Origin of the sequence: Oceanicaulis sp. UBA2681, from assembly GCF_002354675.1 — a bacterium.
Classification (GTDB): domain Bacteria; phylum Pseudomonadota; class Alphaproteobacteria; order Caulobacterales; family Maricaulaceae; genus Oceanicaulis; species Oceanicaulis alexandrii.
In genome coordinates this window covers 31,137-87,448 of record NZ_DEMB01000010.1, presented here as the reverse complement: position 1 = coordinate 87,448, position 56,312 = coordinate 31,137, and the positions used below count along the sequence as shown (strand labels likewise).

The window sequence follows — 56,312 nt, the reverse complement described above, 5'->3', positions numbered from 1 at the left end:
GCCTCGCCGGTGCGCATCAGGCCCGTATCCACGAACACGCAGGTCAGCTGATCGCCGATGGCTTCGTGGATGAGCACGGCGGCCACCGAGCTGTCCACGCCGCCCGACAGACCACAGATCACCCGGCCCGAGCCGACCTGTTCGCGGATCTTGGCGATGGCCTCTTCCTTGAAGGCGGCCATGGTCCAGTCGCCCTTCAGCCCCGCAATATTGTGGGTGAAGTTGCGCAGGATCAGCGCGCCGCGCGGGGTGTTGACCACTTCAGGGTGGAACTGCACGCCATAAAAGCGCCGTCCCTCATCCGCAATGGCGGCGAAGGGGGCGTTCTCGCTGGCGGCGATAGGATGGAAGCCCTGCGGGATCGCGTTGACGCGGTCGCCATGGCTCATCCAGACGCGTTCGAGATGGCCCACCGCGCCCAGGCCCTCAAACAGCGGGCTGTCGGCGACGATCTCGATATCGGCGCGGCCGAACTCGCGTTCTTCCGCCGCTTCCACGCTGCCGCCCAGCTGGGCGCACATGGTCTGCTCGCCATAGCAGATGCCCAGCACCGGCAAGCCGCGTTCAAAAACGCTTTGCGTGGCGCGCGGCGTGCCTTCGCCGTGGACGGAATTGGGACCGCCCGACAGGATGATCGCCTGGGGCGCATAGGCGTCCAGGAAGGCGTCATCGACACGGTTGAAGGGGTGGACCTCGCAATACACGCCGCTTTCGCGGAGCCGGCGAGCGATCAGCTGGGTGACCTGACTGCCAAAGTCGATCACCAGCACTTTTTCATGATGGGCCTGAATCTCGGTCATGGCTGCGCATAGCGCAGACGGGCGCGTTTCGCCAGAGGGTATCCGCACGCCAGCGCCACATCCGGACTCAAATGGTTTTCCTGATCCATTGAGCGCGCTATGTTGCGACCATGATTCAACGGTTCGCCGCCTCCCTGCCCAAAATCCTGACCGCGATGATCTTCATCGCGTGCTGGACCGTGCAGGTCTGCGCCCAGCCGATTGAACCCGCCGGTCATGAACACGCGCATGGCGCGGCGCACGCGCCAGCCGTAACTGACCACCAGATGGCGTGGCACGCCCATCACGCATCCGCCAGTGATCAGGCCGATCCGCATTGCGACGACAACGCGTTGTGCGGCGCGGCTCTGGTGCTCAGCGATGCGCCCCAGCTGGACGCCCCGGCGGTCTTGCCGAGCACGCCGCGCCCGGACCTGGCGCAGTTGCGCCGCACCGCGGCGAAAGCGCCCGTCTATGATCCGCTGCGGCCCAGACCGCCACCGCGCCCAACCCCCGTCCAGCTTCATTCGGTCCAGCTCAACTAGGACGCCAGACACGCTGATCCGCGCCTTGCGCGGGCGCCCCCTGTCTGACGATCCCTGTTGAAAGACCAAAACCATGCTTACGAGACGATCCTGGCTGACCGGCGCTGGCGCGCTGGCGGCCGCCAGCCTGACCCCGAACTGGGCCTATGGCGCCCGCGCCCTCACCCAGCGCGCCCCCGACGCCCTGACCGGCACGCAGTTCAATCTGGATATCGCCCGCACGCCTTTCCGCGTCGAGGGCCGCCGCGACAGCGCGCTCACGGTGAACGGAACCGTGCCTGCGCCGCTCTTGCGCTGGCGCGAGGGCGATGAGGTGACGCTGAATGTCACCAACCACCTGGACGTGGACAGCTCCATCCACTGGCACGGCATTTTGCTGCCCTTCCAGATGGACGGCGTTCCCGGTGTGAGCTTCCCCGGCATCCGCCCCGGCGAGACCTTCACCTACCGCTTCCGGCTGCGCCAGTCGGGCACTTACTGGTATCACAGCCATTCCGGGCTTCAGGAGCAGGAAGGGCTTTATGGCCCGATCATCGTCGATCCGGCCCATCATGATCCGGTGGGCTATGACCGCGAGCACGTGCTGGTGCTGAGCGACTGGACATTCATGTCGCCGGAAGCGCTGTTCAACCGACTGAAGACCAATCCTGAAAGCCTCAATTACAATCACCGCACGCTCGGTGATCTGGTCCGCGATATGGGCGAAGACGGTGCGCGCGCTGCGCTGTCAGACCGCGCCATGTGGGGGCAGATGCGCATGAAGCCCACCGACATCTCAGACGTGGGCGGCGAGACCTACACCTATCTGATCAATGGCCAGGGACCGGGCAGCAACTGGACGGGCCTGTTTGAGCCCGGCGAGCGGGTGCGCCTGCGCATCATCAACGCCTCGGCGATGACGATCTTCAATCTGCGCATCCCCGGACTGCCGCTGCAGGTCGTGCAGGCGGACGGGCAGAACGTGGCCCCCGTCGAGACGGACGAGCTGCAAATCGGTGTGGCGGAAACCTATGACGTGGTGGTCACCCCGCGCGAGGATCGCGCCTTCACCATCATGGCGGAAAGCATTGAGCGCCTGGGCTACGCCCGCGCCACATTGGCGCCGCGCGAAGGCATGACGGCGCCGGTTCCCGAGCTGCGCCCCACCCCGCTTCTGACCATGCGCGACATGGGCATGGATCACGGCGCCATGGGGCATGGCGGAATGGATCATGGGTCAATGGCTCAGGGCCAGATGGATCATGGCGGTATGGACCACGGTTCAATGGATCATGGGACGATGGATCATTCCGGGCATTCCGGGGCGATGCAGGACGACGCGCCCGTCACCCACAACCATTCCGAAGGCCCTAGCGTCGCCAATCTCAATATGGCGCCGATCAGTCGCCTGGATGAACCAGGAATCGGGCTGGAGGATGTGGACCATCGCGTGCTCACCTATTCCCAGTTGCGCAGCCTTGACCGCAATCCTGATGTGCGCGCGCCGGGACGTGAGATGCAAATCCATCTCACCTCCAATATGGAGCGCTATATGTGGTCGTTTGACGGCGTGCGCTTCACCGAGATCGACGCGCCCATCGTCTTTCATGAAGGCGAGCGGCTGCGGGTCACATTGGTGAACGACACCATGATGCCCCACCCCATTCACCTTCACGGCATGTTCTTTGAACTGGTGAACGGCGGCGGCGATCACAAGCCGCGGAAACACACCGTGATCGTCAAACCGGGCGAGCGCCTGGCCTTTGACGTCACGGCGGACGAGCCGGGCGACTGGGCCTTCCACTGTCACCTGCTCTACCACATGCATGCAGGGATGATGCAGGTGGTCTCAGTGCGCCCCGGCCCCATGGACCATTCCGACCATCAGGGTCACTCCGGCCATGAAGGCCATCATCAGCCCGAACCCGCGCCGATGGACCATTCCAGCCATTCCGGCCATGGCGGCGGTCACCACGGCCATCACGCCCCCGCGCCAGAGCCTGAACCGGCGCCCGCTCACCCTAACCACCATTCCGGTCATCACGGAGGTGACGCATCATGATCCGCTCCTTGCTTCTGGGCGCGGCCTGCGCCCTCGTCTCCGCCCCTGCCCTCGCGCAAAGCCACGAGGGCGACCACGCCGAACCGCTGTGGAATGCGGCAGACCGGTATTTCGACGCTGATGTGATGGCGCAGGCGCGTCATGACGTGCTGCACCATTCCGGCGCCACGAAGCATTCCATGGTGATGATCGACCGCTTTGAATGGCAGGATGCAGACGGCGAAACCGCTCTCAAATGGGAGGGCGGCGCCTGGACCGGCGGCGACATCAATCGCCTCGTGATGAACTTCAAGGGCGCGTACTTGCCCGACGAGGACAGCTTTGACGGCGGCGAGGTGGAGCTTTTATACAGCCGCGCCGCGACCCGCTATTTCAACGTCCAGACGGGCCTGCGTCATGAGTTCGGCCCCGACGAAACGCAAGCCGTGATCGGGGTCGAGGGCCTCGCGCCCTACTGGTTTGAGGTCAACGCCCACGCCTATCTGGGCGGAGACGCCGGCGCCGCCATCGAGGCGGAGGTGGAGTACGAAATCCTCTTCACCCAGCGCCTGATCCTGCAGCCGGTCGTCGAGACCCGGTTTGCGTTCGGTGACGCCCCCTCGCTCGATCAGGGCACGGGCTTCACCGATATCGAAGCCGGTTTGCGCCTGCGCTATGAAGTCCGCCGCCAGTTCGCCCCCTATGTGGGCGTCAGCTGGGAGCGCAAGCTGGGCGAAACGGCATCCATTGCCCGGTCGCTCGGGGAAGAGGTGGAGGAAACCGCCCTCCTCGCCGGGGTGCGCCTCTGGTTCTAACGCAAAAGGCCCCGGCGCTGCCGGGGCCTTTTTCTTGAGCGATCAGACCCTACGCCGTGCGCTCCATCACGCAGACATAAAACCCATCCGTGCCGGTACGGTGCGGGGTGAGCTGGAGGGCGCCGAAGCGGCCTTCAAGGGCTTTCAGGCGCTCCTGCGCGCCCTCGGCGAGGCGACCGGATTGCGCCATGGCGTCGCTAGTGGGCACGGGCGTGAATTCGGGGTGCGTTTCAAGAAAGTGCGCGACCCGGTCTTCGTTTTCTTCGGGCAGGATCGAGCAGGTCACATAAACGAGGCTTCCGCCCGGTTTGACGAAGCGCCAGGCCTTGGACAGCACTTCATCCTGTTCAGACTGACGGCGTTTGAACGCCTCTTCCTTCAGACGCCATTTGCTGTCGGGACGGCGCCGCCAGGTGCCCGCGCCCGAGCACGGCGCATCCATGAAGACGCAATCAAGCTTGCCTTCGAGATCCCCCAGCGTTTCGGCTTCCTTGCCGTCGCGCACCTGCACATTGCGCGCGCCGGAGCGCTGCAGGCGTGGCCAGATCGCGCGCAAGCGGCGGCCGTCATAATCCCAGGCGTAAAGCTGGCCGGTGTTTTCCATCAGCGCCGACAGCGCCAAAGTCTTGCCGCCCGCCCCGGCGCAATAATCCAGCACCTGCCCGCCCTTGATGTCGCCCGCCGCCAATGCGGCCAGTTGCGAGCCGATATCCTGCACCTCGACCCAGCCCTTGCCGAAGGCGGGAATGCTGTCCGCTCCCGGCGCCTTGGCGCGCGGATCGGTTTCGGGAATGCGCAAACCATCCAGGATCAGGTCAGAGACCTCGATATTCTTGATCTTGGGGGCGACCGCGCCGAAGGCCTTTTCCGGCTCGGCTTTCAGACGGTTCACCCGCAGGTCCACCGGCGCCCGGCCCGCCATGGCCTGACCTTCCGCTTCGGCTTCTGCGCCATAGGCGCGCTCAAAGCTCGGCGCCAGCCATTCGGGCACATCCGCCCGCACATGAAGCGGCGCCGTCGCGTCGAGCCCTTTGGACAGAGCCTCAACCTCGGACTCTGTCAGGGGCTCAGGCGCATGTTCATCGCCTTCAAACACCGCGCTGATGGCGGCCGCGTCCATATCCCAGGCATAGGCCAACGCCCCCAGCACCAGCGCGCGCGGCGTGTCCTCGCCCATCACATGACGCAAGGCGCCGCGGCGACGCAGCGAGTCCAGCACCAGACCGGATATCCAGGCACGATCCCCCGATCCGGCGAACCGATGCGCCTTGCCCCAATCGCGCAGCGCATCCTTCACCGGTTGATGCCGGGTCATCACCGCGTCGAGCACTTCAATGGCGCCGGCGATCCGTCCTGCGTCGCGCATGGGAAAGGTCTTTCTTTTTCGTTCGCCCTTCGGGCTGGGTGTTCGGCCTTCGGCCGGCGCGCGGTCGCGCTTGCGGAGCAAAGCTCCGATGGTTGTTCCGCCGTTCGGCGGGCGCGCTATGCGCTTGCGGAGCTGCGCTCCGGGGTGGCTGATCACAGAGGGTGTTCGGCTCTGCAGTCAAAATCAATAAACGCCCGAAAATCGGCGTCATGCTCTCGCGCCCTCTGATACACAGTCTGCATGTTGTTTTCACGCCCTTCCGACACCGCGCTCTATGACGCCCTTCTGAACCGGGACTCCGCTTGGGACGGCCGAATGTTTGTGGGCGTCACCTCCACCGGCATTTTCTGTCGCCTCAGCTGCCCGGCGAGAAAGCCCAAAGCAGACAATTGCCGCTTTCACGAGACGGCGGCGGAGTGCCTTGATGCGGGCTTCCGCCCCTGCAAACGCTGCAAACCGCTGGAACACGGCATGGAGCCGCTGGTCGCGGACCTGTCTGCGAAGCTCAACGCCGATCCGGGGCGGCGCTGGCGCGAAGACGATCTGACGGCGCTCGGCCTTGCCCCCTCCACCGTGCGGCGCGCCTTCAAGCGCCAGCTCGGCGTGACCTTTCTCGAGCTGGCGCGCTTGCGGCGCCTGCAGGAAGGCTTTGCGGCCCTGGGCGGCGGCGAGCGCGTGATCGAGGCCCAGTTGACCGCCAATTACGACTCCGCCAGCGGCTTCCGGTCCGCCGTCAGCAAATTGTTGGGCCTCGCGCCCGGCGCCTTTCGCGATGACGCCCTGCTGCGCTGCGCGCCGATCTCCACACCCTTGGGGCCGATGATCGCCGTCGCGGATGACCACGCCCTGCATCTCTTGGAGTTCATGGATCGCAAAGCCTTGCCCACAGAGCTTAAACGCCTGTCCGAGCGGACGCCGGGCGGGCTCGGCTTCGGACGCACAAAGCCACACGCCATGATTGCAAATGATCTGGAGGACTATTTTAACGGCAGGCTGCGAGACTTTCAGGTTCCCGTGAAATTTCACGGCAGCCCGTTCACGCAAGCTGTCTGGCGTGAACTGCAGGCGATCCCCATGGGACAGACCCGCAGTTACAGCCAGCTCGCCGCACAAATGGGCCGACCTTCCGCCGTTCGCGCGGTCGCCCGCGCCAATGGCGATAATCAGCTCGCTTTGATCATCCCGTGTCACCGGGTGATCGGCGCCGACGGATCATTGACCGGGTATGGCGGCGGGCTTCATCGCAAGCGCGCCTTGCTTGATCTTGAACAGCAAGCCGCGCCTCTGCCCTAGAGGAATGACGCTGATGTACGATCATTTTGCCTCACTGCACGCCCCTGGGACTCCCCTGGTGTTGTTTAACGCCTGGGATGCCGGCAGCGCACTCGCCATTGAACGCTCCGGCGCCAAGGCCATCGCCACCTCAAGCTGGGCGGTCGCCGCTGCTTTAGGGTTTGAGGACGGGGAATCCCTGCCGCTGGACTGGCTGGAGCGGATCACCCGCCGGATCGCCAAATCCATTTCCGTGCCGCTGACGGTGGATATCGAGACCGGCTATTCAGAAGACCCCGCCGAAGTCGCCGATCACGCCTTGCGCATCCGCAATACGGGCGCCGTGGGCATCAATATCGAGGATCGCGACCGCAAGACCGCAAGCCCTGTTCCACTGGCGAAGCACGTCCTCAAACTGCGCGCCATCTCGAGCGCCCAGACGTCTGAAGGCGAACCGCTGTTCATCAATGCGCGCAGCGAGGTGTTCTTTGACCCCGAGGATCCCAGTCACCCCACCGAGCGCATGGGCCATGCGGTGGAGCGCGCCCACGCCTATGTGGACGCCGGCGCAGACGGGATTTTCTTCCCCGGCCTCAAGGACCCTGATCTGGTGGCGAGACTGGTGGAGGAGATCGGAGCGCCCATCAATGTGATGGTTCCTGATGTCGAACAGCTCAAGATCATGAAACAGGCCGGCGCGCGCCGCATCAGCTTCGGCCCGGCGCCCTATCTGTCCGCCATGGAGATGCTGACCAATTGCTCACGCGAGGCGTTGACGCTCTGAAACGAAAAACGCCCGGCGACATGCATCGCCGGGCGTTCTCATTCAAGGCTCACCCCAGACTAGGACGGGGTCGGATAGTTCGGCGCTTCGCGGGTGATCGTCACGTCATGGACGTGGCTTTCTTTCAGGCCCGCGCTGGTGATGCGCACGAACTCGGCCTTTTCCTGGAATTCCTTGATCGTCTTGGCGCCGGTATAGCCCATGGCGGCGCGCAATCCGCCCACCATCTGATGCAGGATCGGCGCGACCGGTCCCTTGTAAGGCACCTGGCCCTCGATCCCTTCAGGAACGAGCTTCATCCGATCGGTGACTTCCTTCTGGAAATACCGGTCGGCGGAGCCGCGCGCCATGGCGCCGACAGAGCCCATGCCGCGATAGGACTTATACGCCCGGCCTTTGTAGAGGAACGTCTCGCCCGGCGCTTCTTCAGTGCCCGACAGCATGGAGCCCATCATCACGCAATCTGCGCCCGCCGCGATGGCCTTGGCGAGATCGCCGGAATACTTGATCCCGCCGTCCGCGATGATGGAACCGTTAAAGCCGTCTGCCGCGCGTCGGCAATCCATGATGGCGGTCAGCTGCGGAACACCCACGCCCGCCACAATGCGCGTGGTGCAGATCGAGCCCGGCCCGATGCCGACTTTCACCGTGTCCGCGCCGACATCAAACAGAGCGCGCGCGCCATCATAGGTCGCCACATTGCCGGCGATCACCTGGGTCGAATTGGAGGCGGCCTTGATGCGCTTGACCTGCTCGAGCACAGAAGCGGACATGCCGTGCGCGGTGTCGATGACGACCGTATCCACGCCCGCATCAATCAGCGCTTGCGCGCGCTCAAACCCGGCGTCGCCCACAGTGGAGGCGGCGGCGACGCGCAGGCGACCGTGTTCGTCCTTAGCGGCGTTAGGATAGGCTTCGGCCTTGACCATGTCCTTGACCGTCATCAGGCCGACGCAATGGCCCTCATCGTCGACAACCAGCAGCCGCTCAATGCGGTGCTTGTGCAACAGACGCCGCGCTTCGGCCTGATCCACGCCGGGTTTGACCGTGACCAGGTTCTCATGCGTCATCAGTGACGCCACAGACTGGTTCAAGTCATCGGCGAAGCGGACATCGCGATTGGTGATGATCCCGACCAGCTTGCCGTTCACGCCCTCTCCACCTTCCACGACCGGAATGCCAGAGATCTTGTGATGGTTCATCAGAGCCAGGAGCTCGGCCAGCGTCGAGTTGGGCGAGATGGTGATCGGGTTGACCACCATGCCGCTCTCATAACGTTTGACGCGGCGGACTTCTTCAGCCTGCTCTTCAATCGTCAGATTTCGGTGGATGACGCCCAGACCGCCATCCTGGGCCATGGCGATCGCCAGACCGGCTTCGGTCACCGTATCCATGGCGGCCGACAGAATGGGAATGTTCAGGGTGATCGACGGCGTGAGCCGTGTCCGCACCAAAGCGTCAGCGGGCAAAACCTCAGACGAACCGGGCTGCAAGAGCACGTCGTCAAAGGTAAGCCCCTCGCGAATCTGCATGGGGAGGCCTCCTTGTCTCTTGCGGGGCCGCTTTAGCAGGTTTCAGCGTGAGCGCAAGGCCGTTTAGCCGCACGGGTCGACGGATTGCCCCGTTTAGCCTACATCGTTATGGTAAACCAACCTGTGCGCGTAATACGCGTATTCCCCTGACAGGTATAAGGAAATTATGCATGAGACTCGTTGCGGTGATTGATGACGACCCGGTCGAGATGACAATTCTGTCAGGCCTTGCCGAGCATGTTCCCGGCTCGTTTCAATTTGACCATTACAATTCAGTGAATGCTTTCTGCGAAGACCCGAAAGCGTCCGAGTATGATCTCGTCTTTCTCGATCGCCGCGTGCCGCCCCATAGCGATTATGGAGAAAGCCTGCCGGTGCTGGACGAATGCGGATTTGACGGCACCGTCGTGATGCTGACCGCTCGCCGCCTGGGACCAGGCAAGCCCAAAAGCCGGCTGCGGCTTCTCGGACCTTACGAGAAGCTCGACATCCAGGACCCTGAGGTCATGGAATACCTGCTCAATGGTCGGCCGGCGCCGGGGCTTTAGGCTTTGGCGCTGACCGGCTCTGGCCCGGTCCAGCTATCGCGGACTTCACGATAGAGCGGATCCGGCTGAATATTCAGACGCTGACGCGCCTCTTCCAGCGGCAGGGGCAGCAGTTCGGTCAGATCCGTGACAACCATGTCCGTGCTCTCGCGCGCCATCTTGCGCGCATTCGCCATCATGCGGCCCACAGGCCATTGCCAGATCTCCGAGCGGATGCGCAGGCCCGCGAACATGCCCAGCAAGCGCGAACCCCGCGTACCGCTCTGATTACCATTATACGTCAACAGCAAGGCCTCTCCCAGCGGATCGCGACCATACCCGGTGAGCACGTGGTGCAGGTCATGGGCCAGATGGAAGGTATAGGTCATGGCCGCAAACTCGGGATACTCGCGTTCGAGCTGCGCATACAGCTCGGGCGCGTTCTCCACAGCGGCCACATGCACGCCCAGCGGGTCGAGATTTTCGGTATCCAGATAGTGCAGATACGCCGCAGCGAAGGTGCCGCGACCGTAAGATTTCAAGGTCTCGCGATCGAGCAGCTTGTTCGCAAACCGCGTGCGGTCCTCGATCTGGCTGCGCCCGAACTCGGAATTGACGAACCGGCCCAGAATGCCGCCCATGCTCTGCCCGTTCACAGCGCGGAAGAACTCGAACACATAGCGCGTGTCGTCGCGATCGCCGACCAGCCCCCAGAACGCATTCCAGGCGCGAATCGGGTTGAACGGTTCCCACGGATAGGGTGGGCAGGCTGCGTGCTGCTCGGTCATGACTGTCCTCCCGGCGGTCTTGCTCATGCCGCTCTGTATGGGAGTATCCACAATTGAATGGAAACGCCAAGTTAAAAGTGAACAGCGTTTACCGCCAGAGTGCGCCACTCACCCCTCAGGTCGAAACCCGGTCGCGATCAGGAAAGTCTCCGCACTCTCCGACCGGCTGGCGGGCGGTTTGTAATGGCGTACTTTTTCAAACCGAGCCTTCAAAAGGTCCAGCAATTCGCCTGTGGCGCCGCCCTGAAAGACCTTTGCGACGAAGCCGCCGCCCGGCTTGAGCACGTCCAGCGCGAAATACGCCGCTGCCTCCACCAGCGCCACAATACGCAAGTGGTCAGTGGATTTATGCCCGGTCGTCCAGGGCGCCAGATCCGAGATCACCAGATCGGCTGGCCCGCCCAAGGCTTCCTTGAGGGTGTCTTCGGCGCCTTCCTCGGTGAAATCGAGCTCCAGCTGGATCGCGCCGGCGATGGGCTCGACCTCCAGAAGGTCGATGCCGGCCACATGCGCGGCCCCGCGCTTGAGCGCAACCTGGGTCCAGCCGCCGGGCGCCGAGCCAAGATCGGCCACCCGCATGCCCGGCTTGATCAGGCCGAACTTGTCATCGAGCTCGATCAGCTTGTAGGCCGCGCGCGAGCGATAGCCATCCTGTTTGGCGCGCGCCACATAGGGATCGTTGAGCTGGCGTTCGAGCCACAGCTTGGACGAGTATTTACGGCCCCGCGCGGTTTTCACCCGCGTACGGAACTGCTTGGCTGAACGGGCGTCCCCGCCCGCCGTGACAGGGCCCGACCGGCGGCGGCGGCGTTCGGGTTCGCCTTCGCCGTTTTCGTCATCCTTGCTCATGGCCGTCTCTCTTTTCTGTTTCGGACGCCTGGCTCCGGGGTGCGTTGGGCTCGCCGCGCTTACCTGCGCCGCGCCGTCCGCGCCGGCGCTTGGGACGCATCAGGTTGAGCAACATGCCCTCGCGCAAGCCGCGATCGCCGACCCGCACCTTCTCTGTCGGCCAGGCTTCCATCACCGCTTCGTATATGGCGCATCCCGCCAGCACCAGGTCGGCGCGATCATGGCCGATACAGCCTTCACGCGCCCGCCCGTTGCGGTCCTGACTGGCCAGACGCTGGCAGGCGATGTGCGCGTCTTCGGACGTCATCCACATGCCGTCCACCTTGTCACGCATATAGCGGGTCAGATTGAGATGCACCCCTGCGACCGAAGTCACCGTCCCCGATGTGCCGACCATATGGGCGCGCCCCGCCTCGAAGATCGGCCGCAAACGGCGCGCGCCCTTGGGCGCCTTGAGATGCTTGACGGCGTGCGCCTTCATCTCGGCATACCAGGCCGCCCGCGCCTCATCGCCGCTCTTCTTGGGCTCCGGAAAGCGCTCGGACAGGGTGACGACGCCCAGCGGCATGGAGGACCATCCGCGCAAGGGCGGCCGGCCGCCGCTGTCATAGCCGCCGCGATTGCGCCATTCCTCGAGATCCACCCAGCACAGCTCGGTCGAGCCGCCGCCGATATCGACCACGACAGCGGCGTCCATGGCTTCGTCCAGCAGGTCCAGACTGCCCTGCACCGCCAGGCGCGCCTCTTCTTCCGGCCCGATGATCTCCATCTCCAGGCCGGTTTCAGCTTTGACACGCTCGACAAAAATCTCGCCATTATGGGCGCGGCGGCAGGCTTCTGTGGCGATGGCGCGCAGCTTGGTGACATTGCGGCGCTTGATCCGGTCCGCGCAGACCGCCAGCGCCTCCACCGCGCGCTCCATGGCGGCTTCAGAGAGTTCGCCGGACGCCGTAATGCCCTCGCCCAGACGGACGATGCGCGAATAGGCGTCAACCACGCGGAAACCCTCCCGCGTGCGCCGCGCCAGAAGCATGCGGCAATTGTTCGTGCCCAGATCGATAGCCCCGTAGATCGGGTCCTGGCGGGCGGATTTCCGGCCTCGATTCGGGCGCTGGCGCGCAGGCTCGGGGCCGGCGGCGTCCTTCGCCATGGTGTTCGTCCTCATCGCGCCCGCAAAGACTGGCGGCGCGCCGTTTCTTCGGCGCAAGCCGGCAACCGGCCGCGGGCGATACTTCAGTTTGACGTTAAGGATAGCTCGCCTTTCACGCTTGTGAAAGCACCGAACCCGGCTGTTGCAGCGTCAGGCACTGGAATTGCATATGATGACAGCTACATATGTCGGTCCGAATCCAGGAGTGTCCGCCTTGCGTGAGGCCAAGTTCACAATCGGCGACGTCGTGCGCCATCGCCTCTTCCCGTTCCGGGGGGTGATTTTTGACGTGGATCCGGTGTTCGCGAACACCGAGGACTGGTGGCTGTCCATTCCCGAATCCATGCGGCCGGACAAGGACCAGCCCTTCTATCATCTGCTCGCCGAGAATGAGGACGGCCATTACGAGGCCTATGTCTCTGAAGGCAATCTGCTGCCCGACGCCGAGAACGGCGCCGTGGGCCATCCTGATACGGTGGACATCTTCGAAGGCTTTGACGGCCAGCGTTATGCGCTGAAGTCCGGCGGCTTCGTCCAGAATTAGCGCGCACAAAAACGCCCGGATCATTGATCCGGGCGTTCTGACATCGTCGGAGAAACTGACGCGCTCTAGCCTTCGTAGCGGACCACGGTCTGCTCGATGGCGCCGAAGATGGACTTGCCGTCCTTGTCCAGCATTTCGATGCGCACCGTGTCGCCCGGCGTCATGAACGGGGTTTTGGGCGCCCCATCATAGATCGTCTCGATCATGCGGATTTCAGCGATGCAGGAATAGCCCTTGCCGCCTTCAGCGACTGGCTTGCCGGGACCGTCATCGAGCTTGTTGGAGATGGTGCCTGACCCGATGATCGAGCCTGCCGACAGCGGACGCGTCTTGGCGGCGTGGGCGACCAGCTGGGCGAAATCAAACGTCATGTCGACGGCGCATTCAGGCTCGCCGAATTTCGATCCGTTCAGCCAGGATTGCAGCGGCAGATGCAGCTTGCGGCCATCCCACGCGTCGCCCAGCTCGTCCGGCGTCACGGCGACTGGAGAGAAGGCGCTCGGCGGTTTGGACTGGAAAAAGCCAAAGCCCTTGGCCAGCTCACCGGGGATCAGTCCGCGAAATGACACGTCATTGACCAGCATGACCAGGCGGATTTCCTTGGCCGCGTCATCCACGCTGAGACCTGACGGGCCGTCGCCGGTGATCACGGCGACTTCCGCTTCAAAATCGCAGCCCCAGCTGTCATCGCCCAGCGGAATGTCCTGACGGGGGGCGAGGAACTTGTCGGACCCGCCCTGATACATCAGCGGATCGGTCCAGAAGCTGTCCGGCAGCTCCGCGCCGCGCGCCTTGCGCACCAGCTCCACGTGATTGACATAGGCCGAACCGTCTGCCCACTGGAACGCCCGCGGCAGGGGCGACAGGGCCTCACGCTCATGGAAGCGCTCGCGCGGAATGGATTCGCGCTCCAGTTCGTCAGACAGGCTGCGCAGCGCCGGCTCAGTCGTCTCCCAGTCATCGAGCGCCGCCTGCAAGGTGGGCGCGATATGGCTGGCGTCTGCGCACCAGGCGAGATCGCGGGAGACCACCACCAGGCGACCGTCGCGTTTTCCATTGTTCAGCGTGGCGAGTTTCATGGGGGAAAGCCTTCTTGTTATTTGATCTGTCTCTTCCCCGGCGCAGGCCGGGGCCCAGAGCCATCAGGCCCCGGGCGCTTGCATCACTGGGTCCCGGCCGGAATTTATCCTCAACTTGATTGGGGGCCGGGAAAAGAGAAAGCGAAGCCTATTTCGCTTTCGGCTTCCAGCTGTTCACATAATCGAGGTTTTCGACGCGCGATGCCCCCTCGCCCACATCCAGCGGGTCGCGGGTGTCGATCATCACGGCGTATTCGTCGGTCGCAGGCTTTTTCTGTTCCAGCATGTTCGCCAGCGCCTTGGGGTGCGGACCATGGGTGAAGCCCGCCGGATGGAAGGTCATCATGCCCGCATCGATATTGTCGCGGCTGAAGAAGTCACCGGCATGGTAGAACAGCACTTCATCATAATCGTCATTATTGTGGAAGAACGGCACTTTCAGCGCGCCCGGATCGGTCTCGAAGGGACGCGGGGCGAAGGTGCAGATCACGAAACGATCCGACAGGAAGGTGGTGTGCGCGCTTGGCGGCAGATGGTAGCGATGGCTCATCAGCGGCCGGATATGGCGCACATTCAGGCGCACCGGGTGCAACTCGCCATGCCAGCCCACCGCGTCGAGCGGATTATAGGGATAGGTGATGGTGGAGACCTGGCCGCGCTTCTTGATCAGCACCTTCCACTCATGATCCTCGTCCGCCTGCTGCGCCTTGAAGGCGTCATCCATGGCGGGCACGTCGAACATGGCGGGATCGAAGACGGCGTGCGGGCCCACAAGCCCCTTGTCCGGCAAGGTGTAGTGAGTGTTGGTGGCCTCCACCATCAGCACCAGGGTCGGCTCTGACGGAGACAGGCGCCACAGCGTGCCGCGCGGCAGGACGATATAATCGCCCGCCTCATATTCCAGATGGCCAAAGTCGCAGAACAGCGAGCCGGCGCCGCGATGGATGAACAGAAGCTGGTCGCCATCTGCGTTGCGCGCCAGCGTGGTCATTGGTTCAGACAATGACCAGAAGCGGATGTCCGTGGCGTTGTTATAGAGGACTGAAGCTGAGTCCCACGGCGTATTCTGCGGCGATCCCAGCTTGTTCAGATCAAAGGCGCGCGGCTGCAGCGGCCCCTCAAAATCCACCCAGCCCGTGGGCGGACGCTTGTGATGCAGGAAGGCGGCGGGGCCGAAGAACCCTTCCTTGCTCATCTCCCGCTCATAGGTGCCCTCGGGCATGTCGGCATGGGCCTGGCGCGAGGCATTGCCCTCAACGCGCGATGCGTAAATCCACTTGCGAGCCATGAGGCGCTCCCTGACTGGCGAAATTGTATTCTCGACAAGTTAGTTACATTTGAAACTAAATTAAAGGGGCGGGTTCCGTGTTGACACTCCAACTGAGTGCGTCACCCTCTCGCGGCAACCGAAAAGGCGCGTCCGCGAGGATACAGGCAGAGTGAGAGGGACACCCCGCCAATGGATGACGAACCGAAGAAAAAACCGTTTATTCAGTTTCGCCCGGTCTCGGCCGCCATTGTCGCGATCCTCGCAGCAATCGCCTGTTTCATTTTGATCGACAATGTCGGCCTGTCCATTCTGATTGTGGCGGTTTCCGCTGGCATTGCTCTATTCGATCTAGGCGGGGGCCTTGATGGGCCTCAGTCAAGTCTGTTCGACAATTTTGGGGGCGACGGCGGCGACTGACCCACCTCCACTGACGGCCTGACGACGAACCTGATCTCCCTCACAAGCAAGACATTCTTCCATGACCCCTAGAAAATCCAAGTCCATCAACCTTCGTCTCCGCCTCGGCGCAAGCGTCATCGCCGCCATAATGGCCGGGGTCTTCTCTCATCTGTTCATGGGCGATAAGACCTTCACAATCATTGCCGTCCTGTTCGTAGGTTTCGGTTTTTTCTTCACCATGGGACAACCAGGCCATGGCGCAGGCGCAGATGGCGGTGGCGGAGGTGATGGCGGTGGCGATGGAGGGGGCGGCTAAGCCCTACGCCTCATCGCCATAAATCGACACCACAGGTTCATCGCCCGGCGTCCAGCTGGCGCGATACATGCCCGGCGTGTTGAAGCTCCAGATCGGTTCGCCATGGCTGAGCATGACCACGCCGCCATCACCGCCCATGGCGGTGAGCGCGTCCTGGATCACGGCGTCAGCGGCCTGCTGGCCGCCCGCCTCTCCCAACACCTCGAGCTGGGTGCAGATGCGCGCCGCGACATTGAGGCGGATGAAGTATTCGCCGGTGCCGGTCGCCGAGACACCGCAAGCGGGCGTGGCGTAGGTGCCGGCGCCGATGATCGGGCTGTCGCCCACCCGGCCCCAGCGCTTGGCTGTGGTGCCGCCCGTCGACGTGCCGGCCACGACCTCACCAGATTGATCGCGCGCCACAACGCCCACTGTGCCAAAGGCGTGCTCGCGCTCCATCAGGTCCAAAGCGCCCTCGCGGATCGGTTCAACTTCAGGCGCGCCTTCTGGACGTGGCGGCACAGGCAGGCCCATCCGGCGCACTGCGCGCACCATGGAGGCCCAGCGGCGTTCGGTGAAGAAATGCGAATTGTCCACCAGCTCGAGGCCCTGATCGGCGGCGAATGCTTCCGCGCCCGGGCTCTGCAGCATCACATGGGGGCTGTTTTCGAGCACGGCCCGCGCCAGGCTGATCGGGTGACGCACTGTGGTCACGCCCGAAACGGCGCCCGCCTGCATGTCCGATCCGCGCATGATCGACGCATCGAGCTCGTTGCGGCCTTCGGCGGTGAACACCGCGCCGACGCCGGAATTGAATTTGGGATCATCCTCGAGCGTATGGATGACGGCCTCGACCACATCCATCGCCGAGGCGCCGTCCGCCAGCATGTCGCCGCCGAGCCGGATCGCAGCGTCCAGGGCGTCGCGATAGGCGGCCTCGGTCTCGGCATCCATGTCGCCGCGCTCGATCACGCCTGCGCCGCCATGCAGGACGATCGCCCAGTCCGGCTCTCCGCTCTGAGCCAGAGCGGCTCCGTTCGCCAGAACCATCGCACATACGCTTAACACCAAACGCCGCATTTCACTCTCCCCGAACACGTCTTTCAGTGAGAGGACCAGCTTGCGCGCGCCTTGGCAAGGACACAGTCACGCCTGGCGACCCCGGGCCAGAAAAACGAAAGGCGAGGTCCCCCGACCTCGCCTTTCTGCGCACGTCTGAACTGCTGCAGTCTAGCTCAGTCGCGGCTGGCTCAACATGCCCACGCGCCCAAGCGCATACTGGGCTTTTTCGCCAAACATGCCCGTCCGGGACACCAGACGATTGAGCCTGTCAGCGGTATCCTTGCACAAAGCGCGGGCGTGATCAGCTGACCATTCACCGACCTCGGCGGACCCCACAGCCTCTTCAACCAGGTTGAGCGGGTGCATGCGCTCTTCAGCGTCATAGAGCGTCGCCGTCAGTGATGTCGGCGCGGAAAAGCCCATCAGATAGGCCGGAGCGCCCATGGCGCCCTCGAGAATGCCGGACAGGTCCGGGTGCGCATAGGCGGATACGCCAGCGCGACGCAGCAGAATCTCGCCCGGACGTGGCTCGCAACCCGGCGCAGGCTGGTGCAGACCGTTATCGGCCATGATCGGTCCGCCCGGATGAAGCTGAACATGGACTATCGACCAGTTCGCCGCACGGGCTTCAGACAGGATAGAGGCGCTGACCTGGGCAATGCGTTCACCCTCGGGATCCGTCCAGGGACGGCCCTTGGCGACGAATTCCATTTGCAGGTCCAGGCATACCAGTACAGGAACTCCCAGGCTCATTTTGCTGTCTCCGTCTGCTTTTTGGCCGGCGCGGATTTGGCTCCGCGTCCAGGCTCCCTCCCCTGTAACGGTGAAGCGCCACGCGTCACCGACTTGTCCAAGGGGCCGGGTTTGTCCCAATCCCCTTCGGGCCGATCCAGGATCAGTGGATCGGTATCAATGTGAAGCGCTTTGGGGTGGGGGTCCGGACGCCCCTCCATTTCCGCATACGCCCTATCTGAAAATACGAAGACCCCACGGTGCTCGCGGTGGATAAAGCCATAGCGCTTCCAGTACGGGATCAGATGCTCTTGCACGTGACCGACGAATTTGCGGTAGCCTTTCCGACGGATCAGATCGATTGCGTCCTGCATCATCTGACGTGCGACACGACCCGACCGATGCCCGTTGCGTACGCAGACCCGCTCGATCTTGGCGAAGTCGGCGAACCAGCGCACCCGCAGGCAAGCCAGGGGTTCTCCCCCCGCTTCGGCCAGCAGATGCGTCGCGCCAGCAAGGTCATTGCCGTCAAACTCTTCATCATACGGGCAGTCCTGCTCGGACATGTAAACGAGCGCACGAACGACGGCGATCCGCTGCATATCGTCCATGGTCCGCGCCACGCGCACGATCACAGGCGGTTCAAATTCCTCAACGCGTGTTCCGTCCATAGCCCCCTCCAAACCCTAGGTTTTGCTGGCGTCCGCAGCCTGGGGCACCCACCCCAGCCAGGCTGCGCCCGCCGATGGCGCATCAAGCGCGGCGGTCATCATGCGGCCCTCCCGGCTCATCGGCCGGGCGAACAGAGCGACATGCGGAAACGCCTTGCGGCGTGCTTCAGTGACGGCCCGCACCACGGCGCGTTTATCGGCTTCGCTGACGCCCGCCAGGCACCACACGTAAATCGCCGACGCGCGCTCATCGGGCGCGGTCAGCAGATCAAGCTCGGGTTGATCGGGCGACAGACGCCCGTACATCAGCGCTTCAAAGCCGCGCGCGTTGAGAAACAACAGGGCGATGAAGCCGCTGGCCTCGCCCGTTTCATTGCGCCGAATGAAAAAACAGCGTTGTGTGCGCGCCTGGCAGGCCAGCACGATGTCCTCGGACGCCAGGGCGCCGCCCAGCGCTGTCACTGCAACTGTAGAGGCGTCTGCAACGTCGAGAGGCTCTTCAGAAGATGTAAAGCCATGACGCGCAAAGATACGGATCAGTTCAGCGGTCGCTGGCGCATCTGGCCCTGACAGCCGGTGTTGCTTATCCTGATCGCGCATGTAGCCCCTCATCCATGAGACGGATGGTACCGGTTCCGATCCCTCGTCCGCTTCAGCGAAGTCGACATGCCCCCTATTCATCCGCAAAGCGGACCCGTTCATGAGCACTAAGCCGCAATTGTTTGACTGGGACGATCTGCGTATTTTCCATGCGCTGGTGTCCTCTGGATCCATGAGCAGCGCTGCGCGCAAGCTCGGCATCGGACAGCCAACCGTGAGTCGGCGTCTGGAGCAGCTTGAAACCCGCATCGGCGCGCGCCTCGTCACGCGCGGCGCGGACGGGGTGGAGCTGACCGATATCGGCGAGCGGATCTGGGCGCAGGTCCAGATCATGCAGAACACCGCCGGCGATATTGAACGCATCGCCCACCAGGCGGACCGCGCCGACGCCGGCACTGTGCATCTGGCGGCGCCGGAAGGCGTGGCCGGGTACTGGATCGCGCGGCAACTGCCGAGTTTTGTGGAAGCCAACCCGCTGATCAATCTGGAGATCAACACCCGCGTGGATGGCGAGCTGGCGCTCGATCAGAGCGATATCAGCCTGCAGATGACAGAATCCAAACGGATGAGCCATGTGGCGACTGAATTGGCGACGCTGCATTACGTGCCCTTCGCCGCGCGCGCCTATCTCGACACCTATGGCGCGCCGAAAAGCGTCGCGGACGTGCTCAATCACCGCATTGCGGATCTGGTGAGCTATCGCGAGCAGCAAACCCATTGGCCCAAGGAAGCCAGCGCCATCAAGCAGATGATGAACCCGTCCCTGACGACGGATAACTCACTGGCGCTGGTTGAGGCGGTGCGCGCAGGCACGGCCATCTCGATGATCCCCACCTACGCCGCCAAGGTCCAGCCTGATCTGGTGCATGTGGATCTCGGGCTGGAAGTGCCGATCACGCTGTGGATGGTCTACCATCCCGACCAACGCCGGGTGACCCGCGTGCGCAAGGTTCTGGACTGGCTGCGCGAGATTTTTGACGGCTCGCTTTATCCCTGGTTCCGCAAGGATTATCTGCCCCCGAGCACTTTCTCGGATGTGGATGTGGTGCATGTACGCGGCGAACGCCCCAGGCCCCGCGCGCTGGATTAGGCGCGCGGTCCGGTATGGGCGATCATCAGGCGGAGCACCGCCCAGATCGCACTCGTGATGACGCAGGCATACAGCAGCAGCACGAAATCAGGCTGGTAGAGCGCCAGGCCGCCCAACGTCGTCCCGAACAGGCGCGGCAAAAGGCCCAGCAGAACGACAGCCAGCACGCCGGACATCACCAGCGGGAACCATAAGCTGAATATCCCCGCGATCCCGGACTTGGCCCGCAGGCCGTCCCGCAAGACCCAGGCCGAGACGCTGGCCGCGAGATAGACCAGCGGCATCAGCAGCACGAGCAGGTAAAGCGATCTGGCGCCCCAGCCGGCGCCGGCCTCATAGGGTTCGCCCAACGCCAGATTGGTGATGCCGAAAAGAAGCGGCTGCACCCCGCCAAAGCCCATCCCGCCCGAGGCGTTGATCAGCACGACAACGCCGCGTTGCTGCGCCGGCTCAAGCAAGGCGATGGTCTCAAACCCAGGCGTCAGACCGGTGTGAAGCGCGTAGCCGCCCTCAGGATCGAGCGCCCAGCCCAGACCGTAATAGGGCGAGCCTTCGCTTGCCGGACGCACCATTTCAGCCTTGCTGGCCGCTGAAACCAGATCGTCCTCACCGTTGAGCATCAAGCTCAGATAAAGCGCCATGTCAGCAGCGCTTGAAACGATGCCGCCGGACGGCGCATGGACCCTGTCCCCCCAATGGGCGTCATAAGGACGGTGTCCGAACATCCAGGGCCGGTGACCGGTCGCCAGGCCTTCAACCGGCTCTCCCTTGAGCACGTGGCTGTCGTGCATACCCGCCGGCCTCAGAATGTTGCTTTCAACATAATCGGGATAAGTCTGGCCGCTCACCGCTTCGATGACGGCGCCAAGCATTTGATAGTTCGCGTTGGAATAGGCCCAGCCCGTTCCGGGCGCCTGGGCGGGTCCGTCATGCGCCAGCTGGGCGCCGCGCTCAGACAGCGTCAGCCCGGAGGCCGCAGCATTGCCCTGAACCGTCGAATATCCGCTGGTGTGACTGAGCAGCTGGCGCAGCGTGATCGGCGCCTGCGTTTCAAACACAGGCAGATGGCTCGCCACCTCATCGTCAAGGGTCAGCTGGCCCGCCTCAGCCAATTGCACGATGGCGAGCGCGGTGAAGCTCTTTGTAACAGATCCGATGCGGAACAGGGTGTGCGGCGTGACCGGCGCGTTCTCGCCCGAACGCATAACGCCCGAAGCGTCAGAGACGAGGCTTTCCCCGTCCACAAAGGCGTAAGCCAGGCCCGGTGCGCCCGAGCTGGCCATGTGACGCGCAATGAAGGCGTCCAGATCGTCTGACGTCTGCGCAAAGGCGCTCGTCGCCAGCGCCAGCAACACAAGAACCGCTATCAGAATATGCCGCATATAGCCCCCCTGTCCGCGGTCATCGTGCACCGGGCGTCTGAAATGACCAAGCCGCTTTATCCGCTCATGAAAAAGCTCCCGGGCGAAGTCTCGCCCGGGAGCTCTGGATAGCTTCAACGCTTGATCCGGTTACGGCGTCAGGACGACCTTGCCCTTCACGCGGCGCTCCAGAAGATCCTCGAACGCCTTGGCGTAATCTTCGAGTTTGTAGCTCGCGGAGACTTGCGGCTTGATCTTGCCGGCCTCATAGAAATCAAAGATTTCCTTGAGATTTTGCGCATTGGCGCGGGGGTTCTGACCCGCCCAGGCGCCCCAGAACACGCCCTGGATGTTGCGGCTGTTGAGAAGGGCGAGATTGAGCGGGATTTTCGGGATCGGGCCGGACGCGAAGCCGATCACCAGATAGCGCCCGTTCCAGCCCGTCGCCCGCAGCGCCGGCTCGGCGAAATCGCCGCCGACCGGGTCATAGACCACGTCCACGCCCTTGCCGCCGCTCAATTCCTTGGCGCGCGCCTTGAGGTCTTCAGTGGTGTAATTGATCGTCTCATCGGCGCCGTTGTCGCGGCAGAACTGCAGCTTCTCTTCAGAACTCGCAGCCGCGATCACCTTGGCGCCCATGGCCTTGGCGAGCTGAACCGTGGCGATTCCGACGCCGCCGGCGGCGCCCAGCACCAGGACGGTTTCGCCTTCTTTCAGCTGCGCCCGGTCTTTCAACGCGTGATAGCTGGTGCCGTAGATCGTGGTCAGCGCGGCGCCTTCTTCAAAGCTCATGCTGTCAGGCATTGGCACGACCTGGCTGAAATGCACCGGCACCTTTTCCGCGAACGCGCCCAGCATAGTCGCCGCAATCACCCGGTCGCCGTCCTTGACGCCCTGAACCTTGTCGCCCAGCGCGGAGATGACACCCGCCGCCTCCATGCCCGGCACGAAAGGGGTCGGCGGCTTCATCTGGTAATTGCCCTCGACCAGCAAGATGTCGGGGAAGTTCACGCCCGCCGCCTTGACGTCGAGCATCACCATGCCCTCGCCCAGGGGCGGCTCGGGGGCCTCCTCCACGGTGAGGTTCTTGTAAGGTGCGAAATCCTTGCAGATCAATGCGCGCATGAACGGCTCCTCCCTGACTCGTCTGTCTGTTTGAGGGCACGATAGAGCAGCAAACGCGTGGCGCAAGCAACTCCTTAACCGCTAAAGCGCCTGCGTTTCAGTCCCCAGATGCACAGCAGCCTCCCTGAAGCTTCAGAGAGGCTGCTCTTGCGCAAGGTGGCGACTTTAGAAGCTGTAGCGCACGCCCAGCTCGAGGATATGGCTGGTGTTTTCCACGTCGAGAGACGCCGGGATAAGAGCAGAATCCGTTTCTGCGTCCTCAAATGCGCGGTAACGGTACCCCGCATAAAAGGCCGTGCTCTCACTGATGGCGTAGGAGCCGCCGGCCATCGCCTGAACAAAGCCCGACATTTCCGTGTCGTCGACAATGCCCACGCCGGACGGCGCGTACTCCACCTTCACCTCGGCCAGGCCCAGTCCAGCGCCTGCATACAAAGCGAAGGGCGTGCCCTCGATCGGAAGATCATAATAGCCGTTCAGCGCCAGGCCCGTAGAGGTTAGCTCGCCCTGACCGTCAGCCACCAGATCCGCCACCGTCACACCCAGCGGCGCCGAACCCGTGATCAAGACAGCTGCGTCAGCTGCGCCCAGCGCGCCGCCGCCGGCCTGAACGTCAACATGCGTATCGACATCAGCGCTTTGATAGGAAAGCTCGGCCTCCACACGGAACATGTCGTTCAGGCGGTAGCCATAAGCGGCGGACACGAACAGGCCGGTATCAAACTCAGTGGTCCATCCGACATCAGTTCTAGACGGCAGGACCGTGCCCGGAGGGACGGCGCCCCCGTCGCCAGTAGCGAAGTCACGACTGAACGCGCCGGAGTTGTCGCTGTCAGTCTGCATGTTCGCACCCACCGAGCCCGACACATAAGACTGAGCGACGGCAGGCGATGACAAAGCTGCCAGCGCGGCGAAAGACAGAAGCAGTGATTTGGTCATGGGTCACATCCTGTTTTGCTATAGCGGGTGCGACACCGCCAGACGGCGTTTGTATCGCATATACTATATACGATAGACCTTGGGATTGGATCACATCTCGGTCTAAGGTTTCAGCAACCTGACTCGCGTCTCCTGGGCGCCTGCTCCTTGAGTGAGATGTGCTTATGCCTGCCGCCGTGAAAGACCGCCGTCATGAATTGCTAAGCCTCCTCGCTCCCACAGCGATTGCCGAGCGTTCCGCTCCGGTCAGCCTGCGTCAGTTTGCTATCAAGGCCGGCGTGTCGGAACCGACCCTGCGCCATTTCTTTGCTGACCGCCGGGGAGTCGTCATCGCGCTTATCGGCTATTTCGCCGAAGGCGCCCGACAGTTTCTGGAAGAGAGCGCGAAACCCGCCGGCACTCTGCAGGAGGCCGTCTCAGGGTATGGCGCACTGGCGCTCGCTGGCGCACAGAGCGATCTCTTTGCGCAGGCGCACGCCTTCGCCCTTGTGGAATCCATTCATGATCCGGAGGTGGCGAAAGCCTATCTTGAAAAGATCATCGAACCTTCCCTTCAGGCGCTGGAGCTCCGCCTTGGCCCCAGCGTGGACCCCGATAACGCCAATCCGGATCGCGTACGCCACGCAGCCCTCGCATTATACGCGCCAGCCCTGATTTCAATTCTGCATCAACGTCTGCTCAAAGGAGACGAGGTCCGACCGCTCGACATGTCGGCATTTGTCTCCGATCTCACCACACTGTTTACTGATGGCATGAAACCAAAGGCAGCTCCATGAGCCCCAAAGACATCCAGGCCCCGCAAGCCTTCGCTCCGTCCGTGCAGCTCAATCTCAACATTCGGGGTCTGGGCCTGTCCGCGACGCTGGCGATCAATGAGCGCTCCGCCGCCTTGATGAAGCAGGGCCGCAAGGTCTCAAAGCTGGGTCTGGGCCAATCCCCCTTCCCCGTGCCGGACATCATGCAGAAGGCGCTGCGCGACAACGCCTTCCAGAAGGATTATCTGCCGGTTCAGGGGCTCTACAGCCTGCGCGAAAGCATTTGCCGCTATCTGGAGCGTACCCAGGGGCTTGATTTCGACCCTGAAGACATTCTGATCGGCCCGGGCTCCAAAGAGCTGATGTTCTTGCTGCAGCTCGTCTATTATGGAGATCTTCTGATCCCCACCCCGTCCTGGGTCAGCTATGCGCCCCAGGCCCAGATCATCGGACGCCCGATCCGCTGGCTGCCTACGGCGCCTGACACGGGTCTCGGCGTCACGCCGGAGGTGCTGCACCGGGCGTGCGAGGCCGATCCTGATCGACCGCGGCTTCTGATCCTGAACTCGCCGGGCAACCCCACCGGCACGGCCTATACCCCCGATCAGATGCTGGGCATCGCGGAGGCCGCGCGCGAGCATCGCCTGCTGCTCTTGTCAGACGAGATCTATGGCGGCGTGCAGTTTGACGGCAAACACCATTCGGCGGCGCGCTATTATCGCGGCGGCACGATCATTTCCGACGGCATTTCCAAATGGGCGGGCGCGGGCGGCTGGCGTTTGGGATTTTTCGCCTTTCCCAAATCCCTCAGCTGGCTCAAGGACGCCATGGCCACGGCGGCTAGCGAGACCTACACCTCGGTGTCCGCCCCCATTCAGCACGCGGCGAAGCTCGCCTTCGAAGGCGGACCGGAGATGGAGCTCTATCTCACCCGGTCACGGCAGGTGCTGGAGGCCTTGGCGAATTTCGTCACCGACCAGCTCACTGACGCCGGCGCGCAGGTCAATCCGATCCGCGGCGGCTTTTACGCCTTCCCCAATTTTGATCCGCTGCGCGGCGCCCTGAACGCGCGCGGAATCACGACCAGCTCCCAGTTGTGCGAAGCGCTGCTGGAAGACACCGGCGTCGCCACCCTGCCCGGGTCGGCGTTCGGACGCCCCGAGAGCGAGCTGTCGCTGCGGCTGGCCTTTGTGGATTTTGACGGCGAGCTGGCGTTGCGCGCCCTGTCAGAGGGCGAAACGCTCGACGAAGCCTTCCTGAACCGGCATTGTTCGCGGGTGATCGAGGGGATCAAGGCCATGGCGCACTGGGCGCGCGGCTGACCCTCACGCGCGGGACCGTCATGGACATTGACTGGAATGCGGTAATGGCCGCCGAAGGATTCTCCACCTGGATCCGCATCATGATCTGGGTGTGGGTCGCGTGCGTGATCTGGCTGTTCGTCGTGCTATTGCGCGGCGGGTTTACGGACATGACCGAAGTCATCACCTCGCGCTACGCCACGGCGGGCGAACGCTCGCGCATGATGATGCGCCTGCCGACCCGGTTTTTGCTGCTGGTGGTCGCGGCCCTGTTCGGCGGCGCCAGCTTCGCCATCCCGCTCTTCATCCAGGGCGCGGTGGTGCTGTTCTTCTGGCGGCAGGCCACAGGCGGATAGACGAACCCCGCCTCCGATTGGAGACGGGGCTCACTTTACCGAGCTTTTTCGCGACTTACGCCGCGCCGGCGTTTCGCTTGGGCAGCACCCAGTCGGGGCGCGGGAAATGGCAGGTATAGCCATTGGGATAGCGCTCGAGATAATCCTGGTGGAAGTCTTCCGCTTCCCAGAATTCACCGGCAGGAACCACTTGCGTCACCACCCGTCCGGGCCACAGGCCTGACGCGTTCACGTCCGCGATGGTGTCTTCAGCCACGTCTTTTTGCGTCTCGCTCAGATAGAAAATCGCGGACCGGTACTGGTCGCCGATATCATTGCCCTGACGGTCCACGGTCGTGGGATCATGGATCTGGAAGAACAGCTCCAGCATCTCGCGATAGCTGGTCACGCTCGGATCAAACACGATCTCGATGGATTCTGCGTGGCCGGTCTGACCGGTCTTCACGGTGTCATAGGTGGGATTGTCGGTCTTGCCGCCGCTATAGCCCACGCGCGTGGAGATCACGCCGGGACGACGCCGGATCAGATCCTGCATGCCCCAGAAGCAGCCGCCCGCCAGAAGGGCGCGTTCAGTGGTCTCAACCATTACAAGGCCTCCTTACGGCCAGCTTTCACAAAATCGATATAGTCGCCATAGCCTTCCGCCTCCATCTCTTCGAGCGGAATAAAGCGCAGCGCCGCGGAGTTGATGCAGTAGCGCAAGCCTCCCGCCTCTTCCGGGCCGTCGGGAAAGACATGGCCGAGATGGCTGTCGGCATGAGTGGAGCGCACCTCGGTGCGCACCATGCCATGACTGTCGTCGCGCAACTCATCCAGCGCTTGCGGCGTGATGGGCCGGGTGAAGCTGGGCCAGCCGCATCCCGATTCATACTTGTCCGCTGAGGCGAACAGCGGTTCTCCCGACACGATGTCGACGAAGATTCCGTCACGTTTTTCGTTCAGCAATTCGCCGCTGAAGGGGCGCTCGGTGCCGCTCTCCTGAGTCACATGGCGCTGCTCAGGCGTCAGGCGCGCCAGCGCGTCCGGCGTGCGGGCCCATTTGGGGTCAGACGTCATCACGATCTCCTCAGCCTCTCAGACGATGTTGGGGCGCAATTGAGTGCGCGCCACCGTCCTCTCTTCAATGTGAGGCGGCAGGGCTTTCAGACAAGAGGCGATAGAAGCGCGGTTACAGGGCGCCGATGGCTTCCCAGGGGAACTCCACCCATTCATCAGCTGGCGTCTGACGCCCGATGACGACGCCTGGCGCGCCGCCGGTCTTGTCCACCAGCGCCGCCACGATGGCGTCGGGATAGCGCGCCCGGACGGCTTCCAGCGTCCGCCCGGAATCAATGATGTCATCGATCACGATGGCGGCGCTGTCCGGCGCCGCGCCATAAGCTTGCATCGTGCCCTGCGCGCCCTCCACGCCGTCGGCATAGGACATCAGCCCGAGAGAGGTCATCTTGCGCAAGCCCAGCCGGTGCGCCACCAGCGCGGCGGGGATCAGCCCGCCCCGCGCCACGCCCACCAGCACCGTGTCAGGATCGATCGGACCGTGCCGCTCGATCAATTGATCGGCGATGCTGGCGGACAGGCTTTCAATATCGGTCCAGCTGAGCTTGAGCATGAAGCGTCCCTTTTCATTCTGACGAAGCGACTTGCACCAACCGGTCCAGCGCCGCCTGAGCGTTGGAACACCAATAGCAGTCCTCAGTGCTCTGACCCAAGGTCAAAGCCTGCCGGTAATGCCGGCGCGCCCGCTCAAGCCGTCCGGTCTGCTCATAGGCGTAGGCCAGGCTGTCCTGCAAATTGCCCTCCTCGGGATGAAGCGCGGCGTTGAGCTCCAGAAGAGCCAGCCCCCATGCCGCATGGCCCTGCTCGATCTGATGCAAGCCCGTCCGGTTCAGCACCCAGGCAGCTGGAACAGGATCGCCTGATCGCGCCGCCAGATAGGCGGGCAAGAGGTCAATATGTTCAGGGGTGTGGTCGGCCATGAAAGTCTGCACCAGCCGCACTGGCCCGCCATGCACGGGATCAGGCTCATAACGCGGATCATCCATCATGCGCGCGACCTCATACCCCATGCGGCCAACAGTACCGCGCGCCGTGTTGGTCATGTGAAGGATCAAGGTGTCCGTGCGCGGCCCGTACTGCACGCTGACGAAGAAGACGCCATTACTGCCTGAATGGCTGATCCAGGGCTCGCCGGACGGCCGCCGCCCCACGCCCCAGCCATAGCTGTAATGGGTGAAGGTCGGCGGATAGGGATCATCAAGCGCCACCAAAGGCGCTTGCAACAAGGCGAGCGAGTCCGCGTTCAGCACGTCGCCCGCGTGAAGCGCCGTCATCCAGCGCAGCATATCGGCAGGGGTTGAGTGAAGCCCGCCATTGCCCAGCAGCCGATAGGAAACGGGTTCGGTCCGCCAGCGTTCGAGATAAAACAGACCTCGATCTGCACGGTCAGGATCGGCGTGAAAATCGTCATATCCGCGAGCTGCGTTTTGGACTGACCAGTCCATCAAGCGATAGCCGGTCTGAGTCAGCCCCGCTGGCTCCAGAACAAGCCGGCGCAGGGCGGTTTCATAGCCCTCGCCCGTGACGCGTTCGATCACGATCGCGAGCAGGGAGTAGCCGGCGTTCGAATACTCATAGCCGCTGCCCGGCGACCGGTTGAGCGGACTGGCCCAGAGCGGCGCCAGGAACTGGGCTTCAGATTTGTAAGGGTCTGAATCGCGCCCGTCGAAAGCCCCGTTTTCGTCTGACAGCCCCGAACTATGGGTCAGCAGCTGATGGATCGTAATGCCTGTCTTGTCCTCAGGCGCCTCTGGAAAGAAACGCTCCAGCGGATCATCAAGCGCCAACACGCCCTCCTCGGCCAGACGCAGTACGGCCGCCGACGTGAATTGCTTGGTCATGGACCCAATGTCGAACAGCGCGTCTTCGTGAAACGAAGCGCCGGAGCGCCGGTCCGAGGCGCCATGAGAGCCCTGATAGACCGGCACGCCGCCCTGATAGACCCACACAATGCCGGGCGTTGCGCCCTCGGCCATGGACGCTTGCACATACGCCTCGATCCGCGCCGACAAGGGCGCAGGAGCATAGGGCGCAGACCAACACGGCGCAGCGCCAAACAACGCACACGCCACTCCCAGCCATTTCCAAAAGGACATGGCGACCTCCATATTTTTCATGATGTCAGAGACGAAACAGAGCTTGGCTATTTCCAGCGAAAGCTGACGAAGAAACAGCCCAGCGCGCCCAGCAAGAACATGATCGCCGGCGCCAGGAACCAGCGCAAAGGCGACGGGGTGATCACCAGCTCAGAGTCCACAGGCCGGAAAAACCGCTGTCCGCCCTCCACACGCTCCAGATAGCCGTTTGCGTGCATGTCGCGTGTGACGCGCACTTGCGGGTCGGCCCGTTCCATCATCGCGACCTGCAGGGCGCGAGCGGCGGCCTCGTCTGGCCGGTCTTCGCCCAGGTCCGACCGCAAGGTTCGATCCAGAATGGCGTAGACATTCATGTCTTCACCCGGCGCGATCACGCCCGGCGACGTGTAATGATAGACGGTGTATTCGTCGTCCTCAGCCAGGCTGAACAGCCCCAAAGAGGCCCCGCCCAGAAACACGCTGGCCACACCCGCCGCCAGCCAGCTGCGCGCCAGTCGTACGCTACGCGACTGAAGACTGATGACGGCTGCACGAACCTGCCCGATCTCACGCAAAGCCTTCAGGCTGTCCGCATCAACCGATTGCGCCAGCGTCTCAGCATCAAACCCGTAGGCCGCCGCCAACCGTTCAAACACATCCTGCGAGGGGAAGGATTTCCCCGTCTCCAGCTTAGACAGATAAGACTGCTCGATATCGGCCTTGGCCGCCGCTTCCGGCTGGGTCCAGCCCTTGTCTTCCCGTCGGGCTCTCAGATAGTCGCCGAATTTCATCATCCGTCTCCGCTCAATGCGTACGCCAACCGTACGGTCTTGTGCGCAGTCTTGGAAAGTCGGGGCGCGACTGACAGATGAATATCAGCGCCTATCGCATGAATATTTGAGCGTTTCAGGGGATATAGCGTCAACTGGCGCAAAAACGCGGCCTCCATGACTGGAGGCCGCGCCCTTTTATCCGTCAGATGTGCGTCTCGGCTATTCGTTGTCGAAGCCGAAATCGGTCAGGCCGCCCGCCGTTGTGACGGCGAACCGGCGCATGCGGACCGTGTTGGCCAGCACCGCCGCATCCGCGCGTATGCGGAAGCTGAGATCGCCGCGGCTGAAGCTGCCGCAATCGGCGAAGTCGACCGCGCCGATGACATACTCGTTCCGTCCAGCCCGATTGGACCGCAAATTGATCGAGCAATCGGAATAGGCGCCGGTGAACTGGCCATTGCCGCCCGCGGCGTTGGCGATCGCCACCTCAATGGAGTCCGGCAATCCGCCATCAATGCCCGTGATCCGGAACACGCCCTGCGTGCCTGCCTGGGCGTCGCCCACCCACTCAAATGGTCCAAACACCACTTCTTCGCGGCCACCGGAGATCGCGGTCGGGCTCTTGCCTTGACCGTTCTCGGCGTCAAACCCGAAATCGGTGATGTCGCCCTGTGCGCCGAACGCAATGCGCCGCATCTTGACCGCGCTCTCCATACCGGAAAGCGAAGCCTGGATACGGAACGTCAGATCGCCCCGACCGAACGCACCGCAATCGGCAAGGTCTTCACGCAGGATCAGATAATCGTTCGCGCCCGCACGCTGAGACCGGATCGCCAAGGAACAATCGGCCGTCGTTCCCGAATAACCGTTGGCCGTCGCGTTGGCGATGGAAACATCAATGCGGGTGATCGAGCCACTGGCGATTCCGGCGATGCGGAATTGGTTGGAGGTGGGCGCCGTGCTGTCCCCCGTCCATTCAAACGGCCCTATGGTGACCTGTCCGACGCCGCCTCCGATGCTGACCGGAGCCTGTCCGGCGCTGGTCTGAGCGTCGATGTGGAAATCGGTCAGGGAGCCGCTGGCCTGACGGATCAGGCGTTGCATGCGCATATTGTCGATATCGCCGGGCGAATAATTGACCCGGCTGTCATCCGCTGTCACCCGGAAGCTGAGATCCGCGCGCCCGAACGATCCGCAATCGGCCAGGTCTTCAGGCAGGATCAGGAAGTCGTTCTCGCTGCGGCGAGCCGAGCGAATGGTCAGGCGGCAATCGGAATACGTCCCCGAATACCCCGGCTGGGAGGCGTTCGCGATCGCCACGTCAAGGGTCAGGGAATCACCCTGCAGGATCGGCGTCAGGCGAAACTCGCTACGCAAGGCGCCGTTGGCGTCATACGTCCACTCGAAGGGGCCATACTCGGCCTGAACGGTCGCTTGTGGCGCCGAGGCGTCACCCTGGGATGCGTCCGCATATGAAGCCTGTCTGTCAAAGCTCGGCGAAGACGGCCCCGCCACAGACTGGATCCGGACGCCTGAGACGCCGCTGGTCGCCTGTCCCTGACCGCCGGAAGGGTCAAAGGCGGCGTCAGTAATGCCGCCGCTGGAATTGAACAGGAACCGGCGCATGCGCACGCTGCCTGCATCAGCGGGGTCCACAGCCACATCGATATAAAGATCGCCACGATCGAACCGGGCGCAATCGGCGAAGTCAGCGCCGCCAATGATGTACTCATTGCCGGAATAGCGATTGGAGCGAATGGTGAAGTCACAGCGGATCGAAGCGTTGCTGACGGTCTGCCCCGCGGTGTCGCCCCAGCGCTCGATATCCGCGCTGATCGCGCTGGGCATGCCGGCGTTCAGTCCTACGACGCGGAAAATACTGGAAGTGCTCTGGTCGACGTCGCTGACCCATTCAAACGGTCCAAAGCGGACAGTTTCCTGACCCGCGGTCAGCGCGGTGGCCACGAACGCCGTCGCCTTCATGCGGATACGGGTGCTGGAACCATCCACGCCCAGAACAAGTTCGCCGGTGTTGAAAGCGTCACTCAAACCGTTGTCATTAATGCTCAGGCGCAACTGCCCGGCGCCATTCGCTGACAAGGTCAGAGCCGTTGCTGAAACCGGCGAACCGGACGGCGCTCCGGATCCGGAAAAGAATTCGGTGGTCAGCCAGCTGGGCTTGGAAATGACACGGACGGTGCGCGCCTGGAAACTGGCGTTGCTCAGAGCCCGCACGGCCGTGTTGAACGAAGAGACGTCACTATTGGTGTTGCGCGCGTCATAGCGTGTGAGCTCGTCCAGGCTGACGGAATTCACCACGCCCGCGCCGTCACGCAAGAAGCTGTAAGCGGCGTCGACCTGGATACGCGCATGAACGCGCTGGGTGGCGACATCCATCACCGGCTCGCCAGTGACCTGAAGCGCTTCCAGAAAATCAGCCACGCTGGCGCTGGGAAACGCCTCACGAAGCAGTGCGATGGCGCCGGCGACATGGGGCGTCGCCATCGAGGTCCCGTTTGAAGACGAGAACCAGTGACAGAACCCGTCAGAGTTCGGCGATGCGTCATTGATGACGCAATTCTGTCCCGATGCGGGTTGTTCGGTGCCGAAGGCGGCCAGAATCTGGACGCCCGGCGCCAGCAGATCCAGATAATCCGCATCGTTGGAGAAGCTCGGCACAGCATCGTTGTCATCAACGGCGCCGACCGAGATGGCGGCGGGAACGCAGGCTGGTGAGCTCAAGCCATTTCCGAAACCGTCATTGCCCGCGGCGACGACGACAGCCACGCCTGCGTCGGTAAGCGCATTCATGCTGGGCTCAATGCTTCGGCCAAGGCAGGGCGAGCTATTGGCTTCGGAACCACCCAGGCTCATATTGACAGAAGCCAGATTCAGCCTGTCGCGATTAATGTAGAGCCAGTCAAGAGCCTGAATCTGATCAGAGGTGTAAGAGCGCACGCAGGGCCCCTCAGGCGTTTCGCCTTCCTCGACGCAGCCTTCGGGCTCGACGCGGCTGAACACATTGACTGCGATGATGCTGGCGTTTCGCGCCACGCCGGACGCCGTACGGCCAGACGACAAACTCACCTGACGTCCTGCAGCCGTCGCAGCCACGTGGGTGCCGTGAAAACAACCATCTACGCCATTCTCAGAATCGAAATCATCTTCAACGCACGCATCCCCAGCATCCGCCGAATCAAGATCAATCTCGTTATCCAGCCCACTGGGGCATAGCGACGTGGACTCACCTGTATAAGTCGTATTGAAACATGCGCTGGCGGTAATGGCGGGCCCCACCATGGGGTGGTCTTTCTCCACCCCCGTATCGAGTACGGCGACTGCGACTCCGCCGCCCGAATACCCTTGCGCCCAGACCGCAGGCGCGCCGACTTGCTGCACCGACGTGTCCGTCAGCGGACGCGCGGGAGCATTGTCATAGATGCCCGCCACATCAGGATGAGCGCGCAACTCGGCAAGCTCTTCCGCATTCGCCAGGATCGCGAAGCCGGGCGTCAGCTCGAACGGCTCATATCCGTAAGTCCCGCCTTGCTCGCTGATTTCGTCAACTGCGCGGGCAAATACACGTCCGGTGACGGACCGGCGCATGTCGTCAATCCGCTGACGCATCATCTGACCGGCAAACCCCGGATCGCCCGCCAAGACGGTTTCGTCCTGTGACACATTCAGCATCACGATGACCGATGTCCGGTCGCCGGATTGAAGCCGGCTCGCCGCGCGGGAGGTGACAGGCCCGTCCAGGGCTTGAACAGCAGCGCCAACCGCTTCGGTTTGAGCCATGACAGGCGTAGTGCTGGACAGACAGGCGCCAAGGCCGAGAGCAGCGGTGATCAAAAGGGTCTTTTGCAGGGTCATTCCAGTGTGCCTCTAGCCGTCTGTCCGGGCGCCCATCGGGCGTGCGGGAACATCTTCTTCAAGGGTGCGAACAGCGTCATGTCCAGCCAGACGCCGAGCTTCGTCCGCTGTCAGCCTTATTTCGAAAGCATAGGCCGAAATGAAGCTCTGACCATAATGGGGCAAGCCCGAACGCCCGTCAGCGGCAGCGGCGTATCCATCCGCGCCGAACACATCCGTCAGAACACGGTCACGGGCCAGGACAAGCTCCTGGCGGGCGCGCTCCACCCCTTCCGGCGTCGAAATATCGCCTGCCCCGGCTTCAAGCGAGACAATGTAGTTGGAGCGGTCCGCCATGGGTTGCTCTTGCGCGCCCGGCTGATCCGAGGCTGAAGGCGCGGCGCACCCCCCAGCAGACGCAAGTGCGGCGCTTAACGCCGCCATCACGATCAAAGATACTGAGTGTTTGCGCATGGTGATCCGCCCTCCCCTGAGCTTCGTCTGCGGCTTGCAGGCATGCAGGCATGCTGCCGGCGCCCCTATTTAGGCCCCTGCCTCCTGAATGCGCCATTAACGGGTTTTTCAAACGCCAGTTCAACCCTGGTAAGAACAGGCGAAACACAATTCGCGTCAGGAGAACCGCATGCGCTGCAGGCGTCAGCGTGTCACAGCGTGAGCCTGTTCACATCACCCACAGATCAGGGGCGATACAGGCTTAGCGGAGCGTCGCCTTCCGCCTGGTGCTGAAACAAACCAACGAGATCCATCACCGGCATGGGGCGCGCCAGGCCAAAGCCCTGCGCCCAATCAGCGCCGAGCCCCTGCAGCGCCGGCAACATGTCCGCATCCTCCACGCCCTCGACCGTGCATTGCATGCCAAGGGTATGGGCCATCTCCACAGAGGAACGGACCAGCAAGCGATCACGATGGGAGTCATTGAAGTCTTGCAAGAAGAAGCGGTCGAGCTTCAGTTCATGCGCTTGCAAATCCTTCAGATAAGCCAGCGAAGACTGACCGACCCCATAATCATCAATGGACAATTTCACGCCGGCCCGAACCCATTGGTCCAGGGTGTGTGCGGCGCGTTTCATATCGTACACGATCGCGGTTTCCGTGATCTCGAAGATCAGCTGGCCCGGCGCTTGCGCCGCGATCCGGGCCGCAAGCGCGGCAAAATCGGGATCTGTGAGCAAGGCCCCTGAAATATTGATCGACAAAGCCACATCATGACCCGCGCGAGACAAGGCGAGCTGATCGCGCGCGATGCGCTTGAGCGCCCATTCGGTCAAACTCCAGATATGGCCGGTTTCTTCCGCCAACGGCACGAATTGACCGGGCGAGATATTTCCCGTCTTGGGATCATGCCAGCGCGCCAGCGCTTCCGCCCCATCAAACTGGCCTGTGCGTAAATTCAGCTTGGGCTGATAATGCAGGTCCATATGGCCTTCGGAGATGGCCACGGCCATGCGGCTCATCAACGCCAGATTTTCAGACGGGTCGCCGAACGTCTTGGCGTCAAAACGCGCAAAGCCAACATGCGTCTCACGCGCTTGCTCCACAGCGATCATCGCTTGCTTGATGCAATCATCCCCCTCATAGGGCATGCCGCCGACCGTCACCGTCAGATCGATGTCAATGTCATCGATCTTGAACGGCTCCTGCACAAGCCGATGCAGACGCATCGCCACTTGCTCGAGATAATCTTCATCCAGCAAGGAATCCTGAGGGGCGTAGTCCAGGATCACGCCCAGATCGCCGTTGGCGATCAAACCGAGTTTCTCAGTCGCCGCATCCGTCTTAAGGCGCTCTGCCAGCTGCACGCACAAATCAGCGAAGGCGCCAAAACCAAGCGCCCCGTTCAGGGCATCCCGACGATTGATGCTGACCACCAACAACGCAACTTCACGATCACGCGCCTCGGCCTTTGCGAGCGCACGCTCCAGCGCGCTGCGAGAGGGAAGCCCCGTCATGGCGTCGGTATAAAGCGCGTTTGCGAGGATCGCCTGACGCTCTTTGGACGCCCTGTAGAGATACAGGCTGAACAGCAAGGCGCCAAAAATGAGGGCCAGGGCCGCCCCTGCGCCGATCAGCCGGGTCCGGCTGCGGGCGGTCGCCAAGGCCAGGTCTTGCTCCAGCCCTGTCGTGCGCAACTGGTTGATCTGCAACTCTTGCTCAGTGAATTCAAATTGCGCGGCCAGCAAGGCTGTATTGGCGGACGCAGCGATGTCGCGCGCAGCATCTTCAAGCCGCTTGAAGGCCTGCGCATGTTCCAGCGCGCGCTCGAACTGGCCCAGACCCGTGTAGATTTCGACGGCGGTTTCATGAAAGTCCGTGAAGGGCTGGGTCGACGCCTCCAACGGCACGCCTTCAAACGTGCGCTGGATATCATCGCGAGCTGTTTCCAGTTCACCACGGCCCAGCGCCGTCTGCGCCCGCACGCCATACAGGAACCGGGACCATTCGCCCGCCTCCCGGCCTTCAAACAGCGCAAACGCCCGATCGATCACCTCATCGGCTTCGTCATAAGCTGCATTGGCGGCATGCAAAGCGCCCAGATTGTTCAGGATGCGCGCCTGCAACACCTGGCTGTCCATGGCTTCCGCGATCTGCAGCGCCGCCTGAAACGCAATCTTGGCCTCGTCATAACGTCCAATTTCGCGATAGGCGTTCGCCATATTGTTTGAGGCGGCCAATTCCAGAATGGGATCTTCATAGCGCTCGGCTGCATCGGAGAAATGCTGGATCGCCTGCTCGTACCGCCCGCCCGCTGAATAGATCGAGCCGATGGTCTGAAGCACAATGGACTGATTACGCAGCGCGTCGATTTCAAGATAGATATCATAGGCGCGCCCCATGCTATCCAGCGCCAGCGCATAATCCCCACGGTCTTTTGCGATGCGTCCACGCGCCACCAGAAGGTCGGCGTAAAGCTGGGTGGGAGGCGGCGAGGCGCCCAACAGGGAAATGGCGCGATCCACCACCGGGCTGGCGTCGGTCGCGCGTCCGAGCCGTGTCAGCGCTTCGCCTTGCAGCCAAAGCGCGGCCGCTACGGAATGCGCGTGTCCCTCAGTCCGATTGTTGGTTTCGGCCTGGGCTTCAGCAGCCTGGGCCTTAGCGAGAGCCTGCGCCGGATCCGCCATCATGGCGGCCTGGGCCTCTTCAATCAGAGCATCATAGGTAGAGGGCGCCGCTTGCCCGACCGCATGGGTCAAGCTGAAACAGACAACAATGAGCGCGGCGAGTACAGCTCGCAACATCAGATGGCCCCATAAGAAATACCTAAGAATAAATTACACGTTTATTCTTAATATTCTTGGAATCACCCGCATCAGCATAAGGCCGCACCTCCGGAACATGCCCGACAGGTGCGGCCTCAAGCCCTTTAGAAGCGCAAGCGAGCCCGCATGCCGCCCGCCCAGCTGGCGCTCTGCGCCCGGAAGTCAGCGTTCGGGCCTTCAACCCGTCCGAAGGCGTTCAGGCTGAAACGGCCATCCATAGCGTCCAGGCCATAAAGCAATTCCATCGCCAGAGGCCGTTCGCCGCCCATGCTCCAGCGCTGTGTTTGCAGCCCTAAAGCGCCGGTTTCCGCATCCGCCACGGCAAGGCCTGAATACTCGATCACGCCTGTTTCCACATGCAGAGGCTGAATGAAGGACGCTCGCACGGCGTCACCGCGCCGCAAGATGTTCGTCCGGCTGAGCGACATCTGGAAAGCGGTGGACAGCGCCGGATCAGACAAGGTCATGATCCCGTCGCCATACTGCGTCGCCGCCGTCCGTGCGACAGCGCCCGAAACGCTGAGCTGCATCCTGTCGCCAACTCGCATGTCAGCGCCCAGGGTCAGAGCGTCGGTTTCAGAGCCGCCCTCAAACGCCAGAATGCCCAGCCCCTGACCGCCCAGCAGGGCCTCATCTTCTGAGAGGTGGGTGTAGCCGGCCTGCACGGAGGTCACGTCATTCAATTGATGACGCACATCCACAGCCAGCGCCGATGCGGCGTACGCGTCGAGCGTATCGAAGATCGCGGTGCGTTCGCCCGTCAGCGGATTGCTGAAGGCGTAGGAATCTCGGGTCGTGCTGGCTGCGATCGACAGGCGGGTATCCACGCCCATGTCAAAGCCAGCCATGGCGAACGGCCCACCAGAGGCGTATCCCAGCAGCGGATTTACGCCGCCGGTTTCAGGGCGGAAATCGCTCGCCAGCCCGAACCCGCTATCCTCGCTGAACGCCAGGGCGCCCTCGCCCACACCAAAGCGGACAACATATCCGGCTTCCGTGTTTTCCAGCGCCATGCCGGCCTGGAACGGCAGATCGCCATCCGCCCAGGCTTGCCCCGCGTCCAAGGATGACGCGAACGCGCTGACCACCAGGCCGTCGCGTTGGTCCACCACATAAGACTGCGCCGGCCCCTGACGGAAGCTCGCGCCCAGAGGCTGGCCGACCCGCTCAAAGACATAGCTCTGATTGGCCGCGGCCGCGCTGGCGCTGACCGCTTCATCGCCCAGGCTCAATTCCTCAAGCGTCATCTCGAAATCGCGATACGTGTCGCGCAGATCCTCAAAGACCGTGATGCTGGAGTCATCCGTCAGGTCAAAGCGCGCTTTCAGCAGGCCCACTTCGCTGGCGTCCACACGCTCGCCCCGACGGGTGACCGCGTACAGATTCTCGCGGTTGATCGGCCCCATCGCCGCCTGCACGTCCAGCAGGCCGCGACCATAGACCGGGTCAACGCCCGGCGCGCCCAGATCCTGTGTGGTGGAGAGCAGCACTTCGGCGATATCGCCCGCCTGCAACCAACGCCACTCGCCTTTCACCAGCGCAGCCGCGCCAGTCACCAGCGGCGCCGCAAAGGACGTACCGGACAGGCGCACATAGCCGCCCTGGCCGTCAGGCATCAGGATCATCTCGCCCGGCGCCACCAGGAAGCGGTCCATCAGACGCGATCCCTCGGCGCAGCGCCCCCTCACAGCGAAGCAGGCGTCGCCCGGTCTGTTGGAGAAGTTTGAAATCTCGCCAGAGGGGCTGACCGAGCCCACGATCAGCAGGTTTTCAACGTTCCGGACATCGGTCCAGTTCACGTCGGTCGTCTGAGTGACGCCGTCATTGCCCGCGGCGAAGACGAACAGGGTCTTGTCGGCGAACATCGAGACCCAGCGATCCGACAACACGTCCGCCCAGCCTTCATTAAAGGTCCAACCCGGCATGCCGAGCGACAGATTCATGATGCTTGAGGTCATCACTTGTCGGCGTACGCTCGAGCGCACATCGGTCCAGTTCGTGCTCAGGCTCTCATCAAACGGATTAGACAACGTCATGAGCACGTTGGGCGCGACGCCCATCAGTCCTTCACCGTCATGGTCTGCGCCGATCAGGCTGGCCACAGCCAGACCATGGTTGAAATCGAGATAATCCCGGCCGTTATTGTTGCCTGTCAGGCCTGAGATCCGGGACGGCACTGAGAAGTCGACCAGACCGACGAGCACCCAGGAACCGCCGCCCGCCTCTTGCGCCAGGCGCGGCGTCCAGTTGATCGCCGGCATCCAGTGATCCACATGGTCGCGACCGGAATAGCGCATCAGCCCGTCATAGAATTCCAGGAAGAAACGGGCGCGGTCTTCGGCGTCGAGCCCTTCCAGAGAGCGCGCATCATTCAGATCAATGCCAAAGCGTGCGGTCAGCTCGGCCTGGAAACCGCTTTCAAAATCCGTCCCCGTCACGCCTTGATAAGCTGGGCCGAAGATGTCTTCCGCCCGGTCAAACAACGCGTTGAGATCGGTCAGGAGCGTGCCGTACTCGCCGTCATTAAAGGCGCCGATATCGCCCCAGAAGGCGTCGATATCACCCCAGAACGGCCCGATATCGCCCCAGAACGCGCCGATATCACCGTAGAACGCGTCGATATCGCCGTAGAATGCGTCGATGTCACCATAGAAGGCGTCGATGTCGCCCCAGAAGGCGTCAATATCGCCGTAGAACGGACTGATATCGCCCCAGAACGGACTGATATCGCCCCAGAATGGGCTGATGTCGCCGTAGAACGGGTTGATGTCGCCATAAAACGGATTGATGTCGCCGTAGAACGGATTGATGTCCCCGTAATAGGGAGAGATCAGACGGATGGGTTCCTGATCACTGTCATCGGGCTTCTTGCCGTTGTGCGCCAATGCGCCGGCGGAGAGCGCCAGGCTCAAGGCCGAAGCCGAAACTGCGCTCATCAGAAAAGTGTTCAGTGTCCGATTTGTCATTTTGGCGACCTCCAGATCACGACGATAAGGGATCACTCTGTTCTACCGGGCTAACAGATGGGGTTAATAAACCATGAATTCATTGCTATGCTTAGCAAATATTAAAGCACTTGCGCAGGCGCAAACCCCCAAGGCTTACAGTCCTCTACGTCATCGCAGATATGATGCGCAGGCGCGCTTGGCTGCCAGCGCCAGAAAGGTCGAGGGCATATCAATATTCATAAAGTCCGACTCGCCAGTGTTTCCAGCCGGGGGGCGCCCCGGCTCTCGGGTGCTGGGAAACGCACAGTCGGCTGCGCCCCGAATAACGAGGTCGAGCAAAGTCTACCGGTTCAGAAAAAGAAGAATGGTGCCCGGGGGCGGATTCGAACCACCGACACGCGGATTTTCAATCCGCTGCTCTACCAACTGAGCTACCCGGGCGGCGAGACGCAAATCAATGTGCGTCGCGCTGAGGACGCGGTTTATAGGCAAGCACGCGGGGGCTGTCCATGCCCTCCAATCAGTCTTGTGCAGTCAATTTCAGATTTGTCCGGTCTGCCTTCCTGCTTGCCCATACAGGTCGGGGGCTGCTACGCGCTCTGCCAAGAATAAGACTAAAACCTCCGAGGCGAGCAATGAAAAACAAAGTCTGCGTCAGCGCGCTGGCCCTGATGGCCGTGCTGGGTGAAGGCGGCATGGCGTTCGGCCAGTCCGTCACCGACGATGTCATCACCATTACGGCGGGTCGCGCGCCCGGCACGCAGACGGGCGACCGCCCTGTCATCACGCTTGACTCAAACGCGCTCGCCGCGAGCGGCCTGTCCGACCTGGGCGATGCGCTGGCGTTCAATCCCGCCATTGTCGGCTCTGAGTTCAATGACGATCCTGGCACCCAGAACGACACTTCCGGCACGTCGAGCGTCAATCTGCGCGGCCTGGGCCTCGGGGCGACTTTGGTGTTGGTCAACGGCGTCCGGCAAGCGCCCTCTTCGGTGGCCTCTGACGACGGCGCCAGTTTTGTGGACATGAACGCGCTTGTCCCGGACATCGCCATCAGCCGAGTCGAGATCCTGAAAGACGGCGCCTCGCCCTTGCACGGCTCGGACGCCATTGCGGGCGTGGTCAATGTCATCACCCGCGACCGGTATGAGGGCTTCGAGGTTCAGGCTGAAGCGCGCGGGCCGGACGGGTTTGACGGCGCGGGCTTCGCCTCCATCCTCTCCGCCATCGCCGGGACCGAGATGGGCGCGCTGCACCTGACCGGCGCGATCAGCTATCGCGACACCGATGGCGTGGAAGGCTTTGAGACCGACTTCATTCCGGGCACCGGCCTGTCCGCTCTGGGCCAGCCGGGCGCGTATTCCGTTCCCACGCCGGGCGGCCGTCAGCTGATCATCGACCGCGATTGCGCCGCGGCGGGCGGCCAGCCCTTGGTGCTGGGCGCGGATACAGCCTATGGCACGCCGGGCTATTGCCGGCTCGATTACGGCCAGTTCTTCTCACTGATCCCTGATGAAACCCGACTGAACCTCTATGGCGCCCTTAGCGGCGATTTCGGCGACACGCGCCTGACCGTGCGGGCGGCCTGGGCCGATACGCAGCTGACGCGCGGCAACTCCCCCTCCCTGCCCGCATTGAGCTTTCCCACCATCCCCGTCGCCAATCCGGGCAATTATTTCGGGCAGGACGTGATCTGGAACGGGCGTCCGCGCGGCCTCAGCTCCGGCGCGGCGCGACGCAGTTTTGATCATGACACGCTGCGGCTGGACGCCGGGCTGGAACATGACTTTGACGCTCTGGGTCGCGAGTGGACGGGCGCGGTCACGCTGGCCTATTCCCGCAATGAGCTGGAAGCGACCATCACCGATCATATCGGAGACCGTGTGAGCGCAGCGCTCAATGGGTTCGGCGGCGCCAATTGCCAGACGGGCGCCAGCGCGGGCGATGAGAGCGCGGGCTGTTACTGGTTCAATCCGTTCGGCTCCGGCGCTCTGGTCACTGACCCGACAGATCCGCGCTATAATAATCCGGAGCTTCTGGCCTGGATGCTGGGCGAGGATGTGCGCACCTCCGCCTCCGAACTGACCAGCCTGGACGCCAGCGTGACCACCGCAGCCCTGTTCGCGCTCCCCGCTGGCGACGTGTCCTTGACCGTCGGCGGACAGCTGCGCACCGAAAGCCTTGAGGTCAATCACGGCCAGACCTTCAATGACGACGCCTTCCTCTTCATCGTCGGCGGGCCCGATTATTCCGGCGAGCGTGACGTGGCCAGCCTGTTCGCCGAAAGCGTCATCCCGCTTCATGAGCGAGCACGCCTGACCCTTGCGGCGCGGCATGAAGATCTGGAGGCGTTTTCCTCCACAGATCCCAAGATCGCGCTGGCGGTGGATGTCACCGAAAGCCTGACCCTGTCGGCAAGCTGGGCGCAATCTTTCCGCGCGCCGTCCCTGCATCAGCAAGTCAGCGCCACGACCACGCTGCAATCTCTGACCTTGGGCAATCAAAGCCTGTTCCGCCCGGTGCGCACGGTGGGCTCGACGGCGCTCGATCCTGAAAGCTCTGACAGCTACACGCTGAGCGCCAGCTGGCGCGATGGCGGCTGGAGCGCGCGGGTGGACGCCTGGCGGCTTGAGGTCGAGGACCTGATCATCGAGGAAAGCGCCAACGCCATTCTGGCCGCCGACTTCGCCGATGACGGGGTCTATAACGACCCCCGCGTCGAGCTGTCCCAAGCTGGCGATGTGGTGCTGGTGCGCGCCAATTTCGTCAACGCCCCCAGCGTGGAGGCGCAAGGCGTGGACTTTGCGATCTCCCATGATGGCGTGGATCTGGGCCGGTTCGGCCTGATCAACGCCGGGCTGGACGCGGTCTATATCGACGAATTCACCCTCTTCGACCCCGTGCTCAACACGGCGATCCAAGCCGCGGGCAATCGCAACTTCACCAACTTCGCCCGCTCCCTGCCGCAATGGCGCGCCAGCGTACGCACGGGCTGGATGAACGGGCCGTGGAGCGTCAATGCGCAAGCGCGCTTCATCTCGTCCTATGACGATGATGAAAATAGCGGCGCTGAAATCGACAGCTGGACCGCCTATGACCTTCAGGCGGGCTGGAGCGAAGAGGTGCGCGGCCATGTGCTGACCGCCTCTTTGGGCGCTCTAAACGTCTTTGACGAAGCCGCGCCGACCGTAAATACGCCTCTGGGCTATGACACCAAGGTACATGACGCGCGCGGCCGGGTGCTCTACGCCCGGATCAGCGTGGCTCGCTAGGGTCAGAGTTCAGATCAAACAAAAGCCCCGCAGCGATGCTGCGGGGCTTTTTTGTCGTCGACGGCGGATCAGTGTTGATCCCCGCCCTCCTCATCGCCGCGCGCTTCGGGCGGCAGGGCTTCGGGCGGGACCGGTTCGCCCGGCACCGCGTAAGCGCCGGAGAACCAGCGCCCAAGGTCTGCATCGGCGCAGCGGGCCGAACAGAAGGGCTTGTATTGGGGATCGACGGGTTTCTTGCAGATCGGGCAGCCGGGTTTGGATTTGCTCATAGCGGGCGAACCTCAAAATCGCGCGCCCCCTTGGCTTCATCCAGCACCAGTTCGAACCGGTCGCCGAGGCGCGATTTCATCGCCTTTGACCATCCGATGGGATCGGTTTCAAGCCAGGCGTGAACCTCTTTACCGGCCAGCAGCGCCAGACGGCCGCCGCGTTTGGCCTGACCTTCAGCCTCCAGACGGCGCAGCGCGGCGAGCGCACAGGTCTCGACACTGTCGACGCCAAAGCGTTCCCAAGCAATTTCGTGCAGGGCGCGGCCCAGCCGCTGACGCGCCAGCTCCACGATGGCGAAGCGACTGGACGGCGCCACATCGACCTTGGCGGGGTCGCGCTTGAACGCGCCCTTCAGCGTCTGGTCGAGCTGGCTCTGATCCTGTTTCTTCTTCAAGGGCAGGAAATCGATGGCGATGACGCCGCCAATCCCGCGCAAGCGGATCTGGCGCGCGGCTTCACGCGCCGCAGTCTTGTTCAAATCCAGCGCCATTTTCGGCGCGCCGCCCTGAGACTGGCGTCCGGCGGCGTCCACATCGATGACCGTCATCGCCGTCACCGGCTCGATGATCAGCTTGCCGCCGCCCGGCAGCGGGACCACAGCCTCCAGCGCCTCGTCAAACAACTCATCAAGGGCGACATCCGCCTCTTTGGGCGTGCGCACGGGCGCTTCAAACATCATCGACAGGCGTTCCGCCAGCGGCGGCGCCGCCACCACGATTTCCGGCGCCTCGCCCGGCTCGACCTCAAACAGGGTCAGCGTGGGGCCTTTTTCCTGAAATTGTTCGCGCGCGATCTGAACGCCGATAGCGGCGCCTTCATGAAGGCCTTCAGGGCGCCCCGCCTTGCCGAACGGCAGAAAAGCGGTCGGGCCGCGCCCAATCTCGCAGAAGGCGCCGTTCAGCGATCCGTCCACCTTGGTGACGCGGGCGCGAAACACTTCACCGCGCAACGCACGTTGGCCGCGCTCGGACCAGCGCTCCAGATGCAGCTCGATGGCGCGATCACCATCCAGAACGGCGGCGCGGGTTTCACCCACATGCTCAGCAGCGACGATTCTCAAAACACATATCCCAATCCGACCAGCATCTGCCGCGCCTCATAAACCGGAAGTCCCATCACCCCGGTGTAAGAGCCGATCAGCTTGCTGATATAGGCGCCGGCGCGGCCCTGAATGCCGTAACCGCCCGCTTTTCCATCCCACTCCCCGCTATCGAGATACGCGGTGAGTTCATCCTCGCTGAGCCGTTTGAAGGCCAGCCGGGTTTCGACCACGCGGCTGATCTCGCGACCGTCCGGCGCGCGCACGGCGACGCCGGTATAGACCCGGTGATTGCGACCGCTCAAAAGCCGCAGACATGCCTCGGCGGTCTCCCGGTCTTCCGATTTGGGCAGGATGCGGCGGCCGACGGACACGACCGTGTCGCTCGCCAGGACAAAGGCGCCCGGATGCTCGGCGGCCGCGAGTTTCTCGACCGCCAGCCGCAGCGCCAGATCGCGCGGCAGCTCGCCAGGTCGCTCGGTCTCGTCGATATCTGTGGGCGCGATCTGATCGGGCGGCGCACCGATCCCGACCAGCAGATCACGTCGACGCGGAGAGGCGCTCGCCAGCACAAACGGCGCGCGCACGGAAACGGGCGTCACGCTCACCTTATTTGAAGCGATAAGTGATGCGCCCTTTGGTCAGGTCGTAAGGCGTCATCTCGACCAGAACCTTGTCGCCAGCCAACACGCGGATGCGATTCTTGCGCATCTTGCCCGCCGTATGAGCGATGATTTCGTGATCATTTTCCAGTTTGACCTTGAAGGTCGCATTGGGCAGCAGTTCCACGACTTCGCCTGGAAACTCCAGCAGTTCTTCCTTCGCCATGCAGCTCCTCTTGATCAATGGCGTATATCAGGCGCGAGTGCGCCAAACGCAAAAACCCCGTACGCTTTAGCATGAGATATCATGCCAGCGTCGGGCGGTCTCGTGCCGCTATATAAGCGGGATCGCGGCGATCGTCGAGCGCGGTTGTAAGGACTAGTCCGGATTAAACGCCGAAATACGCGCTTTTATGTCGTCCCGCGCAGCGCGATAGGCGTCCAGACGCGCTTCATGACGGCCTTCAGCCGCCGCCGGGTCGGGAATCGCCCAGAGCTGATAGTCCGCCCCGCGCGCGTCTGCGAAGGCGCTGGCGGCGGGATCGGCGTCCTCGGCCAGACACACCACAAGCTCGACCGGGTCGTCCGCAGTGTCGGCCAGATCGCGACATTCAAAGTTTGATAGATCAACCCCGCTCTCCCCCATGACGTTGATCATGAAGCCGTCCGGCCAGGCGGCCGGCTCCACGCCGCAGGATCGCGCCAGGCAGTCGGCTCCGAAACGCGCTTTCCAGAATCCTTCAGCCATGGGAGAGCGCACCGCATTGCGGCCGCACACAAAAACGACGGAGGGGACCGCCATGCTCAGGCGCCTCGCCGGTGCAAGGCGCAAATGAGGGTGAACAGACGCCGCGCCGTATCGAAATCCACCTCGATCTTGCCTGCCAAGCGCTCACGAAGCAGCTCGGAGCCTTCATTGTGCACCCCGCGCCGCCCCATATCGATCGCCTCGATCTGGCCCAAGGGCGCGTCGCGCACAGCCGCGTAATAGCTTTCACACATCAGGAAATAATCCTTGATGATGCGGCGCAGCGGCCCCAACGAAAACACGAACATGCGAACGGCGTCGCCGTTTTCGCGCTTGATGTCGAAAACCAGACGCTGATCCTCGATGGCGAGACGCAGCGCATAGGGGCCCGCCTCGGAATCGGCGGGATGAAATGTGTTGGAGTCCAATAGATCAGCAATGGCCACGCGGCGCTCATGCTCCACGGCCTCATCGGCCTTGCCGATGGTCAGTTGGTCAAGCTCGACCGCGACCAGGCGCTGATCGGTCATAAAGAACTCCTGTCGACCCGGTTGCGGGTCATGCCTCGTCTTCGTCTGGATGGCTCGGCCGCGCCGCCGCCCGCCAGGGCTCGGACACGTCCGCCAGAGCCATATCAATGCATTCCACCTCAAGACGCAGCTCGCCGCCACCGGAAAAGGTGAAGCTGAGCACCCCGCCCGGCGCTTCATCAGGCTCAAACGCCAGCGTCAGGAGGCTGATCACCCCATCTTCATTGGCCTGATTGAGGCGTTTGGCCTGCGCCTTGAGCACCGAGCCAACCTGCAGTGCCGCGCGCACGCGCTCGCCATGCCCCTTGCTCGGACCTTCCCAGCGGAACCGGTTGAGCGCCAGCGTGAACTGGCGCGCTTTCGGCTCGTACTGAAAATCGCCCAGCAGCCCCACAGCGTCCTGCAACGCGGCGGAGAGCACGGCGAGATCGTCAGTGGATTGCGCCAACAGGCGCATCGGCGTGTAGCCGGTCATTCAGTTCTCCGCAGTTTCAGCAACGCGGCGAATCTGCGCGCCACAGGCGGACAACTTGTCCTCCAGGCGCTCAAACCCCCGGTCCAGATGGTAGATTCGGTTGACCACAGTCTCACCTTCCGCAGCAAGACCGGCGATGACAAGGCTGACAGATGCGCGCAGATCGGTCGCCATCACCGGCGCGCCTTTCAGCGCGCACGGGCCGCGCACCACTGCCTCATTGCCGCGCACATCGATCCGGGCGCCCAGACGCGACAACTCCGGCGCATGCATGAAACGGTTCTCAAAAATGGTTTCGCGGATCACCGAGGCGCCCTCGGCCAGGCTCATCAGCGCCATGAATTGCGCCTGAAGATCTGTCGGGAAGCCCGGAAATGGCGCCGTTTGCATATCGACCGCCTTCAGCGCTCCATTGCGCCGGACACGGACACCGCCCTCTTCCGCCTGAACATCGACCCCGGCCTTGCGCAGCAAATCCCAAAGCGCGCCATTATGATCAAAGATCGCATCCTTGAGCAGAACGTCGCCGCCCGCCACCGCAGCGGCGGCCATGGCGTAGGTTCCGGTCTCGATCCGGTCTGGAACCACGGCCCAGTCCGCCCCATGAAGCTTAGGCACGCCCTCAATGGTGATGGTGGCGGTTCCCGCGCCGCTCACCTTGGCGCCCATGGCGTTCAGGCAACCGGCGAGATCGGCGATTTCCGGCTCACGGGCGCAATTTTCAAGCACCGTTTCGCCCTTCGCCAGCACCGCCGCCAGCATGGCGTGCTCGGTGGCGCCCACGGACACCATGGGAAAGACGATCCGCGCACCGGTCAGCCCGCCTGACGGCGCCTTGGCGTTCACATAGCCTTCAGAAAGCTCGATCTCGGCCCCCAGCGCCTCCAGCGCCTGCAAATGCAGATCCACAGGGCGCGCGCCGATGGCGCAACCGCCCGGCAGCGAGACCTTGGCGTGGCCGACCCGCGCAATCAAAGGACCGAGCACGTTGAAGCTCGCCCGCATCTTGCGAACCAGGTCGTAGGGCGCGAAAGGCTCGCCCAGAGCATCTGCGTGCATGAACAGCCTCGCTCCGGCGCGCTCCTCCACCGTGACGCCGAGATGCGCCAGCAAATGCCCCAGAAAGCGCGTGTCGGCGAGCCGCGGCATGCGCGACAGCTCCAGCGGCTCGTCCGTCAACAAACAGGCGGCCATCAGCTTGAGCGCGGAGTTTTTCGCGCCTGAGATCTCGATGTCACCGGAAAGGCGCGATCCGCCGCGAATAGAAATGCTGTCCATACTGCCCTCATGGTCCTAAGGCGTGCGCCGACGCCAGCGCCCCACCCTTCAGCGCCCGTAGTAAAGGCATTCGCACGATGACGAAATGAGGGCGTCACAGAGGCGATGATTTGTGGGCGCCGCGCTTTGAACGCAAGGGCGCTGAACGCTTTAAGACGCGTCGCCCGGTTTTGGCGCATCGCTCTTGCGCGCCGCCGCCTTGCGTCGTCGCAAATTGGCGCGCAAGGCCTGGGCCAGGCGCTGCTCTCGATCGGTGGGCGGTGTTTCGCCCTTTGCAGGCTTGTGATCTGAGGTGCTCATGGGCTCTCAACTGCCTTATATCTGCAAAAGAGGTCAAGCCCGGTCTTGGCGCGAGAAGAATCAAACGCTATAAGCCCGGCTCCGACGACGCGAGAGCATGCTCTTGCTACCGGACGCCGCTATAGCTCAGGGGTAGAGCGTTCCCTTGGTAAGGGAGAGGTCGAGTGTTCAATTCACTCTAGCGGCACCACTCTTTCTTCAAAATTTTCATATAGCCCGCAAACAGGCGCTCGTGTCTTGCGAACTCGTTGGTTTGCAAGCTGCTGGCTTGCTCCTCGTGAGGATGCATATGCGTCCAGCTTTCGTTGCAAAGCACTGCCAGGAAGGTGTTTTGCAAAGCCTGGCGATTGAGCCCTGGCTTTCAGGTGAGCCCCACACGCCCGTACTGGCTAGCTGCATTAAAAGATGCGATGCAAATAATTCGTATGGCCTGCAAACAGACTCCGCCTTGTTACCTCCGCGCTTCCAAACAGAAGCAAATAAAGTAATAAATCGAAATAATTGTCTCGCGCGTCGTTTCTGCCAGGTCCCGTCGAATGCCACTTATGACCCCGCTTTTTCCCGCGCTTGAGCCCTACGCAAGCACCCGCCTTCAAGTTGATGACGCCTTTGAGCTTTATGTCGAGAGCTCAGGCGACCCCGACGCGCCCACCGTTGTATTCGTTCACGGCGGGCCGGGTTCCGGCGCCAGCCCGCGGCACCGGCGGTATTTCAACCCCAGCAAATGGAACATCGTGCTGTTTGACCAGCGCGGATGCGGTCGCTCACGCCCCTTGTTCGTGCTGGAGACCAACACCACCGCACATCTGATCGAGGATATGGAGCGCGTGCGAGAGGCGCTGGGTCTGGAGCGATGGACCCTGTTTGGTCCGTCCTGGGGCTCCACGCTGGCTCTCGCTTATGCGCAAAGCCATCCGGACCGTGTTGAAACGCTGGTGATAGAAGGCGTCATGCTCGGCGAACGCGAGGAAATGGACTGGTTTCACGATCCTGCGGGCGCAGGGTCGATCCGTCCTGACGCGCTCGAACGCCTGATGCAGGGCGTACCGACCGCCTGTCAGACCCCGCTCGACTTTCGTCATTGGGCGCTTGAACGGATGCAAGATGAAATCGCCGCCGGGCGGCCGCTTCTGGCAGGGCTTGAAGATCCGGATACTCCGCTGGAAACCCTGCAGCAATCGGTGCTCTATCGCTGGAGCGAGTATGAGGAGACCCTGGGCTGGCTGGACAAGTCCAATGCCGAGATCAAGAAGGACTATGCCGAACGCGGCGCCGACTGGCTGACCGCGCATTCATTGCTAGAGGCCTGGTATTTCGCCCATGACTGCTTTCTGGAACCGGGGCAGATTCTGGACAACGCCCGGTCGCTGACCATGCCGGTGCACATAATCCAGAGCCGCTATGATCTGGTCTGTCCCGGGCGCGCCTCCCAGCGGCTCGCCGAAGCCGCCCCGAATGCGCGCCTGCACTGGGTGGAACGGTCAGGCCATATCATGACCACTCCAATGCATCGCGAAGTCCGAGCCGTGTTCGAGGCGCTCGCCGCACATCGCCGCTGACCCGACGAGGCGTATCAGCTCACCATGCAGACAACGCCGAGCGTCTCCACTGATTGGCGGCGACGCACACATACACAAAATCGCCGTCCCAGCATAAATCGCCCGCCTGGCCCGGCGCTGCAGCGCTCGCCGGCGTATGGCTGGCGCTCAGGCTAAGCCGATCTGACAAGACGCTCAGGCCCGACAGCGTCACAACGCCGTCTCCCGCTGACACCTTCAGCGCTTCCAGCCAGCTCGCGCCATCGTCTGAGACCTTGATGGAGAACGCCTCATCGCCCGTCAGGCCAAGCTCGGCGCGGCCGGACCAGTTTGATTGAAACACCAGGCTCGCCGTTCGCGTAGCGTCCGACTTGTTCATCGTCAGGCGCATATCGCCCGGCCCGGCGTCATCGGCTGACAGCAAGACGCCTGTGGATTTGATCGCGACCCGATTGACCGCATCCGCCTGCGTCCCCACCCCCAGCGCTTCAAGCCCCCCAAGCGCACGAACCTGGTCTTTGAGGGCGGTCCATTCGGAGCCGTCATGAATCAGGCTCACCGCTTCATCCGCCACATAGACGGTCAGCCCCGCCCAGGGCTGGACGGCGGTCCAGACGCCTTCGTGAAACACCATCAGAACGCCTTCGCTTTGCGATGACCAATCTGCGCCCTGAGGCGCATCGGGCAGAAGATAGCCCTCTCCTTCGGACGGCGTCTCAGGTTGACCTGACAGAGTGCGGCTCAACACGCTGGCCTGCACCAGCATGTCCAGACGCGCCAGCGCCTCGTTGACGGTCACATGTTTCTGGGCCTGGGCCGGCATCAGCCAGGGCAGGTCCAGCCGGGGGGTGCGCTCTTGCATGGGGATCAGTCCTTTCACCGCTGACAGGACACAAGCTTAGAAGGCGGAGCAGCGGTAGCGGATAAGCCGCCCCGCATTCCGCAGTGGCGAAACGTCCGCAAGCGCGGCTTTTCTAATCGTCAAAGCCGGTGTACCCACACGATATGACTGACTCTATCCGCCCCCTGGCCGAGGGATTTGAGGCCATCGACGACGCGCAATGGCGCGTCATGGCTGAGGCCGCCCTCAAAGGCGCCCCGCTGGAGCGGCTTGTCCGCAAAACCCTCGACGGTGTCGCGCGTGGACCGTTATTCACGCGCACCGACCGTGACGCGATCGGACCGTTGCCTGCGCCCGGAGCTGCGCCCTATTTGCGCGGATTGACGGCGGAGCGCGACCCCTATCTGCCCTGGGGCGTCCGTCAGATCATTGATGACGCGGACCCCAAAGCCGCGAACGCCGCACTCCTGAGCGAGCTGTCAGGCGGGGTCAGCGAGATTGCGCTCACCCTTGACCCCACAGGGGCCATGGGCGTCGCGGTCCGGACGCTCGACGAGCTGAAAACCGTGCTGGACGGGGTCATGCTCGATCTCGCGCCGGTTTATCTGCAGCCCTCGCGCATGGCGCCGCAATACGCAGCTCTTGCTCTGGCCTATATACGCGATCAGGGACTGGATCTGAGCACGCTGAAAGGCGGGCTCGGCCTGTCGCCCATCGGGCAGAAATCCCTGGCCGGCGGCGGCGCAGAAAACCTGCCTGAACGCCTGAAGCGCACGGCGGAGGCCGCCGCCTGGTGCGCGGATCATGCGCCCAACATCAAGGTGGTCTCCATCACCGCCAACGCTCCGCATGAAGCGGGCGGTTCGGCGGCGCAGGAGCTGGCTTTCGCCTGCGGCGGCGGCGCCAGCTATATGCGCGCCTTCATTGATCATGGTCTGACGCCGGATCAGGCCGCCAATGCGCTGGAGTTCAGCTTCGCCGCTGATGCTGACGTGCATCTGACCATCGCCAAGCTGCGCGCCGCGCGACGCGTCTGGGCCAGAGTGGCGGAAGCCTTCGGCTGTTCGCCGGAAGCGCAAGGCATGCGCATTTGCGCCATCACTTCCTCTCGCATGCTGACGGCGCGCGACGCCTGGACCAATCTGATCCGCAACGCCTGCGCGGGTCTTGGGGCTGCTGCGGGCGGCGCGGATTCCATCACCGTAAGGCCGTTCAACGAGCCCTTGGGCGCGGCCACGTCGTTCGCCCGGCGTGTGGGGCGCAATCTTCAAATCATGCTGATGGAAGAGAGCCATCTGGGCGTGACTGCAGATCCGGCAGGCGGCAGCTATCTGCATGAAACCCTGGGTCACCGCCTGGCGCAGGCGGGCTGGGACCTGTTCCAGCAGATCGAGCGCCGCGGCGGCCTGTTTGAAACGGTCAAGGCGGGCTGGCTGCAGAATGAAGTCGCCAAGACCCGCGACGCCTATGTGGCGCAATATGCTGAAGGCCGTGAAAGCCTCATCGGGGTGACGCAATACGCCAATCTGGAAGAACGTCCCGTCGAGGCGGGTCAGCGCAGCTATACGCCGCCCAAGCTCGATGCGCCGACGCTGGAGCCGCAGCCCTTCGCTGACAAGCTTGAAGCCGCCGCCAACGGTCACGCCATTCGCCTGCTGGAAGCGCCGGATCAGAACTGGCCGCCTTTGCGATACATGCGGATGGCCGAGCCCTTCGAAGCGCTGCGCGACGCCGCCGACGCCCATGCAGAAAAGACCGGCCAGGCGCCCCGCGCTTTCCTCGCCACTTTGGGCGCGCTAGCGGATTTCAACGCCCGCGCCAGCTTCGCCTCAAACCGGCTGGCCGTGTCCGGGGTCGAGACAGATCAAGCCCGCGAATACGCTGACATCGACGCCTGCGCGGACGCCTTTGCAGAAACCGGCTCAAAACTCGCTGTGATCTGCGGCACGGACGACGCGTATTCCGACATGGCGGAAGAGCTGGCCGAAGCGCTCAAACAGGCCGGCGCGCAGGAAATCTGGGTGGCGGGCAAGCCGGGCTCCATTCCCGGCGTCGACCACTTCATTCACATGCGCAGCCATAGTCTCGAGGATGGCGAACGCGCCCACACCATTCTGGGAGTGAGCTCATGAGCCAGCATCCTGATTTCACCCAGATCGGTTTGGGCCAGCCCGACATCCAGCCAGGCCCGGCGCCGGAACGCGCGCCTCACATGACGGCGGAAGAGCTGCCGATCCAGCCCGCCTACACGTTCGAAGACGTGGCCGGGCTTGATTTCACTGACGGGTATCCCGGCGCCGCGCCCTATCATCGCGGCCCCTACCCCACCATGTTCGTCCAGCGCCCCTGGACGATCCGTCAGTATGCCGGCTTCTCGACGGCTGCGGAATCAAACGCGTTTTACCGCCGCAATCTCAAGGCCGGTCAGAAGGGCCTGTCGGTGGCCTTCGATCTGGCCACTCACCGCGGCTATGACAGCGACAATCCGCGCGTGATCGGCGATGTGGGCATGGCGGGCGTCGCCATCGATTCCATCCTCGACATGCGCCAGCTCTTTGACGGCATTCCGCTCGATCAGATGAGCGTGTCGATGACCATGAACGGCGCCGTGCTGCCGGTTCTGGCGCTCTATATCGTCGCCGCCGAGGAACAGGGCGTCAGCCCCAAACAGCTTTCAGGAACGATCCAGAACGACATCCTGAAAGAGTTCATGGTGCGCAACACCTATATCTATCCGCCGCGCCCCTCCATGCGGATCATCTCTGACATCTTCGCCTATACGGCCAAGGAGATGCCGCGCTTCAACTCGATCTCGATCTCCGGCTATCACATGCAGGAGGCTGGCGCCCCCGCCGATCTCGAGCTCGCCTACACCATCGCCGACGGTCTTGATTACATTCGCTCGGGCGTCGAGGCGGGGCTCGATGTGGACGCCTTCGCGCCACGGCTGAGCTTTTTCTGGGGCGTCTCCATGAATTACTTCATGGAGATCGCCAAGATGCGCGCCGCGCGCCTGATCTGGGCCAGCCTTGTGAAGGCGCGGTTCAACCCGAAGAACGCCAAATCCCTCGCCCTGCGCACCCACAGCCAGACCTCGGGCTGGTCTTTGACCGCTCAGGACGTCTTCAACAATGTTGGCCGCACCGCGGTCGAGGCCATGGCGGCGGTCGATGGCCACACCCAGTCGCTGCACACCAACTCGCTGGATGAAGCGTTGGCCCTGCCGACCGACTTCTCCGCCCGGATTGCGCGCAACACCCAGCTGGTTCTGGAGACCGAGGCGCACCTCACCGACGCCATCGATCCGTGGGGCGGCAGCTATTATGTGGAACGGTTGACCCATGATCTGGCCGCTCGCGCGCTGGACCATATCGCGGAAGTGGATTCGCTGGGCGGCATGGCGAAAGCCATTGAAGAGGGCCTGCCCAAGCTCAGGATCGAGGAAGCCGCCGCCAAGACGCAGGCGAAAATCGATTCCGGCCTGCAGACGATTGTCGGCGTCAACAAATTCCGCCTCAACGAGCCTGAAGACATTCCGGTTCTGAAAGTGGACAATTCCAAGGTCCGCAAGGAACAGCTCGCCAAGCTTGAAAAGCTGCGTGCCGAACGCGACCCCAAAGCTGTAGAGCATGCACTTGAAGCGCTGACCAACGCGGCGGAGCACGGCGGCAACCTCTTGCAGCTCTCCGTCGAGGCCGCCCGCGCCAAGGCGACGGTGGGCGAAATCTCGGACGCCATGGAAAAGGTGTTCGGCCGCCACAAGGCGGAAATCAAATCGGTTCAGGGGGTGTTCTTGAAAGCCTCAGGTGATGACGAAAAGGTCAAGAAGGCGCTTGAAGCCTCTGACGCCTTTGCTGAAAACGAAGGCCGCCGCCCGCGCATCCTGATCGCGAAAATGGGCCAGGATGGCCATGATCGCGGTCAGAAGGTCGTCGCTTCCGCCTTCGCCGATCTGGGCTGGGATGTGGATATCGGTCCGCTCTTCCAGACCCCTGAAGAGGCCGCGCGTCAGGCGGTGGAAAACGACGTCCACGTCGTCGCCGCCTCCTCGCTGGCCGCTGGTCACCTCACCCTGGTGCCCGAGCTCAAGAAACAGCTCGCCGAAATGGGCCGCCCCGACATCACCATCATTGTCGGCGGCGTCATCCCGCCCGAAGACGTCCCGATCCTGAAAGACATGGGCGCCGCCGCGGTCTACCCGCCGGGCACGGTCATCGCGGACAGCGCTGTGGAGCTGATCGATATTGTCGAGAAGGCAAGCGAAGCCTGACGGGACCGTAAGGTGACATCCATCAAGTGAGGCTCCACGCTTGGCCTTAAAGCCCAAAGCCAAGGAGCCTCCCCATGATCGTCACCACCACACCGTCTGTCGAAGGCCGTCATATCCACGACTACAAGGGCGTCGTCACCGGCGAGGCCATTCTGGGCGCGCACCTGTTCCGCGATCTGTTTGCGGGCATACGCGACATTGTCGGCGGCCGGTCGGGCTCTTACGAGAAACCCTTGCGTGAGGCCCGCCAGATCGCGCTGTCAGAGCTTGAAGATGAAGCGCGCAAGCTCGGCGCGAACGCGGTTGTAGGCGTCGATCTCGACTATGAAGTGATCGGCGAGCAAGGCTCCATGCTCATGGTGTCCGCGTCGGGCACGGCGGTGGTGCTGGGCTGATCTTGTGTTCTGCAGCGCTGTGAAGGCTTCAACCGACCGGCATGGGTTCGCCGCATATCGCGGGGGATGACAGGGTGTGGAGATCACAACCTCCCGCCACCCAACCCCCTAAGGGTTAACGTGAAATTTTAGCGCCTTGCAGATCGCAATCACCTTGCGTTCATGTTTGGCGGGGCAAGGTCCGCCTGCATTCGCCGCCAATCGAAAACACAGGGCGGACGAGCCGGGCTGGCGACAGGCGCCAGACGAACACACCTTTCTTGGGGGACGCCATGAACAAGACTTTCCTGACCGCCGTCGCGATGGCCGCGATCGCCAGCACCGCCGCCATCGCTCAGGATTACACCCTGAACCCGACCTATGGCACGCATTCGCTGAACGCCGGCTTCCTGCCTGATCCCGCCGAGCTGCAAATCACCGCCGGCGGCATGGTTGATGCGGGCAATGTGGGCTGTGACGGCGCCATCGCCAACGCGCCGGACGCCCGCCTGATGTGGGGCGGCGGCGAGATGACCATCGGCGCCAATTCCAACGCCGACACCACGCTGGTGGTGAATGGTCCGGACGGCGAATGGTACTGCTCGGATGACGTGAATGGCCTCAATCCGGCCATCCGCTTCGGCGAGGCCGGCCAGTACGACATCTGGGTCGGCGTCTATGAAGGAACCAACGCCCCGGCGACCCTGTACGTCACCGAATACTAGGCGCTTCGCTCAAAACAGACTGCCGAAAGGCGGCGCTCACCCGAGCGCCGCCTTTTTCTGTT

At 62.9% G+C, this 56,312-nt stretch carries 53 protein-coding genes and 2 tRNA genes (1 of these 55 only partly in view); 20 read left to right on the top strand and 35 right to left on the bottom strand.

Annotation, left to right across the window (positions count from 1 at the left end):
* Positions 1-800, bottom strand: partial view of a glutamine-hydrolyzing GMP synthase gene (gene guaA, locus B3M53_RS07115; RefSeq protein ID WP_273020157.1) — the 5' portion only. Its footprint begins 769 nt before the window's first position; only the first 800 of its 1,569 coding nucleotides appear in the window; it begins with the start codon at positions 798-800; its stop codon lies off the left edge, out of view.
* A 110-nt stretch (positions 801-910) separates the two neighbouring features.
* Between guaA and B3M53_RS07110 the strand changes: the two genes are divergently transcribed.
* The 3 genes from B3M53_RS07110 (at position 911) to B3M53_RS07100 (ending at position 4,159) form a co-directional block, all read left to right on the top strand.
* Positions 911-1,324, top strand: a complete 414-nt coding sequence (locus B3M53_RS07110; protein ID WP_273020156.1) for a hypothetical protein — start codon at positions 911-913, stop codon at positions 1,322-1,324.
* A 73-nt stretch (positions 1,325-1,397) separates the two neighbouring features.
* Entirely contained in the window at positions 1,398-3,365 is a 1,968-nt protein-coding gene (locus B3M53_RS07105; protein ID WP_273020155.1) for a copper resistance system multicopper oxidase, read from the top strand.
* A complete protein-coding gene (locus tag B3M53_RS07100; protein WP_273020154.1) occupies positions 3,362-4,159 on the top strand; it encodes a copper resistance protein B in 798 nt (265 codons plus the stop codon). Before B3M53_RS07105 ends, B3M53_RS07100 begins: the two co-directional genes overlap by 4 nt.
* 49 nt (positions 4,160-4,208) lie before the next feature.
* Here B3M53_RS07100 and B3M53_RS07095 read toward each other — a convergent pair whose 3' ends face one another.
* Complete coding sequence (locus tag B3M53_RS07095; protein ID WP_273020153.1) at positions 4,209-5,525, bottom strand: RsmB/NOP family class I SAM-dependent RNA methyltransferase; 1,317 nt, start codon at positions 5,523-5,525, stop codon at positions 4,209-4,211.
* A 240-nt stretch (positions 5,526-5,765) separates the two neighbouring features.
* Between B3M53_RS07095 and B3M53_RS07090 the strand changes: the two genes are divergently transcribed.
* Together B3M53_RS07090 and B3M53_RS07085 are read left to right on the top strand one after the other, a co-directional pair.
* Positions 5,766-6,818, top strand: a complete 1,053-nt coding sequence (locus B3M53_RS07090; RefSeq protein WP_273020152.1) for a bifunctional transcriptional activator/DNA repair enzyme AdaA — start codon at positions 5,766-5,768, stop codon at positions 6,816-6,818.
* A gap of 13 nt (positions 6,819-6,831) precedes the next feature.
* Positions 6,832-7,581, top strand: a complete 750-nt coding sequence (locus B3M53_RS07085; RefSeq protein WP_273020151.1) for an isocitrate lyase/PEP mutase family protein — start codon at positions 6,832-6,834, stop codon at positions 7,579-7,581.
* Positions 7,582-7,640: 59 nt separating this feature from the next.
* Here B3M53_RS07085 and guaB read toward each other — a convergent pair whose 3' ends face one another.
* Positions 7,641-9,113: an IMP dehydrogenase gene (gene guaB / locus B3M53_RS07080; protein WP_273020150.1), complete on the bottom strand. Its 1,473-nt coding sequence runs from the start codon at positions 9,111-9,113 to the stop codon at positions 7,641-7,643.
* Positions 9,114-9,283: 170 nt separating this feature from the next.
* On the opposite strand from guaB, the gene B3M53_RS07075 reads away from it, so the two are divergent.
* Positions 9,284-9,661, top strand: a complete 378-nt coding sequence (locus tag B3M53_RS07075; protein ID WP_022701961.1) for a hypothetical protein — start codon at positions 9,284-9,286, stop codon at positions 9,659-9,661.
* Here the strand turns inward: B3M53_RS07075 and B3M53_RS07070 are convergent.
* The 3 genes from B3M53_RS07070 to B3M53_RS07060 form a co-directional block, all read right to left on the bottom strand.
* Entirely contained in the window at positions 9,658-10,428 is a 771-nt protein-coding gene (locus B3M53_RS07070) for a Coq4 family protein (RefSeq protein ID WP_160091924.1), read from the bottom strand. The two genes, B3M53_RS07075 and B3M53_RS07070, sit on opposite strands and share 4 nt — an antisense overlap.
* A 108-nt stretch (positions 10,429-10,536) precedes the next feature.
* On the bottom strand, positions 10,537-11,277 hold the full coding sequence (locus B3M53_RS07065; RefSeq protein ID WP_273020149.1) for an RlmE family RNA methyltransferase: 741 nt from the start codon (positions 11,275-11,277) through the stop codon (positions 10,537-10,539).
* Positions 11,264-12,427 carry a Ppx/GppA phosphatase family protein gene (locus B3M53_RS07060; RefSeq protein ID WP_273020148.1) on the bottom strand — a complete coding sequence of 388 codons (1,164 nt, stop codon included), beginning with the start codon at positions 12,425-12,427 and terminating at the stop codon, positions 11,264-11,266. Before B3M53_RS07060 ends, B3M53_RS07065 begins: the two co-directional genes overlap by 14 nt.
* A 169-nt stretch (positions 12,428-12,596) precedes the next feature.
* On the opposite strand from B3M53_RS07060, the gene hspQ reads away from it, so the two are divergent.
* Positions 12,597-12,971 (top strand): heat shock protein HspQ, encoded by a 375-nt coding sequence (gene hspQ, locus B3M53_RS07055; RefSeq protein WP_051143392.1) that lies wholly within the window; start codon positions 12,597-12,599, stop codon positions 12,969-12,971.
* Between the two features lie 65 nt (positions 12,972-13,036).
* On the opposite strand, the gene B3M53_RS07050 is transcribed toward hspQ, so the two are convergent.
* Together B3M53_RS07050 and B3M53_RS07045 are read right to left on the bottom strand one after the other, a co-directional pair.
* Positions 13,037-14,050: a fumarylacetoacetate hydrolase family protein gene (locus tag B3M53_RS07050; protein ID WP_160091927.1), complete on the bottom strand. Its 1,014-nt coding sequence runs from the start codon at positions 14,048-14,050 to the stop codon at positions 13,037-13,039.
* Positions 14,051-14,198: 148 nt separating this feature from the next.
* Complete coding sequence (locus tag B3M53_RS07045; RefSeq protein WP_286800011.1) at positions 14,199-15,338, bottom strand: homogentisate 1,2-dioxygenase; 1,140 nt, start codon at positions 15,336-15,338, stop codon at positions 14,199-14,201.
* Positions 15,339-15,509: 171 nt separating this feature from the next.
* Here B3M53_RS07045 and B3M53_RS07040 point away from each other — a divergent pair, with 171 nt between their 5' ends.
* Positions 15,510-15,737, top strand: coding sequence for a hypothetical protein (locus B3M53_RS07040; protein WP_273020355.1), 228 nt, complete (start codon positions 15,510-15,512; stop codon positions 15,735-15,737).
* A 61-nt stretch (positions 15,738-15,798) separates the two neighbouring features.
* Positions 15,799-16,035 carry a hypothetical protein gene (locus B3M53_RS07035; RefSeq protein ID WP_273020354.1) on the top strand — a complete coding sequence of 79 codons (237 nt, stop codon included), beginning with the start codon at positions 15,799-15,801 and terminating at the stop codon, positions 16,033-16,035.
* Positions 16,036-16,038: 3 nt separating this feature from the next.
* On the opposite strand, the gene B3M53_RS07030 is transcribed toward B3M53_RS07035, so the two are convergent.
* The 4 genes from B3M53_RS07030 to B3M53_RS07015 form a co-directional block, all read right to left on the bottom strand.
* Entirely contained in the window at positions 16,039-17,094 is a 1,056-nt protein-coding gene (locus B3M53_RS07030; protein WP_273020353.1) for an isoaspartyl peptidase/L-asparaginase family protein, read from the bottom strand.
* Positions 17,095-17,244: 150 nt separating this feature from the next.
* Positions 17,245-17,829 (bottom strand): cysteine hydrolase family protein, encoded by a 585-nt coding sequence (locus tag B3M53_RS07025; RefSeq protein ID WP_084683509.1) that lies wholly within the window; start codon positions 17,827-17,829, stop codon positions 17,245-17,247.
* The gene (locus tag B3M53_RS07020) at positions 17,826-18,419 is read right to left on the bottom strand and encodes a GNAT family N-acetyltransferase (RefSeq protein WP_273146438.1); all 594 of its coding nucleotides are present in this window, start codon (positions 18,417-18,419) and stop codon (positions 17,826-17,828) included. The genes B3M53_RS07025 and B3M53_RS07020 overlap by 4 nt, the downstream gene beginning before the upstream one ends.
* Before the next feature lie 75 nt (positions 18,420-18,494).
* Complete coding sequence (locus B3M53_RS07015; RefSeq protein WP_273020352.1) at positions 18,495-19,079, bottom strand: hypothetical protein; 585 nt, start codon at positions 19,077-19,079, stop codon at positions 18,495-18,497.
* A 100-nt stretch (positions 19,080-19,179) separates the two neighbouring features.
* On the opposite strand from B3M53_RS07015, the gene B3M53_RS07010 reads away from it, so the two are divergent.
* Positions 19,180-20,169 carry a LysR family transcriptional regulator gene (locus tag B3M53_RS07010; protein ID WP_028284803.1) on the top strand — a complete coding sequence of 330 codons (990 nt, stop codon included), beginning with the start codon at positions 19,180-19,182 and terminating at the stop codon, positions 20,167-20,169.
* Here the strand turns inward: B3M53_RS07010 and B3M53_RS07005 are convergent.
* From B3M53_RS07005 to B3M53_RS06995, 3 genes are all read right to left on the bottom strand, one after another.
* The gene (locus tag B3M53_RS07005; RefSeq protein ID WP_273020351.1) at positions 20,166-21,551 is read right to left on the bottom strand and encodes a serine hydrolase domain-containing protein; all 1,386 of its coding nucleotides are present in this window, start codon (positions 21,549-21,551) and stop codon (positions 20,166-20,168) included. The two genes, B3M53_RS07010 and B3M53_RS07005, sit on opposite strands and share 4 nt — an antisense overlap.
* Positions 21,552-21,680: 129 nt before the next feature.
* Positions 21,681-22,655 carry an NADPH:quinone oxidoreductase family protein gene (locus tag B3M53_RS07000; protein WP_273020350.1) on the bottom strand — a complete coding sequence of 325 codons (975 nt, stop codon included), beginning with the start codon at positions 22,653-22,655 and terminating at the stop codon, positions 21,681-21,683.
* A 165-nt stretch (positions 22,656-22,820) separates the two neighbouring features.
* Complete coding sequence (locus B3M53_RS06995) at positions 22,821-23,594, bottom strand: outer membrane protein (RefSeq protein WP_273020349.1); 774 nt, start codon at positions 23,592-23,594, stop codon at positions 22,821-22,823.
* Positions 23,595-23,758: 164 nt separating this feature from the next.
* Between B3M53_RS06995 and B3M53_RS06990 the strand changes: the two genes are divergently transcribed.
* From B3M53_RS06990 to B3M53_RS06980, 3 genes are read left to right on the top strand one after another with little or no spacing between them, the layout of a single operon-like run.
* Positions 23,759-24,370, top strand: coding sequence for a TetR/AcrR family transcriptional regulator (locus B3M53_RS06990; RefSeq protein WP_022701945.1), 612 nt, complete (start codon positions 23,759-23,761; stop codon positions 24,368-24,370).
* Positions 24,367-25,671: a pyridoxal phosphate-dependent aminotransferase gene (locus B3M53_RS06985; RefSeq protein WP_022701944.1), complete on the top strand. Its 1,305-nt coding sequence runs from the start codon at positions 24,367-24,369 to the stop codon at positions 25,669-25,671. Before B3M53_RS06990 ends, B3M53_RS06985 begins: the two co-directional genes overlap by 4 nt.
* Before the next feature lie 44 nt (positions 25,672-25,715).
* On the top strand, positions 25,716-26,006 hold the full coding sequence (locus B3M53_RS06980) for a hypothetical protein (protein WP_156861543.1): 291 nt from the start codon (positions 25,716-25,718) through the stop codon (positions 26,004-26,006).
* Positions 26,007-26,061: 55 nt separating this feature from the next.
* Here B3M53_RS06980 and msrA read toward each other — a convergent pair whose 3' ends face one another.
* The 10 genes from msrA to B3M53_RS06930 all read right to left on the bottom strand — a co-directional run bounded on the left by msrA (position 26,062) and on the right by B3M53_RS06930 (position 40,429).
* Positions 26,062-26,592, bottom strand: a complete 531-nt coding sequence (msrA, locus tag B3M53_RS06975) for a peptide-methionine (S)-S-oxide reductase MsrA (protein WP_273020348.1) — start codon at positions 26,590-26,592, stop codon at positions 26,062-26,064.
* Positions 26,592-27,062, bottom strand: a complete 471-nt coding sequence (gene msrB / locus B3M53_RS06970) for a peptide-methionine (R)-S-oxide reductase MsrB (RefSeq protein WP_160091933.1) — start codon at positions 27,060-27,062, stop codon at positions 26,592-26,594. Before msrB ends, msrA begins: the two co-directional genes overlap by 1 nt.
* Positions 27,063-27,174: 112 nt before the next feature.
* Positions 27,175-27,615 carry a phosphoribosyltransferase gene (locus tag B3M53_RS06965; RefSeq protein WP_022701940.1) on the bottom strand — a complete coding sequence of 147 codons (441 nt, stop codon included), beginning with the start codon at positions 27,613-27,615 and terminating at the stop codon, positions 27,175-27,177.
* A gap of 13 nt (positions 27,616-27,628) precedes the next feature.
* A complete protein-coding gene (locus B3M53_RS06960) occupies positions 27,629-29,158 on the bottom strand; it encodes a serine hydrolase domain-containing protein (protein WP_273020347.1) in 1,530 nt (509 codons plus the stop codon).
* A gap of 47 nt (positions 29,159-29,205) precedes the next feature.
* Entirely contained in the window at positions 29,206-29,931 is a 726-nt protein-coding gene (locus B3M53_RS06955; RefSeq protein ID WP_022701938.1) for a helix-turn-helix domain-containing protein, read from the bottom strand.
* Between the two features lie 198 nt (positions 29,932-30,129).
* Positions 30,130-33,783, bottom strand: coding sequence for a S8 family peptidase (locus B3M53_RS06950; RefSeq protein ID WP_273020345.1), 3,654 nt, complete (start codon positions 33,781-33,783; stop codon positions 30,130-30,132).
* Positions 33,784-33,795: 12 nt separating this feature from the next.
* The gene (locus tag B3M53_RS06945) at positions 33,796-34,236 is read right to left on the bottom strand and encodes a hypothetical protein (protein ID WP_273020344.1); all 441 of its coding nucleotides are present in this window, start codon (positions 34,234-34,236) and stop codon (positions 33,796-33,798) included.
* Between the two features lie 224 nt (positions 34,237-34,460).
* Positions 34,461-37,019, bottom strand: a complete 2,559-nt coding sequence (locus tag B3M53_RS06940; protein WP_273020343.1) for an EAL domain-containing protein — start codon at positions 37,017-37,019, stop codon at positions 34,461-34,463.
* A gap of 125 nt (positions 37,020-37,144) precedes the next feature.
* Positions 37,145-39,976 (bottom strand): S8 family peptidase, encoded by a 2,832-nt coding sequence (locus B3M53_RS06935; protein WP_273020342.1) that lies wholly within the window; start codon positions 39,974-39,976, stop codon positions 37,145-37,147.
* A gap of 377 nt (positions 39,977-40,353) precedes the next feature.
* Positions 40,354-40,429 (bottom strand) — tRNA-Phe (locus B3M53_RS06930).
* Between the two features lie 194 nt (positions 40,430-40,623).
* Between B3M53_RS06930 and B3M53_RS06925 the strand changes: the two genes are divergently transcribed.
* A complete protein-coding gene (locus B3M53_RS06925) occupies positions 40,624-43,260 on the top strand; it encodes a TonB-dependent receptor domain-containing protein (protein ID WP_273020341.1) in 2,637 nt (878 codons plus the stop codon).
* 68 nt (positions 43,261-43,328) lie between these two features.
* Here B3M53_RS06925 and B3M53_RS06920 read toward each other — a convergent pair whose 3' ends face one another.
* The 9 genes from B3M53_RS06920 to B3M53_RS06880 all read right to left on the bottom strand — a co-directional run bounded on the left by B3M53_RS06920 (position 43,329) and on the right by B3M53_RS06880 (position 48,502).
* Complete coding sequence (locus B3M53_RS06920) at positions 43,329-43,529, bottom strand: DNA gyrase inhibitor YacG (RefSeq protein ID WP_022701932.1); 201 nt, start codon at positions 43,527-43,529, stop codon at positions 43,329-43,331.
* Positions 43,526-44,590 carry a ribonuclease E/G gene (locus tag B3M53_RS06915; protein ID WP_273020340.1) on the bottom strand — a complete coding sequence of 355 codons (1,065 nt, stop codon included), beginning with the start codon at positions 44,588-44,590 and terminating at the stop codon, positions 43,526-43,528. The genes B3M53_RS06920 and B3M53_RS06915 overlap by 4 nt, the downstream gene beginning before the upstream one ends.
* Positions 44,587-45,171, bottom strand: coding sequence for a Maf family protein (locus B3M53_RS06910; protein ID WP_028284800.1), 585 nt, complete (start codon positions 45,169-45,171; stop codon positions 44,587-44,589). Before B3M53_RS06910 ends, B3M53_RS06915 begins: the two co-directional genes overlap by 4 nt.
* A 7-nt stretch (positions 45,172-45,178) precedes the next feature.
* Positions 45,179-45,397: a translation initiation factor IF-1 gene (gene infA / locus B3M53_RS06905; protein WP_009800516.1), complete on the bottom strand. Its 219-nt coding sequence runs from the start codon at positions 45,395-45,397 to the stop codon at positions 45,179-45,181.
* A 153-nt stretch (positions 45,398-45,550) separates the two neighbouring features.
* Entirely contained in the window at positions 45,551-45,973 is a 423-nt protein-coding gene (locus B3M53_RS06900) for a low molecular weight phosphatase family protein (protein ID WP_022701929.1), read from the bottom strand.
* Positions 45,974-45,975: 2 nt separating this feature from the next.
* Positions 45,976-46,449, bottom strand: a complete 474-nt coding sequence (locus tag B3M53_RS06895) for a UPF0262 family protein (RefSeq protein WP_022701928.1) — start codon at positions 46,447-46,449, stop codon at positions 45,976-45,978.
* 28 nt (positions 46,450-46,477) lie between these two features.
* Positions 46,478-46,924, bottom strand: coding sequence for a DUF2948 family protein (locus B3M53_RS06890; protein ID WP_022701927.1), 447 nt, complete (start codon positions 46,922-46,924; stop codon positions 46,478-46,480).
* Positions 46,925-48,202 carry a UDP-N-acetylglucosamine 1-carboxyvinyltransferase gene (gene murA, locus B3M53_RS06885; RefSeq protein WP_022701926.1) on the bottom strand — a complete coding sequence of 426 codons (1,278 nt, stop codon included), beginning with the start codon at positions 48,200-48,202 and terminating at the stop codon, positions 46,925-46,927.
* A gap of 150 nt (positions 48,203-48,352) precedes the next feature.
* Positions 48,353-48,502, bottom strand: coding sequence for a hypothetical protein (locus B3M53_RS06880; protein ID WP_022701925.1), 150 nt, complete (start codon positions 48,500-48,502; stop codon positions 48,353-48,355).
* A 115-nt stretch (positions 48,503-48,617) separates the two neighbouring features.
* On the opposite strand from B3M53_RS06880, the gene B3M53_RS06875 reads away from it, so the two are divergent.
* Both B3M53_RS06875 and B3M53_RS06870 read left to right on the top strand, forming a co-directional pair.
* A tRNA-Thr gene (locus B3M53_RS06875) sits at positions 48,618-48,692 on the top strand.
* A gap of 355 nt (positions 48,693-49,047) precedes the next feature.
* On the top strand, positions 49,048-50,061 hold the full coding sequence (locus B3M53_RS06870) for an alpha/beta fold hydrolase (protein WP_273020339.1): 1,014 nt from the start codon (positions 49,048-49,050) through the stop codon (positions 50,059-50,061).
* 19 nt (positions 50,062-50,080) lie between these two features.
* Here the strand turns inward: B3M53_RS06870 and B3M53_RS06865 are convergent, their stop codons facing one another.
* The gene (locus B3M53_RS06865) at positions 50,081-50,902 is read right to left on the bottom strand and encodes a DUF2793 domain-containing protein (RefSeq protein WP_273020338.1); all 822 of its coding nucleotides are present in this window, start codon (positions 50,900-50,902) and stop codon (positions 50,081-50,083) included.
* A gap of 143 nt (positions 50,903-51,045) precedes the next feature.
* On the opposite strand from B3M53_RS06865, the gene B3M53_RS06860 reads away from it, so the two are divergent.
* From B3M53_RS06860 to B3M53_RS06845, 4 genes are all read left to right on the top strand, one after another.
* Positions 51,046-53,013, top strand: coding sequence for a methylmalonyl-CoA mutase family protein (locus tag B3M53_RS06860; RefSeq protein ID WP_273020337.1), 1,968 nt, complete (start codon positions 51,046-51,048; stop codon positions 53,011-53,013).
* Positions 53,010-55,151 (top strand): methylmalonyl-CoA mutase, encoded by a 2,142-nt coding sequence (gene scpA, locus B3M53_RS06855; RefSeq protein ID WP_273020336.1) that lies wholly within the window; start codon positions 53,010-53,012, stop codon positions 55,149-55,151. The genes B3M53_RS06860 and scpA overlap by 4 nt, the downstream gene beginning before the upstream one ends.
* 74 nt (positions 55,152-55,225) lie before the next feature.
* Complete coding sequence (locus tag B3M53_RS06850; protein WP_273020335.1) at positions 55,226-55,546, top strand: heavy metal-binding domain-containing protein; 321 nt, start codon at positions 55,226-55,228, stop codon at positions 55,544-55,546.
* 272 nt (positions 55,547-55,818) lie between these two features.
* Entirely contained in the window at positions 55,819-56,250 is a 432-nt protein-coding gene (locus tag B3M53_RS06845; protein ID WP_273020334.1) for a peptidase S1, read from the top strand.
* Positions 56,251-56,312 lie beyond the last annotated feature (62 nt).

Bases quoted from the DNA above. Each gene is read 5' to 3' on its own strand.
- B3M53_RS07060 (WP_273020148.1), bottom strand. From the start codon at position 12,427: ATGGCGAAGGACGCCGCCGGCCCCGAGCCTGCGCGCCAGCGCCCGAAT.
- B3M53_RS06845 (WP_273020334.1), top strand. From the start codon at position 55,819: ATGAACAAGACTTTCCTGACCGCCGTCGCGATGGCCGCGATCGCCAGC.
- B3M53_RS07100 (WP_273020154.1), top strand. From the start codon at position 3,362: ATGATCCGCTCCTTGCTTCTGGGCGCGGCCTGCGCCCTCGTCTCCGCC.
- B3M53_RS07015 (WP_273020352.1), bottom strand. From the start codon at position 19,079: ATGCGCGATCAGGATAAGCAACACCGGCTGTCAGGGCCAGATGCGCCA.
- B3M53_RS07075 (WP_022701961.1), top strand. From the start codon at position 9,284: ATGAGACTCGTTGCGGTGATTGATGACGACCCGGTCGAGATGACAATT.
- msrB (WP_160091933.1), bottom strand. From the start codon at position 27,062: ATGACGTCTGACCCCAAATGGGCCCGCACGCCGGACGCGCTGGCGCGC.
- guaB (WP_273020150.1), bottom strand. From the start codon at position 9,113: ATGCAGATTCGCGAGGGGCTTACCTTTGACGACGTGCTCTTGCAGCCC.
- B3M53_RS07040 (WP_273020355.1), top strand. From the start codon at position 15,510: ATGGATGACGAACCGAAGAAAAAACCGTTTATTCAGTTTCGCCCGGTC.
- B3M53_RS06920 (WP_022701932.1), bottom strand. From the start codon at position 43,529: ATGAGCAAATCCAAACCCGGCTGCCCGATCTGCAAGAAACCCGTCGAT.
- B3M53_RS06980 (WP_156861543.1), top strand. From the start codon at position 25,716: ATGGCCGCCGAAGGATTCTCCACCTGGATCCGCATCATGATCTGGGTG.
- B3M53_RS06995 (WP_273020349.1), bottom strand. From the start codon at position 23,594: ATGACCAAATCACTGCTTCTGTCTTTCGCCGCGCTGGCAGCTTTGTCA.
- B3M53_RS07000 (WP_273020350.1), bottom strand. From the start codon at position 22,655: ATGCGCGCATTGATCTGCAAGGATTTCGCACCTTACAAGAACCTCACC.
- B3M53_RS07020 (WP_273146438.1), bottom strand. From the start codon at position 18,419: ATGGACGATATGCAGCGGATCGCCGTCGTTCGTGCGCTCGTTTACATG.
- B3M53_RS06935 (WP_273020342.1), bottom strand. From the start codon at position 39,976: ATGAGCGCAGTTTCGGCTTCGGCCTTGAGCCTGGCGCTCTCCGCCGGC.
- B3M53_RS06850 (WP_273020335.1), top strand. From the start codon at position 55,226: ATGATCGTCACCACCACACCGTCTGTCGAAGGCCGTCATATCCACGAC.
- B3M53_RS07035 (WP_273020354.1), top strand. From the start codon at position 15,799: ATGACCCCTAGAAAATCCAAGTCCATCAACCTTCGTCTCCGCCTCGGC.
- B3M53_RS07070 (WP_160091924.1), bottom strand. From the start codon at position 10,428: ATGACCGAGCAGCACGCAGCCTGCCCACCCTATCCGTGGGAACCGTTC.
- B3M53_RS06925 (WP_273020341.1), top strand. From the start codon at position 40,624: ATGAAAAACAAAGTCTGCGTCAGCGCGCTGGCCCTGATGGCCGTGCTG.
- B3M53_RS07105 (WP_273020155.1), top strand. From the start codon at position 1,398: ATGCTTACGAGACGATCCTGGCTGACCGGCGCTGGCGCGCTGGCGGCC.
- B3M53_RS07090 (WP_273020152.1), top strand. From the start codon at position 5,766: ATGTTGTTTTCACGCCCTTCCGACACCGCGCTCTATGACGCCCTTCTG.
- B3M53_RS06865 (WP_273020338.1), bottom strand. From the start codon at position 50,902: ATGCAAGAGCGCACCCCCCGGCTGGACCTGCCCTGGCTGATGCCGGCC.
- B3M53_RS07010 (WP_028284803.1), top strand. From the start codon at position 19,180: ATGAGCACTAAGCCGCAATTGTTTGACTGGGACGATCTGCGTATTTTC.
- B3M53_RS07045 (WP_286800011.1), bottom strand. From the start codon at position 15,338: ATGGCTCGCAAGTGGATTTACGCATCGCGCGTTGAGGGCAATGCCTCG.
- B3M53_RS06990 (WP_022701945.1), top strand. From the start codon at position 23,759: ATGCCTGCCGCCGTGAAAGACCGCCGTCATGAATTGCTAAGCCTCCTC.
- scpA (WP_273020336.1), top strand. From the start codon at position 53,010: ATGAGCCAGCATCCTGATTTCACCCAGATCGGTTTGGGCCAGCCCGAC.
- B3M53_RS07065 (WP_273020149.1), bottom strand. From the start codon at position 11,277: ATGAGCAAGGATGACGAAAACGGCGAAGGCGAACCCGAACGCCGCCGC.
- B3M53_RS06860 (WP_273020337.1), top strand. From the start codon at position 51,046: ATGACTGACTCTATCCGCCCCCTGGCCGAGGGATTTGAGGCCATCGAC.
- B3M53_RS07085 (WP_273020151.1), top strand. From the start codon at position 6,832: ATGTACGATCATTTTGCCTCACTGCACGCCCCTGGGACTCCCCTGGTG.
- B3M53_RS06895 (WP_022701928.1), bottom strand. From the start codon at position 46,449: ATGACCGATCAGCGCCTGGTCGCGGTCGAGCTTGACCAACTGACCATC.
- murA (WP_022701926.1), bottom strand. From the start codon at position 48,202: ATGGACAGCATTTCTATTCGCGGCGGATCGCGCCTTTCCGGTGACATC.
- B3M53_RS06960 (WP_273020347.1), bottom strand. From the start codon at position 29,158: ATGTCCTTTTGGAAATGGCTGGGAGTGGCGTGTGCGTTGTTTGGCGCT.
- B3M53_RS06955 (WP_022701938.1), bottom strand. From the start codon at position 29,931: ATGATGAAATTCGGCGACTATCTGAGAGCCCGACGGGAAGACAAGGGC.
- hspQ (WP_051143392.1), top strand. From the start codon at position 12,597: ATGATGACAGCTACATATGTCGGTCCGAATCCAGGAGTGTCCGCCTTG.
- B3M53_RS07095 (WP_273020153.1), bottom strand. From the start codon at position 5,525: ATGCGCGACGCAGGACGGATCGCCGGCGCCATTGAAGTGCTCGACGCG.
- B3M53_RS07025 (WP_084683509.1), bottom strand. From the start codon at position 17,829: ATGAGCCTGGGAGTTCCTGTACTGGTATGCCTGGACCTGCAAATGGAA.
- B3M53_RS06985 (WP_022701944.1), top strand. From the start codon at position 24,367: ATGAGCCCCAAAGACATCCAGGCCCCGCAAGCCTTCGCTCCGTCCGTG.
- msrA (WP_273020348.1), bottom strand. From the start codon at position 26,592: ATGGTTGAGACCACTGAACGCGCCCTTCTGGCGGGCGGCTGCTTCTGG.
- B3M53_RS07050 (WP_160091927.1), bottom strand. From the start codon at position 14,050: ATGAAACTCGCCACGCTGAACAATGGAAAACGCGACGGTCGCCTGGTG.
- B3M53_RS06870 (WP_273020339.1), top strand. From the start codon at position 49,048: ATGACCCCGCTTTTTCCCGCGCTTGAGCCCTACGCAAGCACCCGCCTT.
- B3M53_RS07030 (WP_273020353.1), bottom strand. From the start codon at position 17,094: ATGCGGCGTTTGGTGTTAAGCGTATGTGCGATGGTTCTGGCGAACGGA.
- B3M53_RS06945 (WP_273020344.1), bottom strand. From the start codon at position 34,236: ATGCGCAAACACTCAGTATCTTTGATCGTGATGGCGGCGTTAAGCGCC.
- B3M53_RS07110 (WP_273020156.1), top strand. From the start codon at position 911: ATGATTCAACGGTTCGCCGCCTCCCTGCCCAAAATCCTGACCGCGATG.
- B3M53_RS07005 (WP_273020351.1), bottom strand. From the start codon at position 21,551: ATGCGGCATATTCTGATAGCGGTTCTTGTGTTGCTGGCGCTGGCGACG.
- B3M53_RS06890 (WP_022701927.1), bottom strand. From the start codon at position 46,924: ATGACCGGCTACACGCCGATGCGCCTGTTGGCGCAATCCACTGACGAT.
- B3M53_RS06950 (WP_273020345.1), bottom strand. From the start codon at position 33,783: ATGACCCTGCAAAAGACCCTTTTGATCACCGCTGCTCTCGGCCTTGGC.
- B3M53_RS06880 (WP_022701925.1), bottom strand. From the start codon at position 48,502: ATGAGCACCTCAGATCACAAGCCTGCAAAGGGCGAAACACCGCCCACC.
- infA (WP_009800516.1), bottom strand. From the start codon at position 45,397: ATGGCGAAGGAAGAACTGCTGGAGTTTCCAGGCGAAGTCGTGGAACTG.
- B3M53_RS06965 (WP_022701940.1), bottom strand. From the start codon at position 27,615: ATGCTCAAGCTCAGCTGGACCGATATTGAAAGCCTGTCCGCCAGCATC.
- B3M53_RS06940 (WP_273020343.1), bottom strand. From the start codon at position 37,019: ATGTTGCGAGCTGTACTCGCCGCGCTCATTGTTGTCTGTTTCAGCTTG.
- B3M53_RS06900 (WP_022701929.1), bottom strand. From the start codon at position 45,973: ATGGCGGTCCCCTCCGTCGTTTTTGTGTGCGGCCGCAATGCGGTGCGC.